A 57,523-nucleotide genomic window follows, 5' to 3' on the forward strand; every position below is an offset into this window, starting at 1 on the left:
CCGGACCGGGCTGCGCGCCGAACACGAGAAGCAGATCGACGAAGAAGCCCGTGCAGCCCACTGCGCGAAGATCGAGCAGGCCGCCAGGTCGGCCGTACCAATCAAGGCTTAGAGGTTGTCTCACGTGACTTGATGTTCGTGCGGCATGACGCCGGTCGTGGGTGCTGATCTGTCGAAGCGTCTGGTTCCTGATGAACTCTGAGAGCTGGCCGCCCCGTTGCTGCCGTCGTTCGCTGCTCGTCCGCAAGGTGGTGGGACCGCTCCGTGTGACGAGCGGGCCGTGTTCACGGCAGTGGTGTACGCGCTGACCAGCGGCTGTGCCTGGCGGCATCTGCCGCCGACGTTCGGCACGTCGCCCGCCACCGCGCATCGCCGCTTCACGGTATGGACCGAGGCCGGCCTGTGGCGTCGGCTGCACCGGGCGGTGCTGGACGAACTCGGGGCCCGGGGCGAGGTGGACTGGACCTCGGCGATCGTCGACGCGGCCTCCGTTCGCGCCAAAAGGGGGGATCGCTGACCGGGCCGAACCCGGTCGATCGCGGCAAGAAGGGCAGCAAGCTGCACGTGCTGTCCGATGCCCAGGGCATCCCGCTCGCCGTCGCCGTGTCCGGCGCGAACATGCACGGCAGCCTCGCCCTCAAGCCGCTCATCCGCGGCATACCCGCCGTCCGCTCCCGTCGGGGACCACGGCGGCGCCGACCCGTCAAACTCCGCGCGGACAAGGCGTACTTCTCCGCCGAACACCTGGCCTGGCTGCGCGAGCGCGGGCTCGTCGCGCGCATCGCGCGGCCCGGCATCGAGTCCGGCGAACGCCTCGGTCGGCACCGCTGGAAGATCGAACGGTCGATCGCCTGGCTCTTCGGCTACCGCCGCCTCACCGTCCGATACGAACGAAAGGGCTCGCGCTTCCTCGCCTTCCTCGGCCTGGCCGCCGCCCTGACCTGCTACAAGAAGCTCGCGAAACGTGCCACGTGAGACACCCTCTTAGCCGCTTTCACGGCGGAGGAGAAGGAATCCCTTTCATGACCTCGCCGCAGGCGATGCCATCAGTCGGCTCGGGACCAAGCCGTGTTCGTTTGCCGAGGGTGATGACCGTCGGCGCACACGAAAACTGGGAGGCGCCGCTCGGGCGCCTCCCAGTCGAAGCCGACGGCGAGGAAAGCGAAAGAACTTGTTTCAGGAAAGGAATTGAGAAGGAAGCCCCTTCATGGCCTCGCCGTGGGCAACGTTAGCACTCAGCCCGGGATCAAGTCGCGTAGATTTTCGAGGGTGATGACTCGGGAGTCCGGGTGCAGCCCTTCGGGACGTTCGAGACCGATGTACATCACGGGCTCGTCCGGGACCGGCTCGCCGTCCCACAGATCCACGGCCGTGGCGTCGTCGGACATCAGGTCGATCAAGTACCGCACCGTCAGATACTCGCGCTCTGCGATGGCGCGTACCACCTTGGACACTGACACCTGGTTCTCCTCGATCCGGTTGGCCGACGAGATGCCCTTCAGATACAGGTGCAGCCACTTCGCGCGCCACCGTCCGTCGTCCTCGCGCCGGAACACCAGCGGCAGCGCCACTCGACCCACCCCGCGAAGCTCCGACTTCATCCGCACCGTGCGAGGCTCGAACGGCCGGCCCTTCTGCTGACCGTCGCGCAGCATGAAACCGAAGAACGACTCCTCGACCTCTTCGAAGCTCTCGCCGGCGTAGATGTTGACCTGCGGAACGATGAATGTGCTACGTACTCGGTCCAGCGACAGGTTGATGAATTCCGAGGCCCCTTCGGGCGCCTCGGTGACATCGCCCGAGTGCCGGCCGCCGACAGCCTTGAGGGAGGTGTAGGAGAGCCAGGAGTCGGTGCTGTAGTCGGCGTGGAGAAGCAGCGCCGAGAGGTCGTAGTCGGTCCGGTTCTCGGTCTGCTTCCAGTACACGAAGAAGCGCAGCTGTTCGCCGTCGACCGCCGAGACCGAACCTCGCGGCAGTACGCCGAGTCCGGCCGCGGTCGCCCTGCCGCTGAGCGGGAGCGCCACGTCGAGGACATCAGGGTCGAGCAGAAGCCGGCCCGGCGCTGGGAGCCTGCGGCGCATCTCGGCGTCGAGGGCGGCGATCAGACGATCGCGGTCGGCAGCCGGGATGATCGGCCGGCAGTCGGGGGTCACCCAGCCGCGGCCCCGGCGGTTGACGAAGATGCGGGGTTCGTCGGTCTCTCGCTCCCGGTTGTGGAAGTGCTCGCGGACCGAAAGCACTACCCGGCCGGAGACTTCGGGAGCGACCCGCACCGCGGCGGCCACCACCGCGTCCCGCTCCTCCTGGTCGGCGGCGATGCGCAGCAGGAGGTCCAAGGCGCGGAACAGCTTGCCGGGAGCGGACTTCAACAGCTGCACCGCACCGAGGACGTCGAACTCGTCGAGCAGCTTCTCGACACGGCTGTCGAAGGACCGCGCCTCCTTCTCGCCCCGAGCTACGGCGAACACATCGGCGGCGTGCGGCCAGCGCGGGTACTCGTGAGGGTGGAGACGCTCACCGAGCCGCTTGAAAGGCTCGCGGTGCGCGTGCACATCGGCCAGCTTGGCGGGGTTCGCCGCGACCACCGTGTCGAGGCCCGCCAGCAGCGCACGGCGGGTCGGCCGCGAGAGAGCCCGAAACCGGGTCGGCTCCTGCAGCGTCACGTCGCCGCCCGACAGCGCGCAGGCCAGCCGCAGCACATCAATGACGGTGTCCAGCAGAAGGTCCGCGCCGACAGCGAGACGGGCCTCGTTGACGACCGCCCGATTCTCCCGGACCGGGATCGACTCCGGCTGGGGGCCGAGCGCGCACCGCTCGGCGAGGGTCTTGAGGTCGCGCAGGTGGTCCTCGCCCAGTGGTGTCGTGCTGCCCGCCAAGGCCAGGTACAGGTCCGTCAGTTCGTCGTCCAGGTCCCGCCCGAGGTGCAGGACGGTCACCCGGTCGCCCGCCGAGGCGATCAACTCGTCCTGCGCCGCGAGCATCTCCTCGTAGGTGTGCTGGTAGCGGCCGTACGTGGGGAGGCTGAGCAGGTCCAGCACCCCGTGTGCCAGCTGCGTCAGCACGTTCTCGCGAGACTTGTCGTCGCCGAGCGCCTTCGTCACACACCGCATCCAGAACTCTTCGGTGTCCGGCACGTTCGCTGGAAAGTCGATGAAGTACGAGTTGTGCCGGACGTGGTCGCCCACCATCTCGCTCACGGTGCGCAGCGTCCGCTTGGCAGTGTGCAGGACCGCGGCCTCGGACAGCCCCGACAGCCGCTCCAGCAGCTCCGCCGAGAGCTTGAAGCCCACGGATGTCAGCGCCGCGTCGAACTGCCGTGCGGCGGTGGTTCCTTCCCCGGCGGAGCCCTTGGGGGAGGAGAGGCGGTGGGTGTGCCGGATGACCAGCGATTCGAGACTGTGCGCCATTCGGGGATGATCGCAGAGGTGTGCGAGCCGGCGCACAGGAGTTTTCTTGTACGCGCCCCGACGCCCTGATCACACCGGCCACAGCGAGATCATCTCCCCCGTGACCGACGGTTGCGCCGAAAGTCATGGGACAGCCCTTGCGCTCTCGTGCGCGGTTGGTTGTGGCACGTCGAGGCCTGGGGACCTGACGGTGTTCGCGCTCGAAGGCCACTCCACCAACCGGCCCGGCAGCGTTACGAACCGGTTCGATGGGATCCGTTCCGAGGCGGTGTCGCCGACGCCGCGCGTGGCGTCACTCGATTTCGGCGGCGAATTGGTCGGTGCCCAGCACGGTGAGCAGGGCGAGTTTCTCGTGGCTTTCCGTGCCCGGGGTGGCGGTGACTATGAGAAGCGACTGGCCCTGGTCCGGTTCGAGCAGGAGTTGGCAGTAGAGGTCCAACTGTCCGACCTGGGGGTGGACGAACCGTTTGGTCTCGCTCCACCGCAGGCCCACCTCGTGGCGCTCCCACAACCGGGCGAACTCGTCGCTGATGCGCAGCAGGATGTCCGCCAGGTCCGCCGCGGGGGAGCCGGGCCCGTCGCGGGTGACAGCCGCGCGCAGCAGCGCGGCGTTGGTCCGGCTGTTGTCGTCGTACTGCTCGGGGTGGTACCGCTCGCGGGCGGCCGGATCGGTGAACCAACGGTACGTCGCGCTGCGGGCGTTGCCGGTGTACTGGGTCTGCTCGCCGAGCAGTGCCACCGCGGACGGCGTCTGCAGCAACGTCTCGCCCAGCGGGCCCATGACCTGCGCGGTGGTACCGGCCAAGCCGTCCATGACCCGCATCAGCCCGGGGCTCACGTGGTGAAGCCGCAGGTCACGGCGGGCGGTGCGGTAGCCGGCGAGCAGGAACAGGTGATCACGCTCGTCCGGGGTCAGCCGCAGGCCGCGGGCGATGGCCGCGACCATCTGCTCGGAGGGTTGTGGCCCGTCGCCGCGCTCCAGCCGGGCGAAGTAGTCGGCGGACATGGTGCACAGCTCCGCCACCTCCTCGCGGCGCAGGCCCGGAGCGCGTCGGCGTTGTCCGCGGCGCAACCCGACGTCCTCCGGTTGCAGCGCCGTACGGCGGGTGCGCAGGAAGGCACCCAGGGACGAGCGGTCGAACGTATGGTCCATGGTCCTCATCGTTGGCCATCCGGCGCGGCTTATCCACGACCTGCCAGTCAGTGGTTGCGCGTGTCCTTCCAGCGCCCGTGGCGCGGCGAGTTCACTGGCGAAGCGATCACCGGTCGCCGCGAACCCACAACCGCGAACCACGAACCACGGAGCCAAGGCCCATGACCACCATGACCAGTTGGACAGCGAACGACCTCCCGGACCTGACCGGCCGGACGGCCGTGATCACCGGTGCCGGCCGTGGCCTCGGCCTGATCACTGCACGCGAGCTCGCGCGTGCCGGTGCCTGCGTCGTACTGGCGGTACGCGACACCGACAAGGCCCGCCGCGCCGTCGCCGACCTGCCCGGCACCTTCGACATCCGACCGCTCGACGTGTCGGATCTGACCTCGGTGCGCGCCTTCGCCGACTACTGGTCCGGCGACATCGACATCCTGATCAACAACGCCGGCGTCATGGACATCCCCGCCGCGCGCACCGCCGACGGCCTCGATCTGCAGACCACCACCAACTACACCGGACCCTTCCTGCTGACCACCTTGCTGCTCAAGCACATCACCGACCGAGTCGTGCACGTCACCAGCGAACTGCACAAGCAGGGCAGGATCGACCTGGACGACCTCGACTGGCGGACGCGCAAACACAACGGGATGCGTGCCTACGAGGCCTCGAAGCTCGCCGTCGTCCTGTTCTCGCTGGAGCTGCAGCGCCGACTGACGGCCGCCGGCAGGCCGGTGCGCTCGGTGCTCGCGAGCCCGGGCATCGCCCGCACCACGCTGGCGGCCCACTCCCGGTCGAACGTCATCAACCGGTTCACGTTCCTCACCAACGCCCCGGAGCGCGGAGCGCTGTCGTTGCTCTACGCCGCGACCCAGGACGTCCCCGGCAACTCCTACGTCGGGCCGGACGGCCTGGGCGGCTTCCGGGGCTCCCCGGCCGTCCGCCGGCAGGGCAAGGCCGGCCTCGACGCGGCCATGGCCGGCCGGCTGTGGGACGCGACCGCCGACCTCGTCGGGGCGGTCGCCCGATGAGCTATCGGAGAGTTATCTGGAGGCCGCCGACCACGCTGAGATCTACGTATCGCACAGCTGTCCCGAACAGACCGTCGACCTCGGCGAGATCCGGATGAACTACGCCGTGGCCGGTGATCCTCGAACTGGGCCGGTTCAGCGCGGCCTTGCAGACCGGCTACTTCATTCTCGGGGTACGCGCCGCCGGGCTGCATGCCGACCCGATGAGCGGCTTCGACCGCGACGGCATCGACCGCGAGTTCTTCCCCGAAGGGCGCCTCACGTCGCTGCTGCTGGTGAACATCGGACACCCGGACGGCGAGGACTCCTGGCGCGAGCGGCAGGCGCGGCTTCCCGGCGACGGGGCGCTGCGCTGGGCATAGGCCTCGCTCGGACCCCTCGGACGCCTCGGAACCTTCCATCCCCACGACGAAATGGTGGAGACATGACTTTGCAGACACACAAGATCGGCGAGCGAGGACTGGTCGCCTCCGTCCAGGGCCTCGGGACCATGGGCATGACCGCGATGTACGGCACCCCGGACGAGGCCGAGGCGATCAGGACTGTTCACCGCGCGGTCGAACTGGGCGTCACGATGTTCGACACCGCGGACATGTACGGGCCTTTCAGCGGTGAGGAACTGCTCGGGCGGGCGCTGAAAGGCCGCCGTGACGAACTGATCGTGGCAACGAAGGGCGGTGGTGTCACTCTCGACGAGACCGGGAAGATAGTCGGCGGCCCCAACGGGCGCCCCGACTACCTGAGGGCGTGCGTGGAAGGCTCGCTGCGCCGACTGGGCACAGCGCACATCGACCTGTACTACCTGCATCGGCTCGACCCAGGTGTGCCCGTCGAGGAGACATTCGGCGTCCTCGCTGATCTGGTGACGGAGGGAAAGCTGCCGTACCTCGGAATCAGCGAGGTGTCCCCAGCGACTATCCGGGCAGCGCACACAGTGGCCACGCTGTCGGCGGTGCAGACCGAATACTCGTTGTTCAGCCGCAACGTCGAGGTCAGCGGCGTGCTCGACACGGTCCGTGAACTGGGCATCGGTTTCGTCGCGTACGCGCCGCTCGGCCGCGGCTTCCTCACCGGGGCCGTGCGATCGGTGCACGACCTTCCGACCCACGACTTCCGTCGCAGCTCCCCGCGCTTCGCCCACTCGAACCTGGAACAGAACCTGTCCCTTCTCGACCGGATCGTCGCGACGGCAGACAACCTCGGCGTGACGACTGGTCAACTCGCCCTCGCCTGGGTGCTCGCCCAAGACGGAGTCACGGCTCTCCCCGGAACGAAGCGGCGCACCTGGCTCGAGCAGAACGTCTCCGCTGCCGCCATCGAACTCGGCCCCGCAACCATCGCAGGGCTGAGCGCCGCGATTCCGGTCGGAGCCGCGGCAGGAGACCGCTACGCTCCGATGGGCATGGCCTCCATCCAGGAGTGATCCCGCTACCCGCCCCAAGCGACCGACATCGTTGGTTCGAGGTGAGTAAGCCGGCTCACGAGTTGGGCGTGTTTCCGCAGGCGTCCGCGAACGGCGTTCCCTTCGGGCGACCGAACCAGCCGACGTACTCGCCTACTTATAAGGAGATCGCTGTGCCCCAGACGCCGTCGAACCTGGGGGAGGGGCTCCCGAGTACCCCTCCGCGCGGCGAATCAGGGCCGACGTGAGTAGCCGGCACCGGCTCTTGGCTCAGGCGGGGGCTCGTGCTCGTAAGCCGCGGACGATCCGGTCTCGGTGCCACCCGGCGGGGAAGGCGGGCGACACCGAGGCCAGCTCGCTGTCCAGGTCCGGCGCCTCAGCGGCGGTCGGGGTGTAGCCGTTCCACTCCGTCAACACGGTCAGAGCCCTTCGGCCCGGCGGATGCGGGGCGCCAGGGGCAGGTCAGAGCCGTGACGGTGAGCGCGGCGACTCCGGCCAGGCAGAGCCAGGCGAAGAGATCACCGATCCGGTCGTAGACAGTGGTGCCGCCGTGCGTGGGCACGTAGGCCACAATGGTCTGTCGGCCGGTTGTGAAGTAGTCGGTGGTGGCGAGGGCCCGGCCCTTGTTGTCGTAAGCGGCCGAGACGCCCTCGGCGTCCTGACGCACCATCGAGTAGCCGCCCTCGATGGCTCGCAGGCTCGCCTTCATGGTGTGCGCGCCGCCGTATGCCTTCCAGTCGTGGGAGGGAACGAGCATGATGTCGGCCCTGGTCCGCATCATGGCGGGGAAGTCGGCGTCGTAGCAGATGACATTGGCGATACGGCCGTACGGGGTGTCGGCGACGGGCACGTGGCCGTCACCGGGGGTGAACTTCTCCGAGCCGGGGATGGGATGCGCCTTCTGATAGGTCCACAGCACCTTTCCGGCGGGGTCGATGAGGACTGCCTCGTCCCTGCCGTAGGCGGGGGCGGTCGTGCTGTAGACACGGAGGCCGATCTCCAGATAGACCCCTGACCGACGGGCCTGCTCCTGTGCGTTCGCGATGGCGGCGGACTCGTGGGCCTCCTGGGTCCTGACGCCCTCCTCGGGCCAGACCACGATCTTCGCTCCGGCGGCGGCCTCGCGTCGGGTGGACGCGAGCAGGTCGTTCTCGACGGCGGTCATCGCGGGCTGCACTGTCGAAGCGGGAGCGGCGGCGATACCTGCCGACCCGCCGGTGATCCGACCGAGCGCGGTCTTGAGGTGATCGGTCACGGTCCGGTCAGGGCTCACCCCGGCGATCCGCACGGTCGTACTCGTGGACGGACTGAAGGCGAGCCGGGCACTGCCCGTGAGCACGACGGTCAGCAGGACCGCCCCGTAGACCAAGCCGCCGCGCCACGAAGGCCGTTCCCAGATCCGGTTGACGGTGCTGGCGAAGTACGCGATCAGGAATCCGATCCCCCACGAGCCGGTGACCGAGATGATCTGAAGGAGCGGGAGGTCACCGTACTGGGTGACGGCCTGCGAACCGTAGGCCGTCCCGAATGGCGACAGCACGGTGATCAGGAACTCGCCGCCCGCGACAGCAGCGGGGAAGGCCAGGGCCGCCACCGCGGGACGCAGCCGGTTGATCAGCAGTCTGTCGGCCAGGAACGGCAGCGTCTGCAAGGCGGCGAGGGCAGCCGCGCCCGCCGCGGTCACGGGGTTGAGGCCGATCGCCGACTCCTGGATCCAGAAGACGGCGGCGGCGGTGTGCGCCGGCCAGATCCACAACGCCCCGGTCCATGCGCGGCTGAGGCGGGTGAAACGCAGCAGGAGCACGGGGAAGATCCAGGCCGCGGCGGCGATGTCCCACCGGCCGCCCACCGCGAACAGCATCGTTCCGGTGCCGAGAAGCAGGAGGAGCGGCCGCACGGCGGGCGCGGAACCTCTCTGATTCTTGGGGGCGTTGCTCGCGTTCGTCGCGCCGCGCTGAGGCCGTGCCGTCGGACTGGTTCGCCCGACAGGGGGGTTTGACACCGGGAAGTTCGTCATGGAAAAGACGCTAGGAGGGCGCTTGCGCCGGCGCCTCGGTCCCGATGGCGATCTCCCGGGCGGCCGCGCAACTATCGATGCACCCCTGACGAAGGATCCGCCGAGCCCTCGTCTTCCTCTAACCTGACGAACCGAAATGAGCACTCTCATGTATGCCGCGCCACGAGCCGTGCGGCGATGGGCAGCCGACCGGCCGCGTCTGACGGATGTGGCTCTGGGCGGTGGCATCACGCTGTTCGATGTGACCACGGTGCTGGACCGCACACCGGAGCCGGACGGCTGGGGAGTGGCCCTGTGGGGCATGCAGACCGCTCCGCTGCTGTGGAGGCGGACACGCCCATGCGCCGTCCTGGCGGCGATGACCGTCCTCTACGTGGTCTTCCAGATACTCAGCCCGATCCACGGCCGGATACCCGGCCCGTTCCTGCTCATGATCGGCGTGTACGGCGTGGCCCGCTACGCGACGGCCTCGGCGAGCCTGCCGGGGACGCTGCTGTGCCTTGCGTCGGCCACCGCCGCCGACGCCCTCACCGGGCACTGGCAGAGCCCGCGTCTCGGATCGCTGGAGCCGATCAGCGCCACGACGTTCGTCTTCTTCTTCACCCTTGCCTGGACCCTGGGGTACGGCAGGCGCAGGATCGGCGCCGACGCCGCACGCCTGCGTGACCTCAATCAGCGTCTCAGGGCCGAGCAGGAGCGCAACGCCCGGCAAGCGGTGGTTACCGAACGGGCCCGCATCGCACGAGACTTGCACGACGTGGTCGCCCACCATGTGAGCGCGATCGCCGTTCTGGCGCGAGCCGCCGAGGAGGGCATGGCGAGCGGCGTTCCACCCACCGTGGAAGCCGCAGGAGCCGCAGAAGCCGCAGAAGCCGCGGAAGCCATGAAGAGCGTCGGTCTCATCGCGCGGACAGCCGACACCGCGCTCATTGAGATGCGCCGCCTCCTCGGACTGCTGTCGTTCCGGGAACAAGGGCTCGCGCCCGAACCGTCGTTGTCCTCGGAGCATCTTGAGCCGCTCATCGGCGCCGCGACGTCGGCGGGGTGCCGGGTGACGTACGTGTCGGACCTCCGGGCGCGGACCGATCCGTCCACCGGCATGCTGATCTCGGCCTACCGGATCATCCAGGAGGCACTGACGAACGTGATCAAGCACGCCGGGCCTGTCGGCGTGCGGGTCACCGTGCGAGGTGACGACTCCCGCCTCACGATCGAGGTCGAGAACGACCCGGCACCACCGGGCCACCGGTCCGTTCCCGGCAGCGGCCGTGGGCTCGTCGGCATGCGCGAACGTGTGGCGGCCTTCGACGGCGTGCTGCGGGCCGGCCCGCGCGAGGACGGCGGCTGGCGACTGTGCGCTGTCCTTTCCGCGAAGGCGTCTCAACCGGCGGAGGAGAGCGTATGACCGTACGAGTGCTTCTTGCCGACGATCAGGAGATGGTCCGGACCGCGCTCCGGCTGGTCATCGACCGCCGTGAGGACTTGTCCGTCGTCGGCGAGTCAGCCGACGGGGAGCAGGCTGTCGCTCGCGCGATCGAACTCCAGCCGGACGTCGTGCTGATGGACGTCCGTATGCCCGGCATGACCGGCGTCGAAGCCACGCGGCGCATCGTCACCAACTGGCCCGGACCGGGCGAGGCTCCGCGTGTCCTCGTGCTCACCACATTCGATCTGGACGAGTACGTGCACGCGGCGCTGCGGGCCGGAGCCGCCGGCTTCCTGCTGAAGAACAGCCCTCCCGACCAGCTCGCCCAGGCCATTCGCGCGGCAGCAGGCGGGGACGCCGTACTCGCCCCGAGCGTCACGCGCCGCCTCATCGACACCGTCACCGCGTTGCCTGCCGCCCTGCTGCCCAACGCCCCCGTTCACCTCGACCCCGCACCGTGCGAGGGCGGGCCGGAAGAGGCGCTGGACGGGCTGAACGCGCTGACCGAACGCGAACTTCAGGTCCTTGTCCTGGTCGCCCGAGGCATGTCCAACGCCCAGATCGCCACGGCTCTCGGCCTCAGCGAGGGGAACGTGAAGAGCCGCGTCAACCGCATCCTCACCCGCCTGGGACTGGAGAACCGTGTTCAGGCCGCACTGCTGGCTCACCAGGCCGGTCTCACCGGAAACATCCGGATGGCGACAACGCCCACCTCTCAGCAAGCCGTGGCAGGCAGGACCGGTGATCCGGCGGCTTCCTCTTGACCGCCGACACAGCCCGCCTGCGCCGGGACACCCGCACCGGTGTCTACGTAGAACGACGCGTCACCGGGGGCAAAACATGACGAGAAGCCATCCGATGCGCCAAACGCTGCGTCTCCCGCGTCAACACCCACCGATTTCATCCACAGGGGCATCAAGCACGGATACGTCTTCCTCGGGACCGTCACCGCTGCCACACTCCTCATCTGGCTCCGCTCGTGATCGAGGAGACCAGGCACTAAGCGTCCCGGTATTGGTCCCGGACCTCGGGGCGTTGCTGGAAGCCGGCTGACTCGTAGGTGGCTACGGCGCCGACATTGGAGCTCGGGGTACAGACGATCGCGCTCGACGAGCCCAGCTCCTGGAGTGCGGCCGCCGCGGCGACGGTGATCGCCTCGCCGTAGCCGTGACGGCGATGTTCCCGGTGAACGCCCATCGGTTCGAGCAACCCGGGCCTACCCGGGCCGGCCGACCACACCGTCACCGCCGCCACCGCGTTGCCCTGCTCGTCGTACGCGACCAGGCACCGGGCGTCGGCGTACGGCAATCCGGCCGCCATCGCGTGCCAGCGCTCGTCCGTGAACCTCGACCCGTCGAACGCTGCCCGATGTACGTTGGCGAACACGTGCGCCTGCTCCGGCCCGACCGCCTTGATCCGCACGCCCGGGTCCTTCACGGGCTCCGTGAGGTCGCGGCGCAGTGGCGTCCACGGCTCGTCGGCTCTCCAGCCGTCCTCGAACAGCAGATCTTGGACCAGTGCACCCATCGGCGCCTCGATGTTCACCCTCCCCTCGGGCAGCACGCCGCGCTCCGGCTCGGTCACATCTTCGACCAGTTGCCGCGCCAGTTCCTCGCCCCGCTGAGCGTCTGGCGCGATCGTCAGCCGCAGCAGCCCGGGACCGTCCAGCAGCCCGACGGCGAGAAACTGTCCGTCCCGGCTCCACGTCCGGACCGCCGCGGCCGTCGCCTCCGCACCTGACCGCCAGAACCAGCCCAGGTCCCCCGGATGCAGTTGCATCGGCGCCCCCTCGTACTGCCACTCCCGAAGCACGCCCACAGCCTCGCTCAGCCCGTCGACTCCGGGCTTGCCCAACACAATCGCCATACCCCCGATCACACACCACCGCACCGACATCCCGCACCGGCACTCCGCACCCGGTTCCGACCGGCCCTCGGCGGGCCGATCGCCATTGCCGCTGCCGAACAGGCCGCTGACGCTGCCCGCGAGTGCGACCGCCCCTCCGGCGTTTGCGTCCGAGGGGACCTGTCGTCGGGGACGGTCCGCAAGGCCGTGGACCCGGCCTGCCCGAGCCCCGGAAGAGGCTCCCGCCGTGGGCTACCGGCCTGGACCCGTGCAAGCCGGTGGTCGCCGGGCAGGGGTCGTACGTATCGTCAGACGCATACGACCCCTACCCTCGGCCCGGCACGAGTCCGCGGTCAGTGCCGTCCGGCCGCCGTGCGGCGACGCATCACGAACAGCACGCCTGCGCCGGCGGCGATCACCGCGGCGGCCGACCCGGCGATCAGCCCGGTATCGCTGCCGCCTCCGGTGTCGGCGAGTCCGGTCCCCGCAGCGGGCGAGGATGTGGACGGCGAAGCGAGCGGGGACGTCGAGGACAACGGCGCGGCGGCCGTGGAGGTCGGCGTCACGGTGGCGGTCGGCGACGCCGAGGGGGCCGGCCCAGCCGTTGGGGTGCCGGACGGGTGGGAAGCGGCAGGCACGCACGGGGTGTCCGGGGAGATCGGCAGGTCCGTCAGCCGCTCGTCGACGAGATTGCCCGCCGTCACCGAGACGTTCCACTGGTAGCCCTGGAGCCACGGCACCAGGATCGTCGTGCTCGCGCCTGCCGCCGTGGGGTGGTCGATGTGTCCGGTGCCGACGGTCTCGCCGTCGGTACCGACCGCCATCCGGATCCGCACGGTGATGTCCGCGGGCGTGCCGGTTGGGTCCTTGTCCGTGACCGTGATGGCGGCCCGGGCCTCGCCGGTGCTGGTGTCGCACGTCACCTTCGCGGTGAAGTCGCCGATGCTGCAGGCATAGGCGTCACCGGAGGCCAGGAGCACGGCAGTTGTTGCGGCCACGGCGGCAGCGGTGACGGCACGCTTGGATATCACGGGTCCCTCCCCAGGGAACGTTCCACGAGGGGTGCCCTGCTCGGGACCCCCGCTGGCCGCGGGCGCACCCCGCGGAAGGCTTCGAGGGGCCCGGGGGCCCGCAGGGAGCGGCTCATCATGTCACCCCGGCGGACTGTCGACGCACCGGCCCCAAGCCGTGCACCCACTGACAACGCGGCCCCGCTCACAACCCCGGACAACTCGCCCGTCATGGTGGAGACCGCGCCCCCTGCTGGGCTGCGGATGACTTCCGCTCTCGGCCGGATCGCGTCGTATCGTCCCTGATCCGGTCGGGTACGGCATCGGCAACCGGCTCTTGCGGGAGGGGACTTCGGGAGGGGGAAGGCCGGCCGGACCAAGCGGGAGCGCGGCAGGGACCAGAACGGCCCGAGGATCTGGCATGGGATGCCGCGTTGTCGATGACGCCGGGCAAACAGGCGTACCGGCCGCCGTGGCCCTGGGTGGCCGGGGAGGCTGCCGCCTGGCAGATACGGCAGATCGGGAAACCGCTGCGGCAGGCGGAGGCCCTCGTCATCTCGCCGGCGCACGCCGCGGTCATGTCCGCGGCCGCCACACTCGAGCGCCGACGTCAGCACTTTGGACCGCGACCGGGACATCGTTCCATGGCCGCAGGAATCCCGTGAACTCGATCGCCTAGCATGCCAAGACATGGCGATGTTCGTGCACTTGACATCAGCGGCCAACGCGCCGCGCATCCGGCGGTCCGGGATCCGCGCGGCCAGTTACGGGCAGGGAGACGTGCGCGGAGTGTACTGCTTCCCGGTGTTGCCGTCGTACACCCTCACCCACCAGTGGCTGCGCGAACTGGCGCGTTTCGGCAGCCGGGGAGGGCTTGTGGCCGTCCACATACGGCTGGACGACGCTCAACACGTGCTGGTCGGAAGCTATTCGGACCGTGCACGGGACGCCCAGGCCACCGTCACCGCGGCCGAGGCGGTGCGGCGGATCTCGGCACTGGAAGACCCACGAGGGTGGGAGGTGTTCGTACCCCGGGCGATCCAGCCGCGTGAGGTACACCGGATCCGTGCCGCGCCACAGGTGGTGGGCTGGCGATACCAGCCGGACGCGCACGGGACCCGCCCCTGCACCTGCTTCGGGTGCCGCGTACGAGGCGGGTACGGGGCGCGGCGCCTGCGCGAGCGGTTGCCGCATCCGCTGGACGGCCCGCCGCCACCGGCCAGGGTGCTGCTCGCCAGGATTGCGGCGACTGGTGAGCCCGGTGACCCGGCCGTGCTGCGGGAGTCGCTGCACTGGTTCGGGATGCGCCGGCGGGGACCGCTCGCCCAGTTGACCCGCCTCTGCATCCACCCCGACCCCGAGGTACGGGAGGAGCTGGTGTGGGCAGTCGCCCGTTGGTCCACCCCGGGGGTCACGGAGCTGCTGGACAACCTCGCCGACGACCCGCACCCGGATGTCCGGGAGGCAGTGGAGGCGGTCCGTGACTCGCAGTGACCACTACCCCGGGAGTCGATCAACCAGACGAGTGAGTCCTTGGACGGCCCCGCAGTTCGATGGTTACCCGTCGCTGCTCCGGCCTCGGCTCCGCTGGCGGAGCTCGATCCGGTTGCCGTCCGGATCGAATGCCGTAAGGCGAACGCCGAAGGGATAGTGCGTTGGAACGGGCCCTGGAACTGACCAACATCGGTCCGCTGCTCCCGCTCAGCGGCTACCAGACACCCTCCGCACTGCGCAGGGCCGGTCGCAAGCGACTGGAGTTGTGGCTGGCCCATCGGGACGTCCGCAACGCTGAAACCCTGGCTGCCGCCGCAGTTGAGGCCGCTCAGCGGCACCACACACAGCTTCCGGGCGAGAGCGCGATCGCTCAGGTAGTCCACGACCTGGCGTTGGAGGTGATCAGACTCCACGAGAAGATCCATGCGCTGGACAAGCTCATTGCGGACCGGTTTCGGGAGCACGAACTCGCCGCAGTGATCTCCAGCATGCCAGGCATAGGTCCATTGCTGGGCGCCGAGTTGCCGGCCGCCACCGGCGGCAGTCTCAGCCGTTTCACCAGTGCCGACCACCTCGCGGCCTTCGCCGGCGTTGCCCCAGTGCCGCGCGACTCCGGCAACGTCAGCGGCAACCTTCACCGGTCCCGCCGTTACCACCGAGGTCTCCGGCGCGTCTTCTGCACCTCCGCGCAGATCAGCATCCGCAGCTGCCCGGAGTCCCAACACTTCTACGAGCGCAAGCGGGCCGAGAAGAAACAGCACAAGCAGGCCGTGCTCGCCCTGGCTGGACGACGTGTCAACGTCCTGTTCGCCATGATCCGTGACGGACAGTGTTACCACGCCCCAATTCCCGTCACCGCTGCGGCTTGACAACAACATGAGGAGGTGGAGCAACGGTAATTCTTGGACTGCTCGGCGATCGTATGGTCGCGGGTGGGCACCAGGGTGCCGTTCACGATGAGCACGGTGTCCTTCACGAACCGGCGTCTGGGCTGGAGCGCGAGGAGAGGGCAAGGTGGTCGATGACCCGGTCGGCCGAGGACTTCGAGATGCCGAAGGGCGGTGCAATCCGGCGCATCGTCAAGTTCGTGCGCCTGCAAGCCGTGACGAGCAGCACCCGGTCCTCCAGTGCCAGGCTTCACGGCCGGTCGCGATGGGCCACGTCTGCCCCTTCACGGCGCAGCATGGTTACCAGCTTCCCGAAACTGCGCGGGCTCAGCCCTGTGAACGGGGCCATCCAGGACGGCTGTGACGCCGTGATCACACCAGCCGTTCCAAGACCATCTCACCCGTGACCAGACGTCAGGGAACAGCCCTAAGCTGAGCGGATGGTCGAACGCGATGTAAGGAAGATGCGGGCAGTGTTGCCTGCCCACACGATCGAGGTCGGGGCCGAGCCACTGGACCGGCCGACGCGAAACTCAGTGGGCGGCTGGCCTTTCCTCGACGACGCCCAGGAATGGCCCGAGTGCTTTTGCGGCGAGCGGATGGCTCTGTTCTTCCAACTCGACATACCCCTGGACCTTCAACACTTCGGCGGAGACCACCTGCTGGTCTTCCACTGCCGTGCGCACAACGACGCATCCGAACCCGAGATGGCTGACGGCCGGCTCGTGCCCCGGTACTGGGACGCTCCGCAGCTGCCCTACCCGCGTCCGTTCTGGCGCGTGCTGCTCCAGCGCCGTGCAACTCGGTCAGTCGCGCAGGCGGAGCCATCCCTGTGCGCACTGCCGCTGATGCTGCAGCCCCTCGTGGACACCCCCAACCCGGGCGGGCTCGGAGCCCAGGCGTTCAAGGTCGGCGGCACGCCGTCCTGGGCCCAGGATCCCGAGTACTACACGTGCGCGTGCGGCGCCGATTTGGTGTGCATCTGCCAGGTGCCGGAAGGCATGGAATTCGCCGTGCACCCCGGCCAACCAGAGCAGCCGTACAGCGTCGGTGCCGACACCTACAACCTGTTCTTGGCCAACGAGGTCTACCTGCTGGCGTGCCCGGACCACTGCGATCCGGCGGCGGTCTGGCCGGTGAACCAGAACTGACCCCTCGGTACCACCGACTTCAGCAATCCCGTCGACGCCGTTAGCCACCACAACGAACAGGTCAGCCAACTGGCCGTAGATCACTTACGGGACAGCCCTTGGCAAGAGTGCCCGTTTTCCCTTTTCCTGCTTCGCGGTTACGGGGCTGGGACGAGGGGGCCATCGCTGGGTTGATGCGGTCGATCCCGCCCAACTCGCCTGTTCGCTGGCTTGGTTACAGGGTGGTGGTCCGCTGGGCTCGGCAGGCAAGGACGCCCGGGGCCGCTGTCACACCTGCCCGCTGGGGTCGCGATCATGAGTGACGGAATCGAGTGGATAGACGACGAGCTGGGCCATGAAGGCTTCTCCCTCATGATGGTGAAGGGGATCAGCCACGAGGAACTGGCGGTCTACCTGGGGGCGCAGCCCGGCACCATCATGGACCCGGACACCGCCCACAGCAGAAAGAAGAGAAGTGGGTGGGGGTGGGGCAGACCGGCCGGGTCGCAGGCGAGGGGATCGAACGCCCCGGGTGTCCTCACGCGCGACGCCGGGCAGACAAGCTGCCCGGCCGAACTCCCCCACCGCGGCGGCGTCGCAGACGATCTTCAGGACGAACAGCTCGCCGTCACCGACCAGCTGCCGGGGGAGGGGGAAGACGTCCTCCACCGACTCCTCGGCCAGGATCGGGTCACCGGCCGCGATACGGCCGACGAGCGGGACGTACGACGCGGCCGGCTTGTCCGCCGTGTCGGTGGGCTGTGCCGAGGACTGGTCGGAGCTCCGGACCTCGTACGCCCGCGGCCGGTGCGGATCGCGGCGCAGGAAGCCCTTGCCCTCCAGTGTCATCAGCTGGTGGGCGACCGACGAGGGGCTGGAGAGGCCGACCGCCTGTCCGATCTCCCGCATCGACGGCGGGTAGCCGCGCCGCTGCACGGAGTTCCGGATGACCTCGATCACCCGATGACAGTACTCGTGAAGCCCGATGACAGTACTCGTGAAGGAGGGTTGGAGCCATGCACTGCCCCTTCTGCAGGCACCCTGACAGCCGTGTCGTCGACAGCCGTACGACCGATGACGGCCGGCACGTCGATCCGCAGGCGCCGCCAGTGCCCCGACTGCTCCCGTCGTTTCACGACGGTGGAGACGTGCTCGCTGATGGTGGTCAAGCGGTCCGGCGCCACCGAACCCTTCAGTCGTACCAAGGTCATCAACGGCGTGCGCAAGGCGTGCCAGGGCGGCCGGTCACCGAGGACGCGCTCGCCCAGCTCGGCCAGCTCAATTGAGACCACGACCTCTTCGTCCCGAGAAGGTCAGGACAAGATCCCAACCTGCCCTGGCCGTGTTCATTCAGGTCAGGTCAGGTCATTGGTACGAGATGGCCTGCATATGGGGACGAGGGGAGTACTAGAGCACGATGATCAGGAAGCCTCCGCGGTTGAAGAAGAACCCGTGGTCGTCGAAGCGGTGGTCGAAGCGGAACCCGTTGTGGTCGAAGCGGTGATCGAAGCAGCCTCCGCCCCAGTCACCGCGGTCGCCGCACGAGTTGGTGGTCACATGAGTGTGCACGGCAGGGGCCGCTGCTGCGGCCGTGCCTGCTGCTCCGATCGCAGCACCGCTGGCCATCAGAATGCCGACCGCGGACACTGCGGCGAGATGCCTGGCGCGTTGTGCTCGCATGATGGATGCACCTTTCTTCCATCGTCTCGCGCGACTCTCAGCGGCACGAGATGGACAGCCACAGCCGCAAGGGAGGAGCGGCGCGGTCGCAGGCGTCGCCCGTTACCTACGAGGAGCACGTCTTGCAGCCAAGATCCCCGCTGGACGGGAACCAGCCGGCTGGGGCGTACCCCCAGGTTGAGGCTCTCCATATCAGTACGCTGGCGGCGCTCTTTTGGATTGCGCTTCGGCGGGAAATCCGTGGCATTGTGGCAGCCGTCTTCTCTCGGAGCCTTCACCCGTGGCGGGGGTGCCGTCGACCAGGCCGCACACCGGAGCCTCAGTCCCATGCCGTTGATCGTCCCTGGGCACCACGTTGCCCAGGTCATGAGTCAAGGCGCAGACCGTATCGCCGAGGCCATCGGGAAGCGTGCCGACGACTGACCCTGCGCCGGAGGCTGGCCTGCGAGGCGACCTCTTCGTCCCCAACGCGATCAGAGGATCCGTGACCTCGCCTCTGCGCTGACGAGCTGCGGGTACGTCTCCGGGGCAGTCCGTTGTCGTTCGGGATGTTATTGGAGCGGTCACTCCAGAGGACTACTCCACATACCCCGCCCCATGGCCTGCTGAACGAGCCCTCACCACGTAGGGCATCGTCCAAGACCGTTTCCTGCATGGTCAGTTGGCTGTTGTGCTGTGTGTGGGGAGTGGGCGGTGGGGCTGGATTGTTCCGGATGGCCTGTGGGAGATCGCGCGGCCGTTGCTGCCGTCGGCGCGGGTGCGTCCGCAGGGCGGCGAGGTGGCGAACATCGATGATGAGGCGGTCTTCGCCGCGGTCGTGTACGTGCTGGTCAGTGGACGTGCCTGGCGGGCCTTGCCGCCGTGTTTTGGTGCGTCGAAGTCGACGGTGCACCGTCGCTTCCTGATCTGGTCGCGGGCCGGCGTGTGGGGCCGGCTGCACCAGGAGGTACTGCAGCTGCTGGCTGGTCGAGGCCTCGTTGACCTGTCTCGGGCAGTCCTCGACTCGGCCCACGTCCGAGCGAAAGGGGGGGCGAACTTGCAGGTCCGTCACCCGTGGACACGGGCAAACCAGGTTCCAAGATGCACGTCCTGTCGGACGCGAACGGACTGCCTCTACGCGTAGGCCTCTCCGCCGCCAACACCCATGACAGGCACGGGCTGAAGCCGATGGTGGCCCATCTCCACGTATGACACGAATCCCACAACGACGATTCCAAGCCTCAGCGGTAGCACGCCGACAAAGCCTACGACCTTCGTGACCTGCGACGATGGCTCCACGGCAAACGGATCGGCGTATGCATCGGCCTCACGGACCGGCTCGCCCACCACCCGCTGCTGCTGTCCGGGGGACAGCAGCAGCGGGTCGCCTGCGCCCGAGCCCTGGCCGGCCGACCCGAGATCATCTTCGCGGACGAGCCGACGGGCAATCTGGACACCCACGCGGCGGCCGAAGTCCTCTCCCTGCTGGCGCAGATGGTCCGACAGATGGGGCAGACGATCGTGATGGTCACACACGGCCCGGCAGCCGCGGCGTACTCGGATCGCGTGGTCTTCCTCGCGGACGGTCACATCGTCGACGAACTCCGCCAACCCAGCACGGACCAAGTGCTGCAACGCATGAAGCGGTTCGACAGCCAGGGCAGAACCCATGGCGGCTGACCCCACCGACATCATCGAGTGCCGAGCGTGAGCCTTGGGAAATGCGGAACGTGAACAGCGGGGAGGAGAGGTGAGGAGAGGTGCGGACGGCTGGACAGCAGTGTCGCCGAAGCGCTGCGTCTCTCCGCACCGATGCGGCTCCAGCGGTCCCCGGCGCCGTCGGCATGGACCGTGGCGCGGTTCCGCCGACCGCCCTGCCCCGCTGGTCAGGGTCGCGGCCACGGCGGGAAGCCGGACAGGAGCGAGACCGCCGAGCACGTCCACGGCCCGCTGCACATGTACGAACTCGACGTCCACGCCCCCTGGAACACGAAGAGACGACAGCGTCGCGACACACCCTCTCCCCACCCGCTCCTAGATCGTTGCTACGGTTCACCGGTGTCTGACTCTTCACGCGATACCGCCGAAGGCGCCGGCTGGGGCACCCTGGAACACGGCGAGTACAAGCACCTCATGCCGCACCGGGTCGAGAAGCTCTCATGGCTCAACCCGAAGACCCTGTGGGCCGCACGCAACGGCGTACTGGCTTCCTGGTTCGGGGATCCCACGGGCCACACCCGCAGCCGCTGGGTGGCACAGCGGACGGCCGCCGGAGCCCCCGCCACCAAGGTGATCCGGCGCGACGACCCGGACCGGTTCTCCTTCATGGTCATCGGAGACACCGGCGAAGGGGACGATCCCCAATACGCCGTCGTCCCCGGCTTCCTGAAGGCCAGTCAGGGAACGAAATTCGCCGTCATCGCCAGCGACGTGATCTACCCCGTCGGCAGGACGGACGACTACGGCACGAAGTTCTTCCGCCCGTACCAGGACTACCCGGCACCCATATACGCGATACCTGGCAACCACGACTGGTACGAAGACCTCGGCGGCTTCATGCGCGTCTTCTGCGACGACGCCCCGCCGCTCGCCCCACAGCCCGCGCCGCGCCCCCTCTCACGGGCCTGGCTGCGGTCGCTGCTGTGGCACCGGCCGCCCGCGTCCGACGGACAACGCCTCACCGAGGCACGGATGTTGCGCTCCACACCAGCCCAACAGGCCGTCCAGCCGGGCCCGTACTGGGCCATCGACGCCGGGCCGGTGCGGATCATAGGCATCGACACGGGACTGCTGGGAACCATCGACGCCGAGCAGGGCGCATGGCTGCGCGAGGCGTCCAAGGGACCTCTCCCCAAGATCCTCGTCACCGGCTCGCCCCTGTACGTGGACGGCGAACACCACCCTTGCCCCATCGAAGGCGGCGGCACTGTCGACGACCTCGTCCGCGACCCGGACCACCGCTACCTCGCGGCCATAGGCGGCGACATCCACAACTACCAGCGCTACCCGGTGCGGGTGGACGGCCGCACCATCCAGTACGGGCGGCGGCGGAGCGTTCATGCACGCCACCCACACCATCCCCCGTGTCTCCGTCGCGGACGTCACCGAGCAGGAGTTCCGCTGCTACCCGCTGCGCGGCGACTCCCTCGCCTTCTACAGCAGGCTCTACGGACGCCGGCTGCGCCTGCGCCGCCTGTTCACCCTCACCGAGGCCGAGGCGACGGCCGTCGTCGCCGAGCGCCTCGGTATCCCGCCGACCCGCACCCAGGGCCCGCCCGCCCGCGTCACCTGGCGCACCCGTCTGATCGCGAACCTGCTGGGCGCGGGCGGCCGGCCCGAGCGCACCTCGCGCTTCCGCCTGCCCGTGCGGAAGATCTACACCCAACTCTTCTCGCCGAGCTCGGCGACCTACAGCCCGCCGTTCTTCAAGTGCTTCCTGCGCCTGGACGTCACCCCGGAGGCGGTCCGGCTGCGCTGCTTCGCGGCCACCGGGAACCGCGCGCAGGAAATCGACCCGCCGGTCGAGGACGAAGTCATCATTCCGCTGACCTGAACACCCGGGGAATCGGACGCTGTCCCGCACGGCAGCCGGTCCGGTTCCTGCGCCGCCGTGTGATCCGGGACGCTGGGACTGCGCTAGTATTGATCTTGAGCAAGCCGCCCGAGCTTCCGGCGGTGAGCCTCGCGTTGGTGGTCCAAGGAAAGATGTCCCGCTTCCTGCGGGGAGATGCAGGTGCAAGGCCTGCCCGGCGCTCCACACGGCCCCGCCTCCGGTATCCCGGAGGCGGGGCTGCTTTTTTGACTGCCGGGGACCGCAGACCGCAGACCGCAGACCGCAGACCGCAGAGCCGCCAGGAGACCTCCCGAGCGGCCGGACGACGGTGCCGCCGACGAGCCGCCGTACTCCGGTGTCGGCACGGGGCGCCCCCCGCCGGTCTGGTCCCGGGAACAGAGCACCGGCCGGTCTTGTGCACCGCCCTCGACCACGCCCCGGCCACCTGCGCGGATCCCGGCTTCCCCACCCGTCTGAGGGCCGGGATCAACCGGGCGGCCCGGACGGAGGACGAGTGACGTTTCTCCGGTGAACCGCTTGCGCCATTGAAGTGAGTAAAGCCCGCCCAAGGAGAGAGTCCATGATCGATATAGGGATCCTCTTGTCTTGGCAAAGGGCAGTCGTGTTGCGGCGGCCCTCTCCGTGCGACGTGTTCAACCCCACGAGAGGAACCGGACGTTGACCTACGGGAAGAAGCTGAGGGAGCAGATCGCCGGGCCGGAGACCACTCCGCTGATCGGCGTGTATGACATGTACTCGGCGTCGATCGCGGCCGAGCACTACGACGGGATGTTCGTCTCCGGCTTCGGCTTCGCGGCCTCCTACTACGGACTGCCGGACATCGGCTTCATCGCCTGGCCGGACATGGTGGCGTTCGTCCAGCGGCTGCGGGGCGCCTTCCCGCGGCACCACCTGCTGGTGGACATCGACGACGGATACGTCGACCCCGAAGTCGCCTGCCATGTCGTCGAGGGACTGGAGCGGATCGGGGCGTCGGGAGTGATCCTGGAGGACCAGAAGCGCCCGCGCCGGTGCGGGCACGCCGACGGCAAGCAGGTGCTGCCGCTGTCCGAGTACCTCGCCAAGCTGGAGATGGTGCTGGCGACCCGGCAGGACCTGGTGGTGGTGGCCCGTACGGACGCCACCGACGAGAACGACATCCTGCACCGGGCCGAGAAACTCGCCGCGACCGACGCGGACGTGGTCCTGGTCGACGGAGTACGCAGCGTGGAATGGATCCGACGGATCCGCAAAGTGGTCGGCGACAAGCCCCTGCTGTTCAACCAGATCGCGGGCGGCAAGTCACCCCGGCTCTCGCTGACCGAACTGTTCGAACTCGGCGTGGACGTCGCCATCTACAGCACACCCTGTCTGTTCGCGGCCCACCAGGCCATGCACTCCGCGCTCGCCGACCTCAAAACGGCGGACGGTCGGCTCCCTGTGGTGAACACGGCGGACGGCGTCGGCGTCAAGACCGCCACCCAACTGCTGGAGCGCAACATCGCCCGACTGCGGCCGGAACCCCAGGGCGTGAGCGCGTGACGCCGGCACGCGTCCCGCCACTGCGACTGCGCACGGCCGCCGTGCTGGCGGCGGCGGCCCTGCTGGGCGCCGCGGCCACACCGGCGGCCGCGGGCGACAGCCTGATCACCGTCCTCGACAACTCGCACGCCGACTCGATCCTCGAGGTGGACCGGACCGCGAACATCCAGCAGGGCAGCGGAACGGCCGGCAGCGACCACGAGGGCAGCGCCGTCGACATGATCGAGGCCCTGGTCGCGGCGCACCAGCACGAGGAGGACCACGACTGACCCGCCGAGCGGCCGACGACGGGACGCCGAGTTCCTCCCGCCGGACCAGCGACACGTCAACGGCCCGCAGAACCAGGGCCTGATGGAGTCGGCCGGGCGGGAGGACCGGGCGGAGCTGTCGGCTCTGGAGAGGCAGCCCATGCGATGGGCGGCCGCTTCACGCCGTACGGTCACGACACTCTTACCCACGGCTGCTCCCGCCTCAGCCCCCGCCCCGCCCCGCCCGCCGGCCGGGGGCTGGCGGAGGAGGCCCGTTCGGCGCCGTGTGATCGCAGGATCACGCGGTGTCGGCCGCATCTGACGCAGAAACAGATGGCGTCCATGGCACACGAGTTGCGACTGCGCCGGATGACCCGCTCCGCCGCGGAGGCCGACCGCTTCACCCCGCGAGTACGGCGTCGTGCACAGCCCGGCTCGGGCCTGGGACGAGAGACCTCCGGCCGCCGACGGCGGCCGGAGCGGCCACGCAGGAAACCGGGGGTGGGGACCGGGGGAGGGGGTGGGGCGGCGGGGCGAGCCGGCCAGGACAGCGCACGCGAGCTGTTCTTCGGGCGGCGCACCCCGCCTCGCACCGCGGTGCGACGGAAGCCAAACGTGCGGCGAACAGAATTCGGCGTTCAGCTACCTGCCGCCACCCGGCCACAGCCGCTCAGGACTGTGCCTTGCGAACCCGACGTTCCTCATCTGGAGGGCACATGAGCACAGCAGGGCACCAGAACCGGCTGGACAGACGCGCACTGCTGCAGGCCGCGGTCGCCATACCCGCCGTCGGCGTGGTGCGACCGTATTCGAGGCGACCCCGGCACACGGCGGCCCGGCAGCCCACAGCGGCGGCCGGTCCCACTTCGACACCGACAGCCCACGCCTCGCGTTGGCCGTCCGGCCCGACGCAATACCCGCCCTGGTCACCCGGGACTTCCTGACACCCTTCGAGTGAGCGGCGCACTTCCGCACGTGTGACGGCGCGGGGACCTGAGCGAGCGGCTGCGCACCCGGCGCCCGCGGGTTCACCGCGGCGTCGGACGGGCCTGCCTGGCCGGCGTCGCGATCGGCCGGCTCGCGGCGTTCGTGATGCCGATGTTCAGCCGACCCGTGCTCGTGGGCGCCATGGGCTGGGTTTGAGTACGGGTACTCATGACACCGCGTGTCAACCGGGGCGACTGTCGCTGGGTGAGCGCAGATACCAAACGTACTGGCCGGGGCGTGGCCGCGGCCTTGGCTGCTGTCGAGTTGGCAGCCCTTGCCCTGGTCTGGCTGTCCTGGGCTTCGTCCTACTGGTCGTGGGACCCGCAGAACTACGGCGCCCCGCCGGGTCCCTACCTGCAGAAGGCCGCGTTCGTGCCGGCAGCCGCCCTGGTCGCCGCTGTCGTGGCGGGAGTCCGCTGGGTACGTGCGGTCGCCATCACTCAGCTCGTGATGTCCATCGCCATCTGCGGGATCATGATCGGCGCGAAGGGTGCTGGTGAACGCGTCTACGAGTCCTCCTATCGGGACGCCTGTCACGCGGGCGTGATCTGTGACGCCCCTTTGCCCGCTCGATGAGCTGCTGCGGAACGCGGCATCACCCCGGCTGGCCGGTCAGCGTTCGGTGGCGAACGCTCAAGGTTCATTGACACGGGACAACTACCGTTGACGACTCACCGCACCGTCAGCCCCGCAGCTCATGAACTCGGACTGGAGTTGGGCTGACCGGCTGTGTCCGGCAACGACCACCAGTGGACCCGCAGCGGGCTCAGCCCGCGCCAGACGGTTCGCTGCCGAGTGACAGGGCATCGAGGACGTTTCGGCGTGGAGGTCTCTGTGATCGTTCCCGCCTTCGATGCTCTGGCCTTCATCGACTTCGTGAACCTCACCGATGGTCTGGAACACCCGCGGCCGGAGGATTTCCCTGCGGTCGGGCGCTCGACTTCATGCCCTGGGGGGAACTGAGGTTGGCAGCCATCACATCTCAAGGCCCGCGCCGACGAACCTAAAGGGTTGTCCCGCAACTGATCTTTGGCATGAGGGTGGTTGGTCGGGATTGGACCGTGGGTCTCACCAGTGGGCTACGCCGTCGGGGATGCGTCGTTCTCTCGGGCTGTCCGGTTTGATCACCTGATGCCCAAGGTGGCCAAGGGCCTGGCGGGGTTGCGGGCGTGCGCGGCTCGGGGTGGGTGCGGTTCCGGTCCTCACTCGGGAGGAGTCGTCTCCGTAGGTGCGCGCCCGAGTCGACATGCTGCCGTCGGGAAACGCGGCGAGGGCCGTGGCCGTGGCCGTGGCCGCGGTCTGGTCCGGAACGGCGAGCGACCCCTTGGAGGCATCGACGTCGGTTCACCCTCTGCGACGGCACGACTGAGCAGCGGCCAGCAGGGGCCGTCCTCCCGACAACATGCGGATCCACACCGGTGATTGAGCAAGAGACCCCCTGTTATGGTGCGCCGATGTCATCGATAAAGCAGTTCCAAGTCACCTTTGACTGCGCAGAACCTGAGCGCGTCGCTCGTTTCTGGTGCGAGGTGTTGGGGTACGTCGTATCGCCGGTGCCGAAGGGGTTTGACACGTGGGACGACTACCATCGCTCGCTGCCGCCTGAGCATCAGGTGCAATGGTTCTCCTGCATTGATCCCTCAGGTGTGGGCCCGCGGCTGCTCTTCCAACGCGTTCCCGAAGGCAAGGTCGTCAAGAATCGGGTGCATCTCTGCGTGCGGGCCGGCACCGGGCTCGTGGGTGAGGAGCGCCTCGCCACACTCCAGGCCGAGTGCGCACGACTGGTCGAGCTCGGCGCGGTACACGTGCGAACGCTGCTTGCCGATGGCACCAACGAGTCGTGCATCGTGATGCAGGACATCGAGGGCAGCGAGTTCTGCCTCGACTGAGCATCCTCCGAGCCGACGAGGTGGGGAGTCGTCTTCCTTGGGCCTCTCTTGAAAGTGGTCTCGTGTGGGGCGGGAGTTATACCGTGAGGGCAAGGTTGTGCAGTCGGGCGATGCCGAGCATCGCGGTGTGAATGCCGTCGCCCTTCAGACGGCAGTCGCGAAGGATCTTCCAGGTCTTCATCCGCGCGAAGACGTGCTCGACGCGGGCGCGGACCTTGCGGTGGGAGGTGTTGTGCTCCTCCTTCCATGCAGGCAGTTCGGTCTGGCCGCGTTCGCGGCGGTGCGGGATGAGCAGGCCGGTGCCCCGGTAGCCGCCGTCCGCGATGACCGTGGGCACCGGTAGTTCTTCGACTGTTCGGCAACCGTGTGATCCCGCGTGGGGACCAGGGTGCCGTCGACGATCAGCATGGCGTCCTTGCGAAACCGCTTGCGGGGCTGTCCTGTCGTCAAATTCCCGGCCGCCCCCGCCGCCGAGGCCAGTCGTCCGCCCGGAGGGCGGGCCTTGCGGCGTCAGGCGTGTGCTCTCGGCGTGCCGGGCACAGGCCCTCGTACTGGATGTACTTGGGTCTGTGCCCGGTGCGGCGAAGGGGGTCCCTCCCTGTTCGAGCGAAGCCGAGAACTTGGGGGCGCGTGCATGGCGTCGCGGGGCAGACGGGAATGTGACGACAGGGCCTAGGCCGTGTCTTCAAAAGATCTTGAGTGGTGGATCATGGTTGGGTGATATGTCGCCATGAACTGTCCGATGCCGAGTGGGAGTTCGTCGGACCGCTGCTGCCGGTGTCGCTGCGGGGCAGGAAGCGGCTGGACGACCGCAGGGTGCTCAACGGGATCGTGTGGCAGTTCCGCACCGGCACGGCCTGGCGGGACGTGCCGGAGCGGTACGGCCCGTGGGCCACGCTGCACACCCGCTTTCGCCGGAGGGCGCCGGACGGCACCTTCGCGCGCATGCTCCGGGCCGCCCGGGCGCACGCCGGCGCGGCTGGGGACATCGACTGGCTGGTGTCGGTCGACTCCACCGTCGTCCGCGCCCACCAGCACGCCGCCGGGGCCCGAAAAGGGGGGCCCGCAGTCCCAGCCTCGGACGCTCCGCGAGGCGGCCTGACCAGTAAAATCCACCTCGCCTGCGACAGTGTCGGCCGCCCGCTCGCCTTCACACTCACGGCCGGCGACACCAACGACCGCACCCAGTTCACCGCCGTGATGGCAGCGATACGAGTGCCCCGCACCGGCCCGGGACGGCCCCGCACACGGCCCGCCCATGTGCGGGGCGACAAGGGCTACAGCTCCCGGGCCTCCGCACCTGGCTGCGACGGCACGGCATCGGCCACACCATCTGATGTGGGCGTGACATTTGAAGACAACTCCTAGTGACGGCCCGAACTCCATCACCCATGTCCGCCCCTGGTCGGGCCTTCTGCCGGTCAGCGGACGATGTCGCTCCCCAGCTCCCACAGGCGCTCGGCGTTCGCCGGGTCCAGCGCATAGGGGGCCACGCCGGGGACGCCCAATTGGGTGGGCCGGGTGTGGACGCGAGGCGCTTCGTTGACGTCCTCGAAATAGCGGCCGCCGACGTCTTCGACCAGCGGGGAAGCGGCGAGGAACACGGTGGTCGCGGCGCCCTGCTCGATCGTCTTGCGGTACGGCTCGGGGGTCCGCAGGCCTCCGGTGTGCCGCTGGAGGTTGGTGGCGATCGCTCCGGGGTGCAGGGAGTTGGCCGTGATGCCGTCGCCGGACCAGCGGCGCTGAGCCTCGACGGCCAGGAGGATGGCGGCGGTCTTGGACTGGCCGTAGGCGAGGAGCGCGTCGTACGGGCGGAAGCGGAAGTCGATGTCGTCGAAGACGACGGGAGAGAAGAGATGGCCGCTGGAGGAGACCGAGACCAGGCGCGCGCCGTCGCCTTCGGCGAGGGCGCGATGCAGCCCCAAGGTCAGGGCGAAATGCCCCAGGTAGTTGGTGGCGAACTGCTGCTCGTGGCCGCCGATGCCCCGCTCGAGTTCCGGCGGCATCATGATGCCGGCGTTGTTGATCAGGATGTGCAGCGGACCCTGCCAGCGGGCGGTGAGCGCCCGCACTGATTCCAGGTCGGCCACGTCCAGGCGGGCGACGTGGATCGCGTCGTTCCCGGTGGCCTTTCGCAGGTCGGCCGCGACCTGCTCGCCGGCTTCCGGACGGCGGACGGCGAGCGTGACCTCGGCGCCGCCTGCCGCCAGAGCGCGGGCGGTCTCGACTCCGATGCCCGAGCCCGCGCCCGTGACGATCGCCCGCCTGCCCGACAGGTCGACGCCTTCGATCACCTCCGAGGCGGTGCTGTCGCGGCCGAGCGGGGTCGTGAAGAGCTGGGACATGTGATGCGTTCCTCCGGTCGTTCGAACTGCGCCTTCAGACTGCGCCGAACCCTGGGGGACGAACCAGGCCGGGTCGAGACCGGGACTGACAGGGCCACCCATGAAACCGGAACGCGTTCGTACGCTGGAAACATGACAGCCACCGCAGATGCCAACGCACTGGGCCGGTATCTGCGCGCCCGCAGAGAACTGGTCCAGCCCGACGAAGCCTGGGATCAGGGCAACCGGCGTGTCCCGGGGCTGCGCCGCGAGGAGGTCGCCTTCCTCGCGGGCACCAGCTCCGACTACTACAACCGCTTGGAGCAGGGCCGCGACAGGAACCCCTCGGAGCAGGTCCTGCGCAGCATCGCCCGGGCCCTGCGACTGGACGAGGAGGCGACGACCTACCTGCTGGAGATCGCCACACGCAAGAGCCCGCGGCGCAAACGGCCCCGCAAGCCGGAGCAGGTCGGCGACGGTATGCGCACGCTCATCGACTCCTGGCCACTCACCCCTGCGTACATCCACGGCACATACATGGACGTCCTGGCCGCCAACAGCCTCGCCATCGCGCTCTCACCGTTCAACGCGCCGGGACACAACGGCATTCTGGCCGCGTTCCTTGAACCCGAGATGCGGGAACTCCATCAGGACTGGGAAGACATGACCGCCCGGGTCGTCCCGTACCTGCGCTCGGTCGTCGGCGCGGACATCGAGGACCCGCGCCTTGTCGAGATCGTCGGAGAGCTCTCCCTGCGCAGCGAGCGCTTCCGCACTCTCTGGGCCCGACAGGACGTCAAGCACAAGACCACGGGCACCAGCCTGCTTCGTCACCCCCAGGCCGGACCGCTGGAACTGCGCTACGAAAAGCTGCTGGTCCCGGGCACTGGCGGGCAAACGCTGATCACCTACCACGCACGGCCCGGCAGCGCCTCCGAAGAGCGCCTGCGCCTGCTGGCCAGCATGAACGCCCCTGACAATGTCGGCGGTACACGGCCCGCGGGCGACCAGACCGGAATGTCCGGACGCACCATGCCCTGACGTGCTCCCCGGACGTGGGCGACCGGTCCGGTCGCCGACGCACGCGCCCTTCTTCCTCACGCTGGGTGAGCCGACTGCCACCTCGCGCGGTCAGCCTCCGTGGGGTCAGCCCTCCGCGCGGGCGGGCAGTCGCCATCCCGGGCGCGGGAAGTGGCAGGTGTACCCATCGGGGTAACGCTCCAGGTAGTCCTGGTGCTCGGGCTCGGCCTCCCAGAAGGGGCCGACCGGCTCGACCTCGGTGACGACCTTGCCCGGCCACAGTCCGGAGGCGTCCACGTCCGCGATGGTGTCCTCGGCGATCCGCTTCTGCTCGTCATCCACGTAGTAGATCGCCGAGCGGTAGCTGAGACCGATGTCGTTGCCCTGGCGGTTCTTGGTGCTCGGGTCGTGGATCTGGAAGAAGAACTCCAAGATCGCGCGGAAGTCGGTCTTCTCGGGGTCGAACAGGATCTCGATGGCCTCCGCGTGGGTGCCGTGGTTACGGTACGTCGCGTTCGGTACGTCACCCCCGGTGTATCCGACCCGGGTCGCTGTCACGCCCGGGAGCCGGCGGATCAGGTCCTCCATCCCCCAGAAGCATCCGCCCGCCAGTACGGCCCTCTGCGTCTGCGCTGCCATTTCGGCCCCTCCAATGTCTGTCGCCTCGGTCACTCGGGCTGCTCGGCTCGCACACCGGCGGCATCCCAGGCCCTCTGGCTTCATCAGCGCGTGAGGGATCCAAACAATTCCGTGCACGCCTGCCTCGTCGGCGATCAGCCGGGGACGGGGCACCGCCGCAGCCTGCGGAAACCGTCCCGGGGGCGGTGTCCACGTCACCGCGAGATCCCGTTTTTAAGTTAATTAGCAATTAATATTGACAGGCTTGAGGGGCCTGGGCACAGTTTCCGCCGTGGCACCGACGCCCAGGCACGACCGGAGCGGGGTGCCCCGTACCCCCAACTCTCGGGAGAATTCAGTGACTTCGCATCGTGCAGGGATGGCGCGACCGCGGCGGACCGTGGTGGCGCTCGGTGCCGTGGTGCTGGTCGGGTCGGTGGTTCCGGCCGCACACGCCGCGGACGACCAGGGCGCGCCGCAGTACTACGACAGCGGCCTCGCCCCCACGCCGTACATGGGATGGAACACCTACTACGGGCTCGGCGCGCCGACGGAGGACCAGGTCAAGAAGGTCGCCGACTATCTCGTCAGCAGCGGGCTGCGCGACAGCGGCTACAACATCGTGTGGCTGGACGGCGGTTGGCAGGCGGACCAGCCGCGCGACCCGGAGACGGGCCGGCTCGTGGCCAACCCCACGCGCTTCCCCTCCGGCGTCCCCGCGCTGGTGACGTACCTTCACAAGCGCGGCCTCAAGGCCGGCATCTACACCGACGCGGGCGAGTACGACGGCGGGAAGTGGTGCGGCCTGGGCAGCCGCGGCCACTACGAGCAGGACGCCCGCCAGTTCGCCGGGTGGAAGGTCGACGCCATCAAGGTGGACTTCCTCTGCGGCATCGGCGCGGGGCTCGACCCGGGCCCCGCCTTCAAGGAGTTCAGCGACGCCGTAGCCAAGTCCGGGCGGAAGATGCTGCTCAACCTGTGCAACCCGCTCACCGACGACTGGGGCATGCCGCACACCCCCGAGCAGGACGCACACAACACATTCGTCTACGGTCCGACGACGGCCGACTCCTGGCGCACCGGCACCGACATCGCCTGGGGCACCCCGACCGCGGGGGAGTGGCCGAACATCCTGCGCAACATGGATGCCAACGCCTGGCACCCCGAGGCCCAGGGGCCAGGGCACTGGAACGACCCCGACTACCTCATCCCGATGCGCAAGCTAGCCGAGGGTGGCTACGAGCTGACGGCGGAGGAGTCCACCACGCAGTTCGTGATGTGGGCCGAGATGGCCTCGCCGCTCGTGCTCGGCAGCGACCCGCGCACCCTGCCGCAGTCGATGATCGACACCCTGCGCAACCCCGAGATCATTGCCGTCGACCAGGACCAGCTGGGCATCCAGGGCGCCCGTGTGGCGACGGACTCGGTCGGCGACGTCTACAGTAAGGTGCTGAGCGGCGCGGGCAAGCGGGCGGTCGTCCTGCTCAACCGTTCCGACCAGGCGCAGGACCGCACAGTGACCTTCGCGGACGCCGGCCTCACGGGCAAGGTCGCGGTGCGCGACCTGCGGGCCCGTGCCCCGCGTGGCACCTTCACCGGCTCGTACACGGTGCGCGTCCCCGCGCACGGCACGGCCTTCCTCAAGCTGACCGGCACCGACGAGGCTCCCGGCGCGCAGCTTCCCGGCCGCTCGTCGGCGAGCCCGGCCCTGGTGCGCAACGGCGACACGCTCACCGTCTTCACCCGCGGCACGGACGGCGCGCTGCGCGCACAGACCGCGAGCGGCGGTGACTGGCCCACGTCCCGGACCACCGATCTGGACGGTCCGACACGCGGCCGCATCCTGGGCCAGCCCGCGGCGTACGCCTCGGCCGGCGGACGGATCGACGTCTTCGTGCGCGGCACCGACGACACCGCCTACCGGCGGGTGTACGCGAACGGGCACTGGGGGCGTTGGCAGAGCCTCGGCGGGACGCTGACGGACGCGCCGACCGCGGCCTTCGGGGGACCGGACGGCTGGACCCTGTTCGCGCGCGGCGCGGACGGCAGCGTGTGGTCGCGCGGCCCGGCCTCCGGCTGGACCTCGCTCGGTGCCCCGCAGAGCCGGCCGGTCTACGGGCGTCCGTCGGCCGTCGTCGACGACGCCGGGCGGCTGCACGTCGCCGTGCGCACCTCCGACGACTCGGTGTGGTCACGCACCCGTGACACCTCCGGCACCTGGTCGGACTGGACGGCCCTCGGCGGCACGACCAGTGGCAGCCCGACCCTGGTGGCCTCCGGCGGCACCGTCCACCTGTACGCGCGGGCCGGGGACTACACGCTCTGGACGCGCAGTTGGACCGCCGACGGCGGCTGGGCCGGCTGGAGCAAGGACACCGACTTCGTCAGCGGTGCCTTCGACGGCGCGCTCGGTGCAGTAGCCGGGCCGGACGGCGGCGTGCTGGCCGCCTACCGCGGGGTGGACGGCCGCGTCCACCAGACCGAGCTCTGAGCTCCGCGCGCTCGCTCCGCCCCACCTCTCACCACCCGGGACCAACAGGTGTGCCTCCGGGCTTTGTTCGGCCCGGAGGCACACCCTCCAAGAAATAAATTAGTAATTAATCTTGACGGTGTCCGGACCCCTGAGACAGGCTGTGCCTGCCGCAGGTGGAGCCGGGCCGTCAGGGGGCCTCAGCTCCGTTCCGTGGGCACTTAGGGAGTACATAGATGACCGCCTTCAACGCCAACCGCCGCAGATTCCTCGTAGGAGCCGGCGCAGTCGGCGCCGGCGCGCTGCTCAGCAGCTGCGTCACCCAGAGCCCGTCCGCCTCCGGAGGAAAGTCCGGCGGCCCGGTGACCCTGCAGTCCAACCTCTCCTCTCCGCAGGCCAAGACCGCGATGCAGGCGGTCGTCGCCGCCTTCGACAAGCGCGGCGACGCCAGGGCCCAGCTCAACACGGTCGCGTCGGAGACGTTCCGCACGCAGTTGCCGACCTACCTCACCTCGGCCAACCCGCCGGACGCCTACACCTGGTACCCCGGCTCCGTCGCCGAGTCGTACGCCAAGAAGGACCTGCTCCTCGGCCTCGACGACATATGGGAGAAGCCCGAGCTCGCCGGCTACTCCGACGCGCTGAAGAAGCTGTGCACTTCGGCCTCCAGCGGCAAGAAGGTCTTTGTGCCCACCAGCTACTACTGGTGGGGCGTGTTCTACCGGAAGTCGAACTTCGCCAAGTGGGGCGTCAAGGAGCCCAAGACCTGGGACGAGTTCCTCGGCCTGTGCGACAAGCTCAAGAGCAAGGGCGTCGCCCCGATCGGCCTCGGCGCCGGCGGTGACACCCCCTGGGTCGCCTCCACCTGGTTCGACTACCTCAACATCCGCATCAACGGCGCCGCGTACCACCGCGAACTCCTGGCGGGCAAGCACCGCTTCGACGACCCCGAGGTCCGCAAGGTCTTTGACAAGTGGGACGAGGCCCGCCCGTTCTTCGACCCCAACGGCACGGCCATCCCCTTCCAGGACGCCACGACCTCCCTCCTCCAGGGCCGCACCGGCATGATGCTCATCGGCACCTTCTTCGCCGACGCCGCCCCCAAGGACGCCCTGGGCGACCTGGACTTCTTCCAGTTCCCCATCATCGACCCGAAGGTGCCGGTCGCCGAGGAGGCGCCCACGGACGGCTACTTCGCCAGCGCCCGCACCAAGCGCGCCGACGGCGTCAAGGAGCTGCTGCGCTACCTGGCCTCCGCCGAGGCGCAGGAGCTGTACCTCAAGAACTCCTCCGGCACCGCGCTGCCCACGCACCCGGACGCCAAGGACGCCGGCACCCCGCTGGTCCTCAAGGGCCGCAAACTCATCGAAAGCGCCACCGACGTGACGCAGTTCTTCAACCGGGACTCCAGCGACGCGCTCCAGCCGACCGCCGACACGGCGCTCGTGCACTACCTGGCCAAGCCCAAGGAGATCGGCTCCATCCTCACCACGTGGCAGCGCAGCGCACAGAAGATCTGGAGCCAGTGACAATGGCGCTGATCGGCTCCACACGACGGTCCAGGGCCACGCGGGTGCCCCCGGTGGTCCTGGCCTTCGTCCTCGTCCCGCTGCTCGCCGAGGCGTTCTGGGTCTTCTGGCCGGCCCTCCAGGGCTTCTACCTCTCCCTGACCTCCTGGGACGGTCTGTCGGCCCCGAAGTTCGTCGGCCTCGGCAACTTCAGCGAGATGGTGCACGACGAGGTCTTCCGCACCGCCGCGATCAACACGGTGCTGTGGCTACTGCTCTTCGGCGGGCTGTCCGCCGCCCTCGGGCTCGGTGCTGCGCTGCTGCTCCAGCAGGAGCGGCGCGGCATCGGGTTCTACCGGGCGGCGCTCTTCCTCCCGGTGGTCTTCTCGCTGGTCGCGACCGCGCTGGTGTGGCAGGCCATGTACCAGCCGGACGGCCTGATCAACAACGTGCTGGAAGCGATCGGTCTGGGTGGCTGGAAGCATGCCTGGCTCGCCGACCAGGACACCGCCTTCTACGCGGTGATCGTGCCCGCGCTGTGGCGGCAGGTCGGCTACGTGATGGTGCTCTACCTGGCCGGCCTCAAGGGCATCGACCCCGTGCTGTACGAGGCGGCAAAGGTCGACGGCGCCACCCGCCTGCAGCAGTTCCGGCACATCACCCTGCCGCAGCTGCGCAGCGTCAACGCGGTCGTCCTGTCGGTGATCGTCATCGACTCGCTGCGCTCGTTCGACGTGGTGTGGGCGCTCACCCGCGGCGGCCCGTACCACTCCTCCGAACTGCTGAGCACCTACATGTACTCCACCGCGTTCCAGTCCCTGCGCCTGGGATACGGCTCCGCACTCGCCGTCGTCATCTTCGTGCTGGCCTTCGGCGTCATCGCGAGCTACCTCGTGCGCGCCTTCCGGGAGGCCGACTCATGACCGCCACCCACGCCACCGCGCACGCCAAGGACTCCGAGGGCCCGGCCGGCGAGCTCCGCCCCGCCAAGGCCGCGGAACCCCGCCGCCCCGCCCTGAGCGGCCGCGCCCTGCGCACCGCCGGCTTCCACCTCTCCGCGGGCCTGCTGTCCGCGCTGTGGCTGCTGCCGATCGTCCTTGTCCTGGTCACCAGCACCCGGACGTTCGACGACATCGCCGCGCACGGCGTCGGCAGCTGGCCGCACTCGTTCACCTTCGACAGCTTCCGGCAGGCGTGGGTGGACGGCGGCCAGCAGCGCGCCCTCATCAACAGCATGCTGGTCACCATCCCCACCGTGCTGCTCTCGCTCGGCCTCGCCTCCATGGCGGCCTTCGCGCTCAGCCGCTACGACCTGCCCTTCCGGCGCGTCCTGCTGCTGCTCATGCTCGGCGGCAACCTGCTGCCCCCGCAGATCCTGCTGATCCCGGTCTCCAAGCTCAGCGAACTGCTCGGCATCTACGACCAGCTGTACGCCCTGATCGGCGTGCAGGTCGGCTTCGGCGTCGGCTTCTACGTCTTCGTCCTGCACGGCTTCATGCGGGCGATCCCCGGCGAGATCCAGCAGGCCGCCGTCATCGACGGCGCGAACCCGTGGCAGATCTACTGGCGGGTCATCCTGCCGCTGGCCCGCCCGGCGCTGGCCGCGCTGACCGCCCTGTCGTTCACCTGGATCTTCAACGACCTGCTCTGGGCCATCACGGTGCTGCGCACCGACACCCAGATGCCCATCACCGCCTCCCTCATCGGGCTACAGGGCCAGTACGTGTCCATGTGGAACGTCATTGCGGCCGGCTCGGTGATCGCCGCCGCCCCGACGGTGGCCGTCTTCCTCCGCTTCCAGCGCCACTTCGTGGCCGGACTGAACCTCGGAGCCGTCAAGTGACCGTGCACGACCGGTGGCTGCTGCGCACCGACACCACCACCTACGCAGTCACCCTCGGCGGCGAAGACCGCTGGGCCGAACTCGCCGCCTGGGGGCCGCACGGCGTCGAGGACGGGCCGTCGCCCATGGACTGGTCGCGGCGCACCCACTTCATCGTCCCCGCCGACGCCGCCCCGGCCGAGTACATCCCGTACGGGCTGCGGCCCTTCACCGGCGCCGACCTGGTCGCCTCCCGCCCCGGCGGCGACCGCGGCAGCTGGTGGCGATTCACCGGCGCCACGCAGGACGGCGACCGGGCGCTGCGCCTGGAGTTCGCCGACGACGTCCTCGGGCTGCGCACGACGCTCCGCTACGAGACGGTGCCCGGCACGGACGTCGTCCTGCGCTGGACGGAGCTGACCTGCACCGGCGAGTCCGAGGTACGCCTGGAGCGCTTCGACTCCGCCGCCGTCAACGTGCCCGTCCAGGGTGGCGCGCGGCTGACGTACCTGGCCGGACAGTGGTCGCAGGAGTTCCAGCTGAAGCACATGGAGCTGGAGCGCGGCCGCTTCGAGATGGAGAGCACCCAGGGCTCGGCCGGGCACGCGTACCACCCCTGGCTCGCGATCCAGGATGCCGCCGCCCCTGCCGAGGGCGCCACCCCCACGTACGGCATTGCCCTGGAGTGGTCCGGCAACTGGCGGATCACCGCCGACGCCGAGCCCGGCGGCGCCGTACGGGTGCGCGCCGGCCGCGTGCCCCACGAGGGCGCGGTCCGCCTCGCCCCCGGCGCCACCCTCGTCACGCCCCGGCTGGCCTGCGCCTTCAGCCCGGACGGGCTCGACGGGCTGGCCCGCGTCTGGCACCGCTACGAGCGGCACCTCACCGGCGGGCGGATCCACCGGCAGCGCAAGGTCCTCTACAACTCGTGGGAGGCGACCGGCTTCGACGTCGACGCCGCAGGGCAGTTGGAGCTCGCCAAGACGGCCGCGGACCTGGGCGCCGAACTCTTCGTCGTCGACGACGGCTGGTTCACCGGGCGCCCCGACGACACCGGCGGCCTCGGCGACTGGGACCCGGACCCGGCCGAATTCCCCGGCGGGTTCGACCGGTTCGTCGAGGACGTCCGCGCCCTCGGCATGGACTTCGGCCTCTGGGTGGAGCCGGAGGGCATCAGCCCCCGCTCCAGGCTCTACGCCGACCACCCCGAGTGGGTGTACCGGATCGAGGGCCGACCGGCGACGCTCGTACGCAACCAGCTTCTGCTCGACCTCGGCCGCGAGGATGTCCAGGAGTTCGTCATCGGCACGCTCGACCGGCTGCTGGGCGACCACGCCATCAGCTACCTCAAGTGGGACATGAACCGGCCGCCCACCGAGCGCGGCCGCCCCGGTCACCCGGCCGGTCCCGACCCCGAGCTCCAGGACCTCGACGCCGCCCATGTCGCCGGCTACCTGCGCGTCCTGGACCACCTGCGCACCGCCCACCCGCACGTCACCGTCGAGGGCTGCGCCGGCGGCGGCGCCCGCGTCGAGCACGCCACCCTCGCCCGCACCGACGTCATGTGGCCCAGCGACAACACCGCGCCCATGGACCGGCTGCGCATCCAGTACGGGTACCTCCACGCGCACGCCCCGCACACCATGAGCTCCTGGGTCACCGACGCCCCCGGCGTCTTCGACCCACGCCCCCGCTCCCTCGCCTTCCGGTTCGTCAGCTCCATCGCCGGAGTCCTGGGCATCGGCGCCGACATACGCCACTGGACGCAACAGCAGCGCGCCGAGGCCACCGAGTGGATCGCCCGCTACAAGGAGATCCGCGACATCGTCCACCACGGCGAGGTGAGCCTGCTCGGCAGCCCGGCCGACCCGACCTGCGGCATCCAGTACGAGGAACCGGGCGGTGCCCGCCTGGTGGTGACGGCCTGGAACACCGGCCCGCTCGACGGCGCGCCCCTGGTGCCCGGCCGGGCCGTCCGGCTCCGACTACGCGGTCTGAGGCCGGAGGCCGGCTACACCGACACCGCTACCGGCACCCGCTACAGCGGCGCGTACCTGCTCCACTCGGGGCTGCCGTTCGCGTGGACCGCCGGACGCGACGCGGAGCTGACCGTGCTGGCCCGGCGGTGACGACCACGGAAGAATCTGCACCGCCTCTCGAACATCTGCACCCCACCTCCCTCTCGGACAGGAGACGACCCACCTCATGAACCCAGCCGCCCGCTTCACCAACCGCGTCGCCGTCGTCACCGGCGCCGCGTCGGGCATCGGCGCGGCCACCGCGGCACGCCTCGCCGCAGAGGGCGCGGCCGTCGTCCTGGTCGACATCGCCGCCGAACGCGGCGAGGAAACCGCCGAGCGCCTGCGCAAGGACGGGGCCCGGACCCTCTTCGTCGCCGCCGACGTCGCGAGCGAGGACGACTGGCAGCGGGTGATCACCGCCGCCCACACCTTCGGGCCCGTGGGAGTCCTGGTCAGCAACGCGTACACAGTGGCGGTCGCACCGGCCCACGAGACGAGCCTCGCCTCCTGGGAACGGCAGCTCTCGGTCAACCTCACCGGCGCCTTCCTGGGCGTCAGGGCGACACTGCCCGACCTGCGCGAGCACCAGGGGGCCGTGGTGCTCGTCTCCTCCGTCCACGCCCACCGGGGGATCCCCGGTCACCCGGCGTACGCGGCGAGCAAGGGAGCGCTGCTGTCGCTGTGCGGTCAGCTCGCCGTCGAGTACGGCCCCGAGGTCCGAGTCAACGCCGTGCTGCCAGGACCGATCCTGACCGCCGCCTGGGACCGGGTCCCGCAGGTCGAGCGCGAGGTCAGTGTCGCCGAGACCGCGGCCCGCCGCTTCGGCACCCCCGAGGAGGTCGCCGCCGCCGTCGCCTTCCTCGCCGCCGACGAGGCTGCCTACATCACCGGATCAAGCCTGCTCGTGGACGGCGGCTGGAGCGTCACCAAGGCCTCCGCCTGACGGAACCGACCGCTCCAGCCACCGACCGACCAGCCAGAAAGGCAAACACATGACGCCATACGCGCGCCGCGGAGTGCACGGCCAGACCGTGGAGACACTTGCCCGCCGGGTGCTCAGCGGCGAGATCCCCGAGGGAGCGACGCTCGACATGGCGGCCCTGCAGAGCGAACTCGACGTCAGCCTGACGGCCCTGCGCGAATCGCTCAAGGTGCTCGCGGCCAAGGGCATGGTCGACGCCCGCCAGAAGCGCGGCACGTTCGTCCGGCCACGCTCCGACTGGAACCTGCTCGACGCCGACGTGCTGCGCTGGCAGTTCTCGGAGAACAACGGCACCGGCGCCGACCTCGCGCTGCTCCGCAACCTCGGCGAGGTCCGCGGCATCATCGAACCCGCCGCCGTGCGGCTGGCCGCGGCCCGCCGCACGGACGCCGACCTCGGGGCACTGGAGGCGGCACTGACCGCGATGGGCCAGGAGGGCGGCGCGAGCGACGCCGTCGAGGCCGACCTCGCCTTCCACCGGGCGCTGCTCGCGGCCACGCACAACGAACTGCTGGAACGTATGGAGATGGTCATCGAGTCGGGCCTCGCCCAGCGCGACCGGCTCGTGCACAGCGCCCCCCACAGCGAGGACCCGGTCCCCAGCCACCGAGCCGTCCTCGACGCCGTGCGCGACCGGGACCCCGACGGCGCGGAACACGCCATGCGTGCCCTGCTCGACCAGGCGACGCGCGACCTCGACAAGCTCAGCGCTCCGTCCACGCCCGCGGGCGAGGACGGCTCCGCCGATGAGAAGGACGGCCAGGCACAGTGAAGATCGCGCGCGTCGAGACCTTTCTCGTCCCGCCCCGGTGGCTGTTCTGCCGCATCGAGACCGACGACGGCGTCGTCGGCTGGGGCGAGCCGGTGGTGGAGGGCCGGGCCGAGGTGGTCCGCTCAGCCGTCGAGGTGATGGCGGAGTACCTGGTGGGCCAGGACCCGCTGCGCATCCAGGACCACTGGCAGGTGCTGAGCAAGGGCGGCTTCTACCGGGGCGGCCCGGTCCTCTCCAGCGCCGTCGCCGGCATCGACCAGGCGCTGTGGGACATCGCGGGCCGCGCCCTCGGGGTGCCGGTGCACACCCTGCTCGGCGGCCCGGTCCGCGACACCGTCCGGGTGTACGCCTGGGTCGGCGGCGACGAACCCGAGCGGCTCAAGGAGGAGGTCACCGCGCAGGTGGAGGCCGGCTTCACCGCCGTCAAGATGAACGCCGCCGGGCGCACCCCGCCGATCGGCAGCCCCGCCGAGACGGCTGCCGTCGTCGAGCGCGTGGCGGCCGCCCGCGAGGCCCTGGGCCCGCACCGCGACGTCGCCGTCGACTTCCACGGCCGCTTCAGCGCCGCCAACGCGCGGCGTGTGCTCCACGAGATGGCCCCGCTGCACCCGCTGTTCGTCGAGGAACCCGTCCTGCCCGAGCAGGCACACCTGCTGCCCGGCTTGGTCGCCGCCTCGTCCGTGCCGCTGGCCACCGGCGAACGGCTGTACGGGCGGGCCGACTTCCTCCCGGTGCTGACCGCGGGCGTCGCCGTCGCCCAGCCGGACCTGTCGCACGCCGGAGGGATATCGGAGGTCACCCGGATCGCCTCGCTCGCCGAGACCTTCGGGGCCCACCTGGCGCCGCACTGCCCGCTCGGTCCCATCGCGCTGGCAGCCAGCCTCCAGGTCGCCTTCGCCACGCCCAACTTCCTGATCCAGGAGCAGAGTCGGGGCATCCACTACAACAAGGACGCCGACCTGCTGTCCTACCTGGTCGACACCGAGCCGTTCCGCTTCGTCGACGGCCAGGCGCACCGCACCGGAGGGCCCGGACTCGGCATCGCCGTCGACGAGGACGCGGTCCGCGCGGCAGACCGGTCCGGCCACGCCTGGCGCAACCCCGTCTGGCGGCACGCCGACGGCTCCTTCGCCGAATGGTGAGCGCCACGCGGCTGCCCGTCCACGTCACCACCGACCCGGACCACGGCGGTCGCTGGACGTCGCTGACCGCGGGCGGCCGCGAGTGGCTGTGGCACCGCGACGAGCCCCGCCGCCGCGTGGTCCGGCCCGGTGACCCATTCGCCGACGCCGGCGGTCTGGAGGAGTGCGTGCCCACCGTGCGCGGGCTGCCCGACCACGGGGACACCTGGTCGCGGCCCTGGCGGAGGGCGGGGGAGGAGGACGTCGCGGAGTGCCCCGACTTCCGCCTGACCAGGCGCATCGGCGAGCGAGGGGACGCGCTCGTCGCCGACTACACGCTCGCCGCCGAGCCCGGTTACCGCTTCGTGTGGGCCGCCCACGCCCTGCTGGACCTCTCCCCGGCCGCCCGGATCGGCGTCGTCGGGCCGGCGGTGACCCGGCTCTACCCGGACGAGGGCGACCGCTGGGTCGCCGGCGACTGGCCCAGCGTCGACGGCGTACCGCTGGACCGCATCGGCCCGGACGACGGGAGCGCCGTCGGAGCGGTCGTCCTCACCTCCCGGGTGTCCGTGCACGACGGCGCAGACACGCTGCACCTGTCCGTCGAGGCCGACGGGCAACCGGTCGCGGTCGCCCTCTGGCGCAACCTCGGCGGCTTCCCCCGGGGCGCGCCATACCGCTCGATCGGCGTCGAGCCGATGCTCGGCCGCGTCTTCGACCGCGCCGCGGCGGACGACGGCGACACCGCCGTCGTGCCGCCGACCGGAGAGGTCACCTGGCGGCTCACCGTCACCGCGACCCGCCGCACCTGAACCCCCATCACCAGAAGGGATCTCGGATGAACCTGCTCGCCGCGCTGCGCGCCCACCGGCTGCTCGCCGTCGTCCGCGGCAGCGACCCGGACGCCGCGCTGACCACCGTGCTCACCCTCGCCGAGGAAGGCGTCACCCTCATCGAGGTCTCCCTCTCCGGGCGCGACGCACTCGACGTCATCGCCCGGGCCCGCGCCGCGCTCGGTCCCGATGCCGCACTCGGCGCCGGAACCGTGCTCAGCTCCGACGACGCCCGAGCCGCCCAGAAGGCCGGCGCCGCCTTCCTCGTCACCCCGGGGGTCAGCGACGGCATCGCCACCGGGAGGGAACTCGAACTCCCCGTGCTCGCCGGCGTGATGACGCCCACCGACATCCTCCAGGCACAGCGGCTCGGCGCCGACGCCCTCAAGCTCTTCCCGGCAGGCAGCGCCGGGGGCCCCGGCTATTTGCGGGACCTGCGGGGCCCTTTCCCGGACCTGCCCTTCGTACCCGTCGGGGGAGTGGACGCGGCGGCAGCCGCCGACTACCTGCGCGAGGGAGCCATCGCCGTCGGCGTCGGATCGCCCCTGATCGGCGACGCCGCCGCGGGCGGCGACCTCACCGCCCTGCGCGAGCGCGCCCGCGCCTTCCTGGACGTCGTGCGCGCGGAGGCCCGCCCGTGACCGCCCCCGCGGTCCTGGGGACCGACCGCCTCGAACTGGGCGAGGGCATCCGCTGGACGGACGGCCGCGCCGTGCTGACCGACATCCTCACCGGCCGACTGCTCGCCGTGCCCGAAGGCCCCGACGCGCCGCTCGCCCCGATCACCCGACTGTCCTGCCCACTGGGTGCCGTCGCACCGGTGGAGGGGCAACCAGGCCACTGGATCGCGGCGGCGGGCCCCGGCATCTGCCGCATCGACCCCGCGGGCCACGTCGACTGGATCGCACGCCCCGAAGAGGGCGCACCCGTGCCGATGCGGATGAACGACGGCGTCGCCGACCCGCACGGCCGCTTCTGGGCGGGCAGCATGGCGTACGAGGCCACCGAGGACGCGGGCTCCCTCTACCGCCTGGACCGCGACGGGCGAGTCACCCGCGTCCTGCGGGACGTCACGATCCCCAACGGCCCGGCCTTCAGCGCCGACGGCACCGTCATGTACCTCGCCGACAGCGCCCGGGGCGTCATCCGCCGCTACCCGGTCGACCCCGTGAGCGGCGACCCGGGCACCCCCGAACCCTTCGTCACCCTCGGCTCCGGCAGCCCCGACGGTATGACCACCGACATCGAAGGCTGCCTGTGGACGGCCGTCTGGGGCACCGGGCAGGTCCACCGCTACCGCCCCGACGGCAGCCTCGACCGGATCGTCGACCTTCCCGCCGGGCAGCCCGCAGGACTCTGCCTCGGCGGCACCGACGGCCGTACGCTCCTCGTCACCAGCGCGCACATCGGCCTGCCCGTTCCGGGCCCCCTCGACGGGGCCGTCTTCGCAGTCCGGGTGGACGTTCCCGGCGCCCCGGCCGCCCCGTACCGCCCTGCGGTCCCGTCCGCTCCGGTCCCGGCGGATCGCGCCGGCACTCTCTAGGAAGCCCACCATGAGCACCCACTGGCCACTGCGCCCCGGCCCCGTGGTCTGCGTCGGCGAGACCATGGCCGCCCTCGCCCCCGACCCCCTCGGGCCGTTGGACGGCGCCGACCTGCTGCGTGTCGACATCGCGGGCGCCGAGTCGAACGTCGCCCTCTACCTCGCCGACCACGGCGTCCCCGCCCGCTGGGTCTCCGCGGTCGGCGACGACCCCTTCGGCCGCCGCGTCCGCGCCCGGATCGCCGCGGGCGGCGTCGACGTGAGCGGCGTCCGCACCGACCCGCAGCGGCCCACCGGACTGCTGCTCAAGGACCCGAGCCCGGGCGGGCACGGCACGCGCGTCCACTACCACCGCGCCGGATCCGCAGCCTCGGCCCTCACCCCCGACGTGCTCGACGACCCGGCGGTGGCGGGCGCCGCGCTCGTCCACCTCAGCGGCATCACCCCCGCCCTGTCACCCGGCTGCCGCGCCCTCGTCGAACGCGCGCTGCGCCCCGACCGCCCGTGGCCCGTCAGCTTCGACGTCAACCACCGCCCCGCGCTGTGGGACGGCCGCTCCGCCGCCGACGTGCTGCGGCCGCTCGCGGACCGGGCCGACATCGTGCTCGTCGGCCTCGACGAGGCCCAGGCCCTGTGGGGGGACGGGATCACCGACGCCGAACAGGTCCGAGACCTCCTGACCGGCCCGCGCGTCCTCGTCGTGAAGGACGGGGACCGCGCTGCCACCGCCTTCGTGGGGGCCGCTGCCCACAGCGTGCCCGCCCTGACCGTGCGCGTTGCCGAGCCGGTCGGCGCCGGCGATGCCTTCGCCGCAGGATTCCTCAGCGGCCTGCTGTGGCAACTACCCGTGGACCGCGCCCTGCGGCTGGGCCATCTGACCGCGGCCTCGGCCCTGAGGGTCGCCGCCGACCACGGCCCGCTGCCGGACCCCGCCCTCGTCGCGGCGCTCCTGGACGCCGACGAGGAGACCTGGCGGGGCGCCGTGATCGACTGATTCCTCCGGACGGGACCGTCCGGGGTGCTTCGAGTGCAGGGCTCAGTGCCGGTTGTCGTTCTGATGTTCCGCAACCGCCGGCACTTCCTCGGCGGTGGATTCCTCTTCGTGGGTCAGGCGGTATGCCACGGCGAGTCCCCAGGGGACACCGAAGAGGAGGACGAGGGCGAGGCCGAGAACCAGGGGAGCCGGGCGTGCGGCGCCGAGTGCCAGGCATACGGCGGCCACGACGAGGCAGGTGCGGGCCAGCGGCCGGTAGAGCCCGCGTTCCTCACGCCAGACGCGCAGGGAGGCCGCGAGCAGCATCGTCGCGCAGAGCACGACGGCCGCGCCGCCGCAGAGCCCCCAGGCCGTGGCGGCGGGGGTCCGGCTGTCGTGGGCGTGCTCGACGAGGCCGACCATCGCGGCGCCCATGGCGGCCACCGCGGCCGTGAGCGGCATGTGAACCAGCATCCACTGCACGGTGCTCGCGCGAGTGGGCCGCGGCCGCCGATGTCCGGCGAAGTCGAAGTACGTCCACCAGGCACCGAAGCCGATGACGACGGCGACGAGCCCGACGGCGAGGGTGAGCGCGTTGGTCGGCTCGTGCGCCAGTCCGTCGACGACGCCGGTCACGGTCTCGCCGAGCACGATGATGATGAACAGCCCGAACCGTTCGGTGAGCGCGTCGGTCACGCTGAGCGCGACCGCCTGTACCGGGGTGGCCGTACCGATCATGACCGCGAACCCCGCCAGGTAGGCGACGGCCAAAAGGCCCCACGTCAGCACACGGACGTCCGCGGGCAGGGCGGCGCTCGCGGCCAGGACGACCGCGCAGGCTGCCGTCCCGGTCACGAACAACCTGCTGGGGCGGCGGAATTCGGGGCTGTCACCGCGCGCGGCGAGCAGCCACAGCACCGCCAGCACCGCGAACAGCGCCCCCGCGGTCACGGCGAACGCGACGCCACGTGCGCCGCCTGCCTCGGGGATGAACGCGCCCAGCGGCACGAGCACAAGGATCTGCAGCAGGAACATGCTCCGGCCGCGGGCATCCTCGCGCCCGTGCAGTTCGTGGTGGAGGGTGCCGTTGAACCAGGCGATCCACACCAGCGCGAACACCGCGGCGAACAGACCCAGACCGTGCCAGTCGAGGTCCCCGGCCAAGTGGTGGGCGGCCTGGGCGACCAACACGACCACGACCAGGTCGTAGAACAGTTCGAGCGGACCGACCACGCGCTCGCGCGGCTGCTCGCCATGGGCGCGCGGAGGCTGCCACAGCTGACGGCGCAGCCGGGTCCACTGCTCGTGTCGTGAGGTCATGTCGGCAGCGTAGAGCTCTAGCGGACGAGCGCTTCGGACACTGCCCACAGCCGGACCGCGTTCTCCGGGTCCAGGGCGTACGGCGCGACGCCGGCGACGGCACCGGCTCGCTCGGTGACCGGCTCGGACTGCGCACAGTCCTCGAAATAGCGGCCGGTGATGCCCTCCACCGTCGGTGAGGCCGCCAACAGCACCGAGGTCGCGGCGCCCTGCTCCACGGTCTTCTGCGGTGGCAGTGCGAGTTCGCCCGAGGCGATGAAGTCGGCCACCTGCTGCATGTCCATGTGCCGGGCCAGGGATGTATCGGCGATGTTGCCAGGCATCAGCGCGTTGGCTGTGATGCCGTCGTCGGCCCACCGCTCTGCGGCACCGACGGCGAACAGGACGTTGGCGCTCTTCGACTGCCCGTAGGAGGTCCAGGGGTCGTACGGGCGGAAGCGGTAGTCCAGGTCGTCGAAGACGACGGGGGAGAAGAGGTGTCCGATCGAGGCGACCGAGACGATCCGTGCGCTGTCAGCCGCCGCGAGTGCCGGGTGGAGGCCGACGGTGAGGGCGAAGTGGCCCAGGTGGTTGACGGCGAACTGCGTTTCCCGGCCGTCAGGTGTGCGGATGAGTTCCGGCGGGGCCATCACTCCGGCGTTGTTGACCAGGATGTGCAATGGACCGTGCCAGGCCGCCACGAACGCCGCGACCGTCGACCGGTCGGCCAGGTCGAGCCGCCCGACAGTCAACTGCCCCGATTTGGGCGGCAGTTCGGCTTCCAGGCGTGCCGCCACGCGGGCACCCGCGTCGGTGTCCCGCACGGCCAGGGTGACGTCGGCGCCCGCCGCGGCGAGCGCGCGGGCCGTCTCCACCCCGATGCCTGAACTGGCTCCGGTCACCACGGCCCGGCGGCCGTGCAGGTCGACACCATCGATTACCTCGGCGGCGGTGGTACTTGCCCCGAACATGTGGGGCGTCTGAGGCACGGACATGAGGTGAGTCTCCTGATGTGAATGACTTGAGTTGCTTGAGTGACTTGAGAAATGCGAGGGCCGCCGTGTGCCCGGCTCTCGACGACGCCGTCGAGCGGTTTGAGCACTGCCTCGGCGTCCGGTCCGCCCATGGTCGCCGTCCTGGTCGACCAGTACTGCCACTCGTCTTGCGACATGAGATGGTGTGCCCGGGCGAAGGTGAGGCCCCGGGGCGAGCCTGTTGCGGACCCGTCCGGAAGCGGCGCGACATCGCTGGTTCAGCCGACGTGATCGAGGTGCAGATGGGTGTGCACCACCGTGTCGATGTCGTCGGCGGACAGTCCTTCCTCGGCGAGGTTCCGCAGAGGAGAACCGCCTTTGGGTCGAGCGACGCCGGGTACGTCCACGTCGATCTTCCCTACGGCCGGATCCACGAGAATCCTCTGGTCCCCTGCGCATATCAGGAACGATCCGAACGAGAGGATGAGCTGCCCGTCTTCGAGGAACCCGGGGTGCGTTGTGCAGTCCACGGTCCCGTATCACCATCGGCGGAACGACGATCACCTGTCTCCCCGACGGTTTCGGCGCACACAATCCAGACGTCCTGTTCCCAGGCCCGTACGGCCGGCTGGGGCATGGGGGGACTTTCGAGACGTGGGAGCTTGGGGATTGCGTGGGGGCGGGGGTCTTCTGGCCCCGCGATGGGAACCTGTGAGGCGCCGGCCGGCGCTCAGCCGTTGAGCGTCCCCATCAACTCGGGTGCGTAGCGGTCGCCGGTGACCACGCCGTGCGGGGCGACCGCCTCGATCGCGGCGATGTCGTCGGCGCTCAGAGTCACCTCGGTCGCGGCGACGTTCTCCTCGAGGTAGGCGCGGCGCTTGGTGCCGGGAATGGCGACGGCGCCCTGGTGCAGGACCCAGGCGAGCGCCAGCTGGGAGGGTGTGACGTTCTTGTCGGACGCGATGCGGCGGACCTCGCGGACGACGTCCAGGTTGCGGTTGAAGTTCTCGCCCTGGAACCGGGGGTCGGTCCGGCGCCAGTCGTCCTCGGCGAAGTCGTCGGGGCTGGTGATCGCGCCGGACAGGAAGCCGCGCCCCAGCGGGGAGTAGGCGACCAGGCCGATTCCCAGCTCCCGCAGCGTGTCGCGCACCCCGTCCTGTTCGATGCCGCGCTCGAAGAGGGAGTACTCGGTCTGGACGGCGGTGAGCGGGTGGACGGCGTGGGCACGCCGGATGGTCTGCGCGGAGGCCTCGCTCAGGCCGATGTGGCCGACCTTGCCCTCGGCGACCAGCTCGGCCAGTGCCCCGACGGTCTCCTCGATGGGCACGTTGGGGTCGATGCGGTGCAGGTAGTACAGGTCGACGTGGTCGGTGCCCAGGTGCCGCAGCGAGCGTTCGAGGGCCCGGCGGACGTACTCGGGCCGGCCGTTGAGGCCGAGCGCGCGGCCGTCGTCGGTGATCTCGACGCCGGTCTTGGTGCCGACCACGGCGACATCCCGGCGCCCTGCCAGCGCCTTGCCGAGAAGCTGCTCATTGATGAAGGGGCCGTAGCTCTCGGCGGTGTCCAGCAGGGTGACTCCGAGTTCCAGCGCGCGGTCGATGGTGGCCAGCGACTCGGCCTCGTCGGTGGCGCCGTAGAACGCGCTCATACCCATGCAGCCGAGGCCTTGGGCTCCGACGGTCAGGCCCTGGCTGCCCAGTGCGCGGTGTTCCATGAGAGTTCCTCCATAACTAACTGGATAGATACATTACCGTAGACCCGCGGGGTCGCCCATGTCAATAACTAGATAGTTACTTGCTAGGGTGACACGTATGCCACGGGACTCCAGCGCCACCAAGGCCCGGCTGCTCGACGCCGCCTTCACCGAATTCGCCGCCTACGGCATCGCCGGTGCCCGAGTGGACCGCATCGCGGAAACCGCGGGGGCGAACAAGCGACTGATCTATGCCTACTTCGGCAACAAGGAGCAGTTGTTCGACGAGGTGTTGCGACGGGCGATGACGGCGGGAGCGGAGTCGGTGCCGTTCGACGTCGAGGACCTGCCCGGATACGCGGGCGCGATCTTCGACCACCTCGTCGCCCGGCCGGACCTGATGCGCCTACGCCTATGGAAACTGCTGGAGCGCCCCTCCGCCACCGGACTCGAACCGGACGCCTTCGGGCGCAAAGCCACCGAAGTGGCCGATGCGCAGCAGCGTGGCGAACTCGCCCAGGGGATGGAGCCCGCCGATCTCCTGATCATGGTTCTCGCCGCGGCCCAGGCGTGGTTCTGGGCCGCCGAGGACGTCGGCCCGCAGGAGGTCGGCCAGTCCTGGTCGCCGCAGCGGCTGGCCGCGCACCGCTCGGCAGTCGTCGAGGCCGCCCGCCGGATGAGCGAGCCGAAGGCCGCAGGCGAGTAGCGGCCTCAGGGGCACGCATGCCCGGCGTGCCCATGGGGCACGCACGCCCGGCGTACGGAGGGTCTGCTTCCCTCAAGACGGGAACGTGCCTCGCCCTCGGCCGTTTGTGCTGACCCGTGCCCATGCGAGAGCTGTGCACTGCCGGCAGTCGCGGCCTCGCCGATCGCGCGCGGGCGGCCTGCGCCGGGAGATCGACGGCACCTCCGGCGATCTCCTGCTCCGTGAGCGAGGAAGGCACCGGCTCGGGCGTCGGGCAGATCGCGGACCCGCCCCGGCCCACTCGCCTCATCGCCTGTCCAGCTCGGGCGGCGGGACGATCTGCCGCTTGAGGATCTTGCCGGTCGGTCCCTTCGGTAGCGCGTCCGTGATCCATACCTTTCGCGGATACTTGTAGGCGGCGACCTGATGTTTGACGTATTCACGCAGCTCCTCGGCCGTCGTGCGGGCGCCCGGCTTGAGAACGACCGCCGCACCGACCTCCTCACCGAGATCGGAGCTGGGGAGGCCGATGACCGCGGCGTCGGCGACCGCCGGATGCTCGTACAGCACATCTTCGACTTCGCGGGGGTACACGTTGTAGCCGCCCCGAATGATCACGTCCTTCGTCCGTCCGATGATCCAGAAGTACCCGTCCTGATCGACCCTGCCGATGTCACCGGTGTACAACCAACCGTCCCGGATCGCGGCGGCGGTCTCCTCGGGGCGTTGCCAATACCGCTTCATCACGTTGTGCCCGCGGATCGCGATCTCGCCGCTTTCGCCGTGCGGCACCTCCGTGTTGTTGTCGACCACCCGCATCTCGACGCCCCGGATCGGGATGCCGACCGAACCGGGCTTGGGTCCGGCCTGCAAGGTGTTGAACGAGGCGACAGGTGAGGTCTCCGACAGTCCGTAGCCTTCGAGCACGACGCAGTCGAACGCGGTCTGGAAGTCGTGCAGCACCTGGACCGGCATCGCCGCGCCGCCGGTGAGGGACAGGCGCAGCCGGGGGACGGGGTAGGCGTCCCGGTCGGGCTGCCGCACCAGCCTGCTGAACACCGTCGGCACCCCGGCGAAGACGGTCACCCCGTGCGCGCCGAGGATTCCCAGTGCCTTCCCGGCGTCGAAGCGCGGCAGCAGCGTGAGGCACGCGCCGGAGGCGACGGCGGCGTTGAGCGTGCAGGTCTGCCCGAACGCGTGGAACAGTGGCAGCCCACCGAAGATCACGTCGTCGGCGGTGAGCCGGAGCAGTTCGTTGGCCACGATGTCGCGGTTGCGGGTGAGGTTGGCGTGGGTCAGTTCGGCGCCCTTCGGCTGACCGGTCGTTCCCGAGGTGTAGAGAATCACCGCGGTGTCGTCCTCGTGCCGGTCGGCCAGGTCCTCGACGGAGGGGGCGGACGCAAGCAGAGAATCGAATACGCCGGGACTGACGACGACCACCTCCGCCTCGGCCTGTTGCGCACCGGTTCGTGCCTCGTCGGCGAAGGCGTGCCAGACGAACAGGAGCCGGGCGCCTGAGTTGTCGAGGTAGTAGGCGACCTCGCGGGACTTGAGCAGGGGGTTCATCGGGACGACGATGCCGCCGGCCCGGAGTACGCCGTAGTACGCGAGGGCGAACTCGGGCACGTTGGGCAGCATGATCGCCACTCGGTCCCCGGGCTTCACGCCACGGTTGTGGAGCAGTCCGGCCATGTGGGCGCTGCCTTGGTCGAGCGTGCGATAGGACACGGCGGCGTCCTCGAGACGGAGCGCGGCGCGATCCGGATGAGTCCGGGCGCTGCTCACCACGTGGGATGCGAGGTTCATGCCAGCTCCTCTCCTCGACTTTCTGGGTCCTTCGGCCGCGCCGCCCCAGCGGGATCGGGAGGGATGCCGCGTCGCTCTCGCCCTCGACAGGATGGGGCAGATCTTGTGCCGTCCGGACGACCTCGCCGCCCGCTGTCCAGCGGCAGCCCCACGGCGCGGCAAGGTCATCGCAATGACGGAGCCGGGGCTGTTGTCAGCGGCCCTGCCAGTGCGGTGAGCGCCTTTCCGCGAAGGCGTGGGCGCCTTCCTGCGCGTCGTGGGACGCCATCACCGGTGCGACGATCCGGTCCTGCTCGACGAAGGCTTCCTGGTCGCTGAACACCCGTCGTTCGTTGACGACGCGTTTGACGGCTGCCACGGCCAGGGGAGCGTTGTGCGCGATGCTGGTGGCCAGTTCCATGGCCCGCTGCAGGGCCTGGCCCGGTTCGGTGAGGTGGTTGACCAGGCCCAACCGCTCGGCGCGTTCGGCGGGCAGAGGCTCGCCGGTCAGCAGAAGCTCCAGGGCGATGTTGCGCGGGATGCGCTCGGGCAGGCGCACCATGCCCCCTTCGGGAGGCACGATGCCGTAGTGGACCTCGGTCTGACCGAAAGTGGCGTCCCGCGCGGCCACGATCATGTCGCAGGCGAGCGCCATCTCGGTTCCGCCGCCCAGCGCGTAGCCCTCGACGGCGGCGATGAGCGGGGTCCTGATCCGGGCGCGGGTGATGCCGGCGAAGCCCCGTCCTTCGACGATGGGCTTGTCTCCGGCCGCGAAGGCCTTGAGGTCCATGCCGGCGCTGAAGACGCCGCCGGCACCGGTGAGGATGCCGACCAGGAGGTCGTCGCGGGACTCCAGGTGGTCGACGGCAGCCGCCAGGGCTCGGGCGGTGGCCCCGTCGATGGCGTTGCGGGCCTGCGGCCGGTCGATCGTGATCACGAAGATGTCGTCGGTTTCCTCAGTTCGTACGGTCGGCGTGTCATTGGCCGTAGTCATGATGATGTTTCCCTTCTTCCGTCGCGCTGATGAGCTGCTGCTGAGCCGCTGCTGAGCTGTGGCTTCAGACGACGGCTTCGGCCTTGCGCAGCTCCTCGATTGCGGCGGCGTCGAAGCCGAGGTCGTGGAGTACGGACTCGGTGTGTTCGCCCAGATCGGGGGCAGGGCCCGGACGGACCTTCTGTTCCTGGTCCAGTTGGACGGGACTGTCGATGGTCAGGTGCGGGTCGTCGCTGCCGTCGTCGATCGGCACGAACACCCGGTTGGCGAGGAGCTGGGGATCCTGGGCGCACTCTTCGAGTGTCTGGACGACCCCGTACGTGAGGCCCGCGGCGTCGAGCACCTCGCGCCACTCGGCCAAGGAGCGAGTCGCGAATGTCTTGTCCAGCACGGCGACGATCTCGGCGGCGTGGGCGCGGCGGCTCGGGGTGTCGGCGTAGTGAGGGTTCTCCACTGCCTCGGGATGACCGATGGCCTTGAGGAAGAGCGGGACCTGTTTGTCCTCGTTGGCGAAGCCGAGGACGATCCAGCGGTCGTCCGCCGTGCGGTACATGTTCACGAGTGCGTTGGGCGGGTCCGACCGGTCGATGGGGCGGGGGGGCTTCGCCCCGACCAGTACGGCTTGCAGCCACATGCTCGCCGCCCAGGCGCCTTCGGCGAGCAGCGAGGCCGTGACGCGTGCGCCCTGGCCCGTCTTCTCCCGCCGGTACAGCGCGGTCATGATCCCGGCGAACAGGGTGATCGCCGTGCAGTGATCGCCCGATCCGAACGCGTTTGTGGCCGGCGGCACGTCCCTTTGGCGTGTGAGGTCCATCAGGCCGCTGCGCGCCCAGTACGCCGTCACGTCGAAGCCGGGCAGATGCGCGTCCGGACCTTCCTCGCCGAAGCCGGTGACATCGGCGTAGATCAGCCGGGGATTGAGGGGGGCCAGTGCGTCGTAGTCCAGACCCAGCTTCTCGCGCGTCCGCGGCGGGAAGTTCGTCACCAGCACATCGGCCCACCGCACCAGACTCTCGAGCACGGGCCGGGCGCCGGGCGACTTGAGGTTGAGCGCGATGCTGCGCTTGTTGCGGTTGTCCAGCTGCCAGGGGTAGTTGACCCCTTCGACCTGGGGGTTGGGAGGGATGCGGCTGAGCGAACGGTATGCGTCGCCCATGTGCGGTGGTTCCACCTTGACGACGTCGGCGCCGAAGTCACCGAGGACGGTGGCCGCGGCGGGCCCGGCAATGAAACTGGCGAGATCGACGACGTGCAGTCCCTCCAGGAGGGGTGTGCTGCTCATGACTACTCCTTGTCGTCAGTGGGGTCGCACACGGCGCCCGGGGGAGACCCGCCGGCACGGGGCGCCGCGATACACACCGGGGTCAGTGGCTCGGCGCCATGGGCACGAAGGCGCTGTAGCCGGTGATGTCGCGGCCGACGATCAGCGCCTGCACGGTGTCGGTGCCCTCGTACGTGTCGATCGCCTCGATGTCGCACAGGTGCCGGGCGACGTGGTAGTCGAGCAGGATGCCGTTGCCGCCGAGCATGTCGCGGGCGTCGGCGAGGATGGCCCGGGCCCGTTCGGTGTAGTGCATCTTGGCCAGCGCGACCCGGGGCATCGAGTACTCGCCCTCGTCCAGGAGCTGGCTGAGCCGGAACTGCATGCACAGCATGTCGGTGATGTCCGCCAGCATCCGGGAGAGCCGGTACTGGACGAGCTGGAAGGCGGCCAGCGGCATCCCGAACTGCTTGCGCTGCTTGGCGTAGGCCAAGGCCGTCTCGTAGCCCGCGACGGCGGCGCCGATCGACTCCCAGGCGACGCAGAAGCGCGAGGCCAGCAGGACTTTCTCGGTGTCGCGGAAGGTTTTCACGTTCGCCAGCCGGTTCTCGGCGGGCACCCGGACGTCGGTGAGGGAGATCTGCGCGTTCTGGACACAGCGCAGAGCCGTCTTGCCCTTGATGACCTGGGCGTCGAAGCCGGTCGTGCCCTTTTCGACCACGTAGCCGCCCACGTGCCCGTCGTCACCGCGGGCCCAGATGATCACGTAGTCGGCGAAGGATGCGTTGCCGATCCACCTCTTGTAGCCGTTGAGGACGTAGGAGTCACCGTCCCGGCGCGCGGTCGTCTCCAGCTTGACCACGTCCGTGCCGTGCGCGGGCTCGGTCAGGCCGAAGGCGCCGATCTTCTCCAGACGTGCCATCGGCGGCAGGAAGCGCTCCTTCTGCTCCTCGGAGCCGAGCAGTCCGATGGATGTCATGGCCAGGGCCGAGTGGACCCCCATGAACGTCGACATGCTCAGATCGCCCCGGGCCAGTTCGAGGATCACCAGGCCGGCCGTCAGGTTGCTCATCCCGGGGCAGCCGTGGCCGGCAATCTGAAAGCCCGCGATGTTCAGCTGCGCCAGCTTGGGCACCAGCTCGAAGGGGAACTCCGCCCGCTCCCAATACGGGTTGATGATCGGGGTGACCTCCTGGTCCATGAACTCGCGGACCTTCTTCCGAAGGGTCCGTTGCTCGTCGGTGATCAGGTTGTCCAGCAGGTAGTAGTCGGAGTGCTCCGGTCCGCCCAGTACCGGCGGCTCCACCCCGGACAATTTTCCGTTGCCGCTCGGAGAAGCGCCGTTCGGCACGGTCTGGCCCGGGTCGACCGCTGAACTCTGTGTCGCCTTCATGCTCCGCTCCTTCAGATCGGGGATCCGATGGGGTCAGTACGTACGACGCTAGGAGGGAGCAGAGGTGTAGCCACTGGGCGCCGAATACCACGTTTCTGGACAATTTGGTGTTCTTGTACCAACTAGTCAGACGGTCCCTGCTCGTCAGCCTTTCAGCACGGCTCGGTGAGGGCCGCGGCGCCGTCGTGCCGCACGCGTGAGAACAACAGCTCGAGGCGCGGACACGCCGGAGTCTGCAACGGCGTATCCGCGCCAAGGTCGACGCGAGGAGACTGGCCCCTCGTCAAGCCGGGCAGGAGTCGCGAGGGCCTGTCCGGCTGCCGTGTGAAGGGTGTCCCGTCGCGGCAAATGGCGGCTCTCCGATCCCGGCTCGCGGCGTGCGCGGCAGGGGTTGCTCGGTCCAGACCAACTTGCCGGCCCGCATGTGCCGCGTCCCTCAACGCTCGGCGAGTCGGGCGACAAGCAGCAGGCCGCGTCCGTCCTCGTCCGTGGTGGACGCTTGACGTGGATGGGGGAATGCGGAGCTTGAGTCGAACACTTCACACGTAAGGGTGTGGTTACAGAGCAGCCGAAGGTGGATCGGGCCAGTGGTATGGCGGATGGCGTTGTTGACCAGATCGCTGAGGATCAACTCGGTCGTGAGGACAAGGTCGTCCAGGCCCCAGTGCGCAAGCCGGTGCGTGACCGCAGTGCGCAGGTTCGCCACCGCCGCCGGCTCTGCGGGCACATCCCAGTCCGCGACCTGATCAGGTGACATGCCGCGGGTGCGGGCGACCGACAGCGCGACGGCGCCATGGGGGCGGACTGGGAGCAGTGCGTCGAGCGCGGCCGCGCAGGTCTCCTTCGGGTCCGCGACGTCGGTTCGGGCGGAAGCTCGGCTCAGGGCCCCGCGCGGCAGCGCGAAACCGGCATCGCCGCCCCTTCCTCGACGTTCCATCAGGCCGTGGCCGTAGGGCACCAGTTGGCTGCCCTCGACCACCTTCCACTACGCAGTGGCGAAGGGCCCGCTCCTCAGGCGGAGGGGTGGCCCGGCGGGCACATCGGGGAAGTCCACCCGGCCATCGGGGCATATGACTGCGGGCGGCCGATGCCCGGCCCGGGGCACCACGCAGTGCCGGGAGGCCGGGTCGTAGGTCGCATACAGGCAGGTCGCTCTGCTGAAGCAGTGCAACCTGCCGTCAGGGCCCTCGCTCCACCGGGTGGCGATGCGTAGCCGTGCAGGTCGACCCCGCAGGTCGGCCCGGCGGTCATCGGTCGATGAAGCCGCGACAGAGGCCACCTTGTGGCACAGATATTTGCTTTAGGGCGGATGGGTGTTACGATCGAGCTAAAGCACATGTCCGTGCCTTAAGGGTCGATGTGGCGCCGCACGAGATGCCGCCGATCGCCTCCCCCGGGATCTTCCTGTCCCGCCCTTACATCAGGAGCCACATATGAGTTCGACACAGTCCTTGCTTCTGCCCTATCGGATGCGCGACGTCTCGCTGACGAACCGCCTGGTCATGGCCCCGTTGACGCGGAGTCGCGCACGCAATCGCGATCTCCTGCCCACTGATCTCCACGCCGAGTACTACGCTCAGCGGGCGTCAGCTGGTCTGATCATCTCCGAGGGTGTGTGGATCAGCCGCGACGCGGTCGGATGGCATGACGTTCCTGGGCTGTTCACCGATGAGCAGGTCGCCCACTGGAAGCAGGTGACAGACGCGGTCCACCTCGCAGGTGGTGTCATCTTCGCTCAGCTGTGGCACACCGGGTCCGCTTCTCACCCCGACTTCTTCGACGGCCGCCCGCCTCTTGCGCCCTCGGCCGTCAACCCGGGGCTACTGGCTCCGACGTCGACTGGCCGCAAGCCCACCGTGGAGCCCCGGGCGATGTCGGCGTACGACCTCCGTCAGACGGTCGCCGACTATGCGACGGCGGCTCGCAACGCCATGGCTGCGGGATTCGACGGTGTGCAGCTGCAGGCAGGCTTCAACTACCTGATCAGCCAGTTCCTGAATCCCCGCACCAATCTGCGCACGGACCGCTACGGCGGCTCGATCGAGAACCGCGCTCGCTTCCTCTTCGAGATCATCGAGGCTGTCGGCGAGTTCGTCGACCTGCGGCGCGTCGGTGTGAAAGCCGGACCCGCCTGGTCCGAGACGGGAGAATTCGTCTCCGGGGTCGAGGCGTTGGCTGAGAGTGAGTACGTGCTCGGACGGCTCAACGACTATGAACTGTCACATCTCCTGCTCATGGGGATGATGGTCGACCCCACCGGAGGACCGTTGGAGGAGCTGGTCGGCGACGGCATGTTCCGGCACTTCCGGAAGATCTATCAAGGCGCCATCATGGCGAACGTCGGGTTCGACCAGCACCGAGGGAACGCGATTCTGGACGACGGCCTGGCGGATCTGGTCGCCTACGGGCAGCCGTTCATCGCCAACCCGGATCTGCCGGCCCGGATCGCCTCTCATGCGCCGCTCGCCGAACCGAGGAAGGACCTCTTCTACGGTCCGGATGCCGCCGGCTACACCGATTACCCGCTGCTGGAGGGGTGAAGCAGGGCGGAACCACGGCCAGGCCGGGTGGCCTCGGAAGCGAGCGACCTGGCCTGATCGACAAGGCGACTGAGAGGGCGAGTGACGTAAGGGAGGCTTAATGCAAAGTCTTGTGCTTTATAATGGAGGGCATGGTTGCAGAATCGTCTCCGCGGCGGCGCACCGGCGGCCGCAGCGCCCTGGTGCTGGCGTCCATCAGGAAGGCCGTCGAG

46 protein-coding genes and 9 pseudogenes (1 of these 55 cut by a window edge) are annotated in these 57,523 nt (G+C 69.7%); 34 read left to right on the top strand and 21 right to left on the bottom strand.

What is annotated here, in order from left to right; all coding sequences use genetic code 11:
* A pseudogene (locus ACFVWD_RS29605) lies at positions 1–112 on the top strand (type I restriction endonuclease subunit M); the annotation flags it as partial.
* Positions 113–205: 93 nt separating this feature from the next.
* Positions 206–975, top strand: a protein-coding gene (locus tag ACFVWD_RS29610) for an IS5 family transposase (RefSeq protein ID WP_389600578.1) whose coding sequence is annotated in 2 segments (ribosomal slippage) — positions 206–500 and positions 500–975 — 771 coding nt in all. Because the reading frame shifts where the segments join, the coding sequence is not laid out codon by codon here.
* Positions 976–1,235: 260 nt separating this feature from the next.
* Here the strand turns inward: ACFVWD_RS29610 and ACFVWD_RS29615 are convergent.
* Together ACFVWD_RS29615 and ACFVWD_RS29620 are read right to left on the bottom strand one after the other, a co-directional pair.
* A complete protein-coding gene (locus tag ACFVWD_RS29615; RefSeq protein WP_389600456.1) occupies positions 1,236–3,407 on the bottom strand; it encodes a hypothetical protein in 2,172 nt (723 codons plus the stop codon).
* Between the two features lie 292 nt (positions 3,408–3,699).
* The gene (locus ACFVWD_RS29620; RefSeq protein WP_389600458.1) at positions 3,700–4,569 is read right to left on the bottom strand and encodes a helix-turn-helix transcriptional regulator; all 870 of its coding nucleotides are present in this window, start codon (positions 4,567–4,569) and stop codon (positions 3,700–3,702) included.
* 152 nt (positions 4,570–4,721) lie between these two features.
* On the opposite strand from ACFVWD_RS29620, the gene ACFVWD_RS29625 reads away from it, so the two are divergent.
* The 3 genes from ACFVWD_RS29625 (at position 4,722) to ACFVWD_RS29635 (ending at position 7,014) form a co-directional block, all read left to right on the top strand.
* On the top strand, positions 4,722–5,591 hold the full coding sequence (locus ACFVWD_RS29625) for an SDR family NAD(P)-dependent oxidoreductase (protein ID WP_389600460.1): 870 nt from the start codon (positions 4,722–4,724) through the stop codon (positions 5,589–5,591).
* Positions 5,592–5,704: 113 nt separating this feature from the next.
* Positions 5,705–5,953 (top strand): hypothetical protein, encoded by a 249-nt coding sequence (locus tag ACFVWD_RS29630; protein WP_389600462.1) that lies wholly within the window; start codon positions 5,705–5,707, stop codon positions 5,951–5,953.
* 62 nt (positions 5,954–6,015) lie between these two features.
* Positions 6,016–7,014, top strand: a complete 999-nt coding sequence (locus ACFVWD_RS29635) for an aldo/keto reductase (RefSeq protein WP_389600464.1) — start codon at positions 6,016–6,018, stop codon at positions 7,012–7,014.
* Positions 7,015–7,369: 355 nt separating this feature from the next.
* Here ACFVWD_RS29635 and ACFVWD_RS29640 read toward each other — a convergent pair whose 3' ends face one another.
* Entirely contained in the window at positions 7,370–8,890 is a 1,521-nt protein-coding gene (locus ACFVWD_RS29640) for a nitrilase-related carbon-nitrogen hydrolase (protein WP_389600466.1), read from the bottom strand.
* A 256-nt stretch (positions 8,891–9,146) separates the two neighbouring features.
* Here ACFVWD_RS29640 and ACFVWD_RS29645 point away from each other — a divergent pair, with 256 nt between their 5' ends.
* Positions 9,147–10,415, top strand: coding sequence for a sensor histidine kinase (locus ACFVWD_RS29645; RefSeq protein WP_389600467.1), 1,269 nt, complete (start codon positions 9,147–9,149; stop codon positions 10,413–10,415).
* A complete protein-coding gene (locus ACFVWD_RS29650) occupies positions 10,412–11,200 on the top strand; it encodes a response regulator (protein WP_389600469.1) in 789 nt (262 codons plus the stop codon). Before ACFVWD_RS29645 ends, ACFVWD_RS29650 begins: the two co-directional genes overlap by 4 nt.
* A 235-nt stretch (positions 11,201–11,435) precedes the next feature.
* Here ACFVWD_RS29650 and ACFVWD_RS29655 read toward each other — a convergent pair whose 3' ends face one another.
* Positions 11,436–12,302, bottom strand: a complete 867-nt coding sequence (locus ACFVWD_RS29655) for a GNAT family N-acetyltransferase (RefSeq protein ID WP_389600470.1) — start codon at positions 12,300–12,302, stop codon at positions 11,436–11,438.
* A 332-nt stretch (positions 12,303–12,634) separates the two neighbouring features.
* On the bottom strand, positions 12,635–13,312 hold the full coding sequence (locus ACFVWD_RS29660; protein ID WP_389600471.1) for an LAETG motif-containing sortase-dependent surface protein: 678 nt from the start codon (positions 13,310–13,312) through the stop codon (positions 12,635–12,637).
* 669 nt (positions 13,313–13,981) lie between these two features.
* Here ACFVWD_RS29660 and ACFVWD_RS29665 point away from each other — a divergent pair.
* Both ACFVWD_RS29665 and ACFVWD_RS29670 read left to right on the top strand, forming a co-directional pair.
* Complete coding sequence (locus tag ACFVWD_RS29665) at positions 13,982–14,785, top strand: HEAT repeat domain-containing protein (protein WP_389600473.1); 804 nt, start codon at positions 13,982–13,984, stop codon at positions 14,783–14,785.
* A gap of 158 nt (positions 14,786–14,943) precedes the next feature.
* A pseudogene (locus ACFVWD_RS29670) lies at positions 14,944–15,654 on the top strand (transposase); the annotation flags it as partial.
* A gap of 11 nt (positions 15,655–15,665) precedes the next feature.
* Here ACFVWD_RS29670 and ACFVWD_RS29675 read toward each other — a convergent pair.
* A pseudogene (locus ACFVWD_RS29675) lies at positions 15,666–16,021 on the bottom strand (transposase family protein); the annotation flags it as partial.
* Positions 16,022–16,112: 91 nt separating this feature from the next.
* On the opposite strand from ACFVWD_RS29675, the gene ACFVWD_RS29680 reads away from it, so the two are divergent.
* Positions 16,113–16,823: a hypothetical protein gene (locus ACFVWD_RS29680; RefSeq protein ID WP_389600474.1), complete on the top strand. Its 711-nt coding sequence runs from the start codon at positions 16,113–16,115 to the stop codon at positions 16,821–16,823.
* 570 nt (positions 16,824–17,393) lie between these two features.
* Here ACFVWD_RS29680 and lexA read toward each other — a convergent pair.
* Positions 17,394–17,789, bottom strand: a pseudogene (gene lexA, locus ACFVWD_RS29685) (transcriptional repressor LexA); the annotation flags it as partial.
* An 87-nt stretch (positions 17,790–17,876) separates the two neighbouring features.
* Between lexA and ACFVWD_RS29690 the strand changes: the two are divergent.
* Positions 17,877–18,068, top strand: a pseudogene (locus ACFVWD_RS29690) (ATP cone domain-containing protein); the annotation flags it as partial.
* A gap of 141 nt (positions 18,069–18,209) precedes the next feature.
* Here the strand turns inward: ACFVWD_RS29690 and ACFVWD_RS29695 are convergent.
* On the bottom strand, positions 18,210–18,482 hold the full coding sequence (locus ACFVWD_RS29695; RefSeq protein WP_389600476.1) for a hypothetical protein: 273 nt from the start codon (positions 18,480–18,482) through the stop codon (positions 18,210–18,212).
* Positions 18,483–19,161: 679 nt separating this feature from the next.
* Between ACFVWD_RS29695 and ACFVWD_RS29700 the strand changes: the two are divergent.
* From ACFVWD_RS29700 to ACFVWD_RS29725, 6 genes and pseudogenes are all read left to right on the top strand, one after another.
* Positions 19,162–20,141, top strand: a pseudogene (locus ACFVWD_RS29700) (IS5 family transposase).
* Positions 20,142–20,519: 378 nt separating this feature from the next.
* Positions 20,520–22,014: pseudogene (locus tag ACFVWD_RS29705) on the top strand (metallophosphoesterase family protein).
* 678 nt (positions 22,015–22,692) lie between these two features.
* Positions 22,693–23,556, top strand: a complete 864-nt coding sequence (locus ACFVWD_RS29710; protein WP_389600478.1) for an oxaloacetate decarboxylase — start codon at positions 22,693–22,695, stop codon at positions 23,554–23,556.
* On the top strand, positions 23,553–23,825 hold the full coding sequence (locus tag ACFVWD_RS29715) for a hypothetical protein (RefSeq protein WP_389600479.1): 273 nt from the start codon (positions 23,553–23,555) through the stop codon (positions 23,823–23,825). The genes ACFVWD_RS29710 and ACFVWD_RS29715 overlap by 4 nt, the downstream gene beginning before the upstream one ends.
* Positions 23,826–25,028: 1,203 nt before the next feature.
* Positions 25,029–25,367 (top strand): DUF6234 family protein, encoded by a 339-nt coding sequence (locus tag ACFVWD_RS29720; RefSeq protein ID WP_389600481.1) that lies wholly within the window; start codon positions 25,029–25,031, stop codon positions 25,365–25,367.
* 878 nt (positions 25,368–26,245) lie between these two features.
* Positions 26,246–26,680 (top strand): VOC family protein, encoded by a 435-nt coding sequence (locus ACFVWD_RS29725; protein ID WP_389600482.1) that lies wholly within the window; start codon positions 26,246–26,248, stop codon positions 26,678–26,680.
* Between the two features lie 76 nt (positions 26,681–26,756).
* On the opposite strand, the pseudogene ACFVWD_RS29730 reads toward ACFVWD_RS29725, so the two are convergent.
* Positions 26,757–27,136 (bottom strand): annotated as a pseudogene (locus tag ACFVWD_RS29730) (transposase); the annotation flags it as partial.
* Positions 27,137–27,379: 243 nt separating this feature from the next.
* Here ACFVWD_RS29730 and ACFVWD_RS29735 point away from each other — a divergent pair.
* Positions 27,380–28,002: pseudogene (locus ACFVWD_RS29735) on the top strand (IS5 family transposase); the annotation flags it as partial.
* A gap of 99 nt (positions 28,003–28,101) precedes the next feature.
* On the opposite strand, the gene ACFVWD_RS29740 reads toward ACFVWD_RS29735, so the two are convergent.
* A complete protein-coding gene (locus tag ACFVWD_RS29740; RefSeq protein ID WP_389600484.1) occupies positions 28,102–29,025 on the bottom strand; it encodes an SDR family NAD(P)-dependent oxidoreductase in 924 nt (307 codons plus the stop codon).
* 132 nt (positions 29,026–29,157) lie between these two features.
* On the opposite strand from ACFVWD_RS29740, the gene ACFVWD_RS29745 reads away from it, so the two are divergent.
* Positions 29,158–30,045, top strand: coding sequence for a helix-turn-helix transcriptional regulator (locus ACFVWD_RS29745; RefSeq protein ID WP_389600486.1), 888 nt, complete (start codon positions 29,158–29,160; stop codon positions 30,043–30,045).
* A 105-nt stretch (positions 30,046–30,150) separates the two neighbouring features.
* Here the strand turns inward: ACFVWD_RS29745 and msrA are convergent, their stop codons facing one another.
* Positions 30,151–30,663 (bottom strand): peptide-methionine (S)-S-oxide reductase MsrA, encoded by a 513-nt coding sequence (msrA, locus tag ACFVWD_RS29750; RefSeq protein ID WP_075029982.1) that lies wholly within the window; start codon positions 30,661–30,663, stop codon positions 30,151–30,153.
* Between the two features lie 358 nt (positions 30,664–31,021).
* On the opposite strand from msrA, the gene ACFVWD_RS29755 reads away from it, so the two are divergent.
* The 12 genes from ACFVWD_RS29755 (at position 31,022) to ACFVWD_RS29810 (ending at position 44,708) form a co-directional block, all read left to right on the top strand.
* On the top strand, positions 31,022–33,133 hold the full coding sequence (locus ACFVWD_RS29755; protein ID WP_389600488.1) for a glycoside hydrolase family 27 protein: 2,112 nt from the start codon (positions 31,022–31,024) through the stop codon (positions 33,131–33,133).
* A gap of 215 nt (positions 33,134–33,348) precedes the next feature.
* The gene (locus tag ACFVWD_RS29760) at positions 33,349–34,641 is read left to right on the top strand and encodes an ABC transporter substrate-binding protein (RefSeq protein ID WP_389600490.1); all 1,293 of its coding nucleotides are present in this window, start codon (positions 33,349–33,351) and stop codon (positions 34,639–34,641) included.
* A gap of 2 nt (positions 34,642–34,643) precedes the next feature.
* A complete protein-coding gene (locus ACFVWD_RS29765; protein ID WP_168487098.1) occupies positions 34,644–35,543 on the top strand; it encodes a carbohydrate ABC transporter permease in 900 nt (299 codons plus the stop codon).
* Entirely contained in the window at positions 35,540–36,463 is a 924-nt protein-coding gene (locus ACFVWD_RS29770) for a carbohydrate ABC transporter permease (protein ID WP_389600491.1), read from the top strand. The genes ACFVWD_RS29765 and ACFVWD_RS29770 overlap by 4 nt, the downstream gene beginning before the upstream one ends.
* Positions 36,460–38,571 (top strand): alpha-galactosidase, encoded by a 2,112-nt coding sequence (locus ACFVWD_RS29775; RefSeq protein ID WP_389600493.1) that lies wholly within the window; start codon positions 36,460–36,462, stop codon positions 38,569–38,571. The genes ACFVWD_RS29770 and ACFVWD_RS29775 overlap by 4 nt, the downstream gene beginning before the upstream one ends.
* Positions 38,572–38,647: 76 nt before the next feature.
* Positions 38,648–39,406, top strand: a complete 759-nt coding sequence (locus tag ACFVWD_RS29780; RefSeq protein WP_389600495.1) for an SDR family NAD(P)-dependent oxidoreductase — start codon at positions 38,648–38,650, stop codon at positions 39,404–39,406.
* A gap of 49 nt (positions 39,407–39,455) precedes the next feature.
* Entirely contained in the window at positions 39,456–40,217 is a 762-nt protein-coding gene (locus ACFVWD_RS29785; protein WP_389600497.1) for a FadR/GntR family transcriptional regulator, read from the top strand.
* The gene (gene dgoD, locus ACFVWD_RS29790; RefSeq protein WP_389600499.1) at positions 40,214–41,359 is read left to right on the top strand and encodes a galactonate dehydratase; all 1,146 of its coding nucleotides are present in this window, start codon (positions 40,214–40,216) and stop codon (positions 41,357–41,359) included. Before ACFVWD_RS29785 ends, dgoD begins: the two co-directional genes overlap by 4 nt.
* Positions 41,353–42,150, top strand: a complete 798-nt coding sequence (locus ACFVWD_RS29795; RefSeq protein ID WP_389600501.1) for a hypothetical protein — start codon at positions 41,353–41,355, stop codon at positions 42,148–42,150. Before dgoD ends, ACFVWD_RS29795 begins: the two co-directional genes overlap by 7 nt.
* A gap of 26 nt (positions 42,151–42,176) precedes the next feature.
* Positions 42,177–42,812, top strand: a complete 636-nt coding sequence (locus tag ACFVWD_RS29800; protein WP_389600503.1) for a bifunctional 4-hydroxy-2-oxoglutarate aldolase/2-dehydro-3-deoxy-phosphogluconate aldolase — start codon at positions 42,177–42,179, stop codon at positions 42,810–42,812.
* The gene (locus tag ACFVWD_RS29805; RefSeq protein ID WP_389600505.1) at positions 42,809–43,714 is read left to right on the top strand and encodes an SMP-30/gluconolactonase/LRE family protein; all 906 of its coding nucleotides are present in this window, start codon (positions 42,809–42,811) and stop codon (positions 43,712–43,714) included. Before ACFVWD_RS29800 ends, ACFVWD_RS29805 begins: the two co-directional genes overlap by 4 nt.
* A 10-nt stretch (positions 43,715–43,724) precedes the next feature.
* On the top strand, positions 43,725–44,708 hold the full coding sequence (locus ACFVWD_RS29810) for a sugar kinase (RefSeq protein WP_389600507.1): 984 nt from the start codon (positions 43,725–43,727) through the stop codon (positions 44,706–44,708).
* 42 nt (positions 44,709–44,750) lie between these two features.
* Here the strand turns inward: ACFVWD_RS29810 and ACFVWD_RS29815 are convergent, their stop codons facing one another.
* The 4 genes from ACFVWD_RS29815 to ACFVWD_RS29830 form a co-directional block, all read right to left on the bottom strand.
* Positions 44,751–46,007 (bottom strand): low temperature requirement protein A, encoded by a 1,257-nt coding sequence (locus tag ACFVWD_RS29815; RefSeq protein WP_389600509.1) that lies wholly within the window; start codon positions 46,005–46,007, stop codon positions 44,751–44,753.
* 17 nt (positions 46,008–46,024) lie between these two features.
* Positions 46,025–46,981 (bottom strand): SDR family NAD(P)-dependent oxidoreductase, encoded by a 957-nt coding sequence (locus tag ACFVWD_RS29820; protein ID WP_389600511.1) that lies wholly within the window; start codon positions 46,979–46,981, stop codon positions 46,025–46,027.
* A gap of 257 nt (positions 46,982–47,238) precedes the next feature.
* Positions 47,239–47,490, bottom strand: coding sequence for an MBL fold metallo-hydrolase (locus tag ACFVWD_RS29825; protein ID WP_389600513.1), 252 nt, complete (start codon positions 47,488–47,490; stop codon positions 47,239–47,241).
* Positions 47,491–47,690: 200 nt separating this feature from the next.
* A complete protein-coding gene (locus tag ACFVWD_RS29830) occupies positions 47,691–48,674 on the bottom strand; it encodes an aldo/keto reductase (protein ID WP_389600515.1) in 984 nt (327 codons plus the stop codon).
* Between the two features lie 97 nt (positions 48,675–48,771).
* Here ACFVWD_RS29830 and ACFVWD_RS29835 point away from each other — a divergent pair, with 97 nt between their 5' ends.
* The gene (locus ACFVWD_RS29835; protein WP_389600517.1) at positions 48,772–49,359 is read left to right on the top strand and encodes a TetR family transcriptional regulator; all 588 of its coding nucleotides are present in this window, start codon (positions 48,772–48,774) and stop codon (positions 49,357–49,359) included.
* Positions 49,360–49,644: 285 nt separating this feature from the next.
* Here ACFVWD_RS29835 and ACFVWD_RS29840 read toward each other — a convergent pair whose 3' ends face one another.
* From ACFVWD_RS29840 to ACFVWD_RS29865, 6 genes are all read right to left on the bottom strand, one after another.
* On the bottom strand, positions 49,645–51,144 hold the full coding sequence (locus ACFVWD_RS29840; RefSeq protein WP_389600519.1) for a long-chain fatty acid--CoA ligase: 1,500 nt from the start codon (positions 51,142–51,144) through the stop codon (positions 49,645–49,647).
* A 193-nt stretch (positions 51,145–51,337) separates the two neighbouring features.
* Complete coding sequence (locus tag ACFVWD_RS29845; protein WP_389600521.1) at positions 51,338–52,117, bottom strand: crotonase/enoyl-CoA hydratase family protein; 780 nt, start codon at positions 52,115–52,117, stop codon at positions 51,338–51,340.
* A 64-nt stretch (positions 52,118–52,181) separates the two neighbouring features.
* Positions 52,182–53,399 (bottom strand): CaiB/BaiF CoA transferase family protein, encoded by a 1,218-nt coding sequence (locus ACFVWD_RS29850; RefSeq protein ID WP_389600523.1) that lies wholly within the window; start codon positions 53,397–53,399, stop codon positions 52,182–52,184.
* A gap of 82 nt (positions 53,400–53,481) precedes the next feature.
* Positions 53,482–54,771: an acyl-CoA dehydrogenase family protein gene (locus ACFVWD_RS29855; protein ID WP_389600525.1), complete on the bottom strand. Its 1,290-nt coding sequence runs from the start codon at positions 54,769–54,771 to the stop codon at positions 53,482–53,484.
* A 436-nt stretch (positions 54,772–55,207) separates the two neighbouring features.
* Positions 55,208–55,750: an ATP-binding protein gene (locus ACFVWD_RS29860; protein ID WP_389600527.1), complete on the bottom strand. Its 543-nt coding sequence runs from the start codon at positions 55,748–55,750 to the stop codon at positions 55,208–55,210.
* 6 nt (positions 55,751–55,756) lie between these two features.
* On the bottom strand, positions 55,757–56,050 hold the full coding sequence (locus ACFVWD_RS29865; RefSeq protein ID WP_389600529.1) for a SpoIIE family protein phosphatase: 294 nt from the start codon (positions 56,048–56,050) through the stop codon (positions 55,757–55,759).
* A 154-nt stretch (positions 56,051–56,204) separates the two neighbouring features.
* Here ACFVWD_RS29865 and ACFVWD_RS29870 point away from each other — a divergent pair, with 154 nt between their 5' ends.
* Both ACFVWD_RS29870 and ACFVWD_RS29875 read left to right on the top strand, forming a co-directional pair.
* Complete coding sequence (locus tag ACFVWD_RS29870) at positions 56,205–57,311, top strand: alkene reductase (protein WP_389600531.1); 1,107 nt, start codon at positions 56,205–56,207, stop codon at positions 57,309–57,311.
* Positions 57,312–57,442: 131 nt separating this feature from the next.
* On the top strand, positions 57,443–57,523 hold the 5' end (the start) of the coding sequence (locus tag ACFVWD_RS29875; protein WP_389600533.1) for a helix-turn-helix domain-containing protein. The gene runs 471 nt beyond the window's last position; only the first 81 of its 552 coding nucleotides appear in the window; it begins with the start codon at positions 57,443–57,445; its stop codon lies beyond the right edge, outside the window.

This window comes from Streptomyces sp. NPDC058086, from assembly GCF_042885015.1.
Classification (GTDB): Bacteria; Actinomycetota; Actinomycetes; order Streptomycetales; family Streptomycetaceae; genus Streptomyces.

Bases quoted from the DNA above. Each gene is read 5' to 3' on its own strand.
- ACFVWD_RS29615 (WP_389600456.1), bottom strand. From the start codon at position 3,407: ATGGCGCACAGTCTCGAATCGCTGGTCATCCGGCACACCCACCGCCTC.
- ACFVWD_RS29620 (WP_389600458.1), bottom strand. From the start codon at position 4,569: ATGAGGACCATGGACCATACGTTCGACCGCTCGTCCCTGGGTGCCTTC.
- ACFVWD_RS29625 (WP_389600460.1), top strand. From the start codon at position 4,722: ATGACCACCATGACCAGTTGGACAGCGAACGACCTCCCGGACCTGACC.
- ACFVWD_RS29635 (WP_389600464.1), top strand. From the start codon at position 6,016: ATGACTTTGCAGACACACAAGATCGGCGAGCGAGGACTGGTCGCCTCC.
- ACFVWD_RS29645 (WP_389600467.1), top strand. From the start codon at position 9,147: ATGAGCACTCTCATGTATGCCGCGCCACGAGCCGTGCGGCGATGGGCA.
- ACFVWD_RS29650 (WP_389600469.1), top strand. From the start codon at position 10,412: ATGACCGTACGAGTGCTTCTTGCCGACGATCAGGAGATGGTCCGGACC.
- ACFVWD_RS29655 (WP_389600470.1), bottom strand. From the start codon at position 12,302: ATGGCGATTGTGTTGGGCAAGCCCGGAGTCGACGGGCTGAGCGAGGCT.
- ACFVWD_RS29665 (WP_389600473.1), top strand. From the start codon at position 13,982: ATGGCGATGTTCGTGCACTTGACATCAGCGGCCAACGCGCCGCGCATC.
- ACFVWD_RS29680 (WP_389600474.1), top strand. From the start codon at position 16,113: ATGGTCGAACGCGATGTAAGGAAGATGCGGGCAGTGTTGCCTGCCCAC.
- ACFVWD_RS29695 (WP_389600476.1), bottom strand. From the start codon at position 18,482: ATGCGAGCACAACGCGCCAGGCATCTCGCCGCAGTGTCCGCGGTCGGC.
- ACFVWD_RS29725 (WP_389600482.1), top strand. From the start codon at position 26,246: ATGTCATCGATAAAGCAGTTCCAAGTCACCTTTGACTGCGCAGAACCT.
- ACFVWD_RS29740 (WP_389600484.1), bottom strand. From the start codon at position 29,025: ATGTCCCAGCTCTTCACGACCCCGCTCGGCCGCGACAGCACCGCCTCG.
- ACFVWD_RS29745 (WP_389600486.1), top strand. From the start codon at position 29,158: ATGACAGCCACCGCAGATGCCAACGCACTGGGCCGGTATCTGCGCGCC.
- msrA (WP_075029982.1), bottom strand. From the start codon at position 30,663: ATGGCAGCGCAGACGCAGAGGGCCGTACTGGCGGGCGGATGCTTCTGG.
- ACFVWD_RS29755 (WP_389600488.1), top strand. From the start codon at position 31,022: ATGGCGCGACCGCGGCGGACCGTGGTGGCGCTCGGTGCCGTGGTGCTG.
- ACFVWD_RS29760 (WP_389600490.1), top strand. From the start codon at position 33,349: ATGACCGCCTTCAACGCCAACCGCCGCAGATTCCTCGTAGGAGCCGGC.
- ACFVWD_RS29765 (WP_168487098.1), top strand. From the start codon at position 34,644: ATGGCGCTGATCGGCTCCACACGACGGTCCAGGGCCACGCGGGTGCCC.
- ACFVWD_RS29770 (WP_389600491.1), top strand. From the start codon at position 35,540: ATGACCGCCACCCACGCCACCGCGCACGCCAAGGACTCCGAGGGCCCG.
- ACFVWD_RS29780 (WP_389600495.1), top strand. From the start codon at position 38,648: ATGAACCCAGCCGCCCGCTTCACCAACCGCGTCGCCGTCGTCACCGGC.
- ACFVWD_RS29785 (WP_389600497.1), top strand. From the start codon at position 39,456: ATGACGCCATACGCGCGCCGCGGAGTGCACGGCCAGACCGTGGAGACA.
- ACFVWD_RS29795 (WP_389600501.1), top strand. From the start codon at position 41,353: ATGGTGAGCGCCACGCGGCTGCCCGTCCACGTCACCACCGACCCGGAC.
- ACFVWD_RS29800 (WP_389600503.1), top strand. From the start codon at position 42,177: ATGAACCTGCTCGCCGCGCTGCGCGCCCACCGGCTGCTCGCCGTCGTC.
- ACFVWD_RS29810 (WP_389600507.1), top strand. From the start codon at position 43,725: ATGAGCACCCACTGGCCACTGCGCCCCGGCCCCGTGGTCTGCGTCGGC.
- ACFVWD_RS29815 (WP_389600509.1), bottom strand. From the start codon at position 46,007: ATGACCTCACGACACGAGCAGTGGACCCGGCTGCGCCGTCAGCTGTGG.
- ACFVWD_RS29820 (WP_389600511.1), bottom strand. From the start codon at position 46,981: ATGTCCGTGCCTCAGACGCCCCACATGTTCGGGGCAAGTACCACCGCC.
- ACFVWD_RS29830 (WP_389600515.1), bottom strand. From the start codon at position 48,674: ATGGAACACCGCGCACTGGGCAGCCAGGGCCTGACCGTCGGAGCCCAA.
- ACFVWD_RS29835 (WP_389600517.1), top strand. From the start codon at position 48,772: ATGCCACGGGACTCCAGCGCCACCAAGGCCCGGCTGCTCGACGCCGCC.
- ACFVWD_RS29840 (WP_389600519.1), bottom strand. From the start codon at position 51,144: ATGAACCTCGCATCCCACGTGGTGAGCAGCGCCCGGACTCATCCGGAT.
- ACFVWD_RS29845 (WP_389600521.1), bottom strand. From the start codon at position 52,117: ATGACTACGGCCAATGACACGCCGACCGTACGAACTGAGGAAACCGAC.
- ACFVWD_RS29850 (WP_389600523.1), bottom strand. From the start codon at position 53,399: ATGAGCAGCACACCCCTCCTGGAGGGACTGCACGTCGTCGATCTCGCC.
- ACFVWD_RS29855 (WP_389600525.1), bottom strand. From the start codon at position 54,771: ATGAAGGCGACACAGAGTTCAGCGGTCGACCCGGGCCAGACCGTGCCG.
- ACFVWD_RS29870 (WP_389600531.1), top strand. From the start codon at position 56,205: ATGAGTTCGACACAGTCCTTGCTTCTGCCCTATCGGATGCGCGACGTC.